Source organism: Streptomyces sp. NPDC004111, from assembly GCF_042874215.1.
In the GTDB taxonomy this organism is placed as follows: Bacteria; Actinomycetota; Actinomycetes; order Streptomycetales; family Streptomycetaceae; genus Streptomyces.
The window spans coordinates 146,387-204,057 of sequence record NZ_JBIAMU010000008.1; the positions used below are offsets into that span (position 1 = coordinate 146,387).

44 protein-coding genes (1 of these 44 cut by a window edge) are annotated in these 57,671 nt (G+C 72.5%); 9 read left to right on the top strand and 35 right to left on the bottom strand.

Going from position 1 to position 57,671, the window contains the following annotated elements; translation table 11 throughout:
• Positions 1–168: 168 nt before the first annotated feature.
• Positions 169–1,077: a PaaX family transcriptional regulator C-terminal domain-containing protein gene (locus ACFYVL_RS17735; RefSeq protein WP_389245653.1), complete on the top strand. Its 909-nt coding sequence runs from the start codon at positions 169–171 to the stop codon at positions 1,075–1,077.
• On the top strand, positions 1,074–1,901 hold the full coding sequence (locus ACFYVL_RS17740; protein ID WP_389245655.1) for a GNAT family N-acetyltransferase: 828 nt from the start codon (positions 1,074–1,076) through the stop codon (positions 1,899–1,901). Before ACFYVL_RS17735 ends, ACFYVL_RS17740 begins: the two co-directional genes overlap by 4 nt.
• A gap of 61 nt (positions 1,902–1,962) precedes the next feature.
• Here ACFYVL_RS17740 and ACFYVL_RS17745 read toward each other — a convergent pair whose 3' ends face one another.
• Both ACFYVL_RS17745 and ACFYVL_RS17750 read right to left on the bottom strand, forming a co-directional pair.
• Entirely contained in the window at positions 1,963–4,341 is a 2,379-nt protein-coding gene (locus tag ACFYVL_RS17745) for a bifunctional salicylyl-CoA 5-hydroxylase/oxidoreductase (protein ID WP_389245657.1), read from the bottom strand.
• Positions 4,342–4,343: 2 nt separating this feature from the next.
• Positions 4,344–5,171 carry an enoyl-CoA hydratase family protein gene (locus ACFYVL_RS17750; protein ID WP_389245659.1) on the bottom strand — a complete coding sequence of 276 codons (828 nt, stop codon included), beginning with the start codon at positions 5,169–5,171 and terminating at the stop codon, positions 4,344–4,346.
• Between the two features lie 365 nt (positions 5,172–5,536).
• Between ACFYVL_RS17750 and ACFYVL_RS17755 the strand changes: the two genes are divergently transcribed.
• The gene (locus ACFYVL_RS17755; protein ID WP_389245661.1) at positions 5,537–5,965 is read left to right on the top strand and encodes an ATP-binding protein; all 429 of its coding nucleotides are present in this window, start codon (positions 5,537–5,539) and stop codon (positions 5,963–5,965) included.
• A 9-nt stretch (positions 5,966–5,974) separates the two neighbouring features.
• Here ACFYVL_RS17755 and ACFYVL_RS17760 read toward each other — a convergent pair whose 3' ends face one another.
• The 17 genes from ACFYVL_RS17760 to ACFYVL_RS17840 form a co-directional block, all read right to left on the bottom strand.
• A complete protein-coding gene (locus ACFYVL_RS17760; protein ID WP_389245663.1) occupies positions 5,975–7,381 on the bottom strand; it encodes an amino acid permease in 1,407 nt (468 codons plus the stop codon).
• Between the two features lie 144 nt (positions 7,382–7,525).
• Positions 7,526–8,548 carry an ornithine carbamoyltransferase gene (argF, locus tag ACFYVL_RS17765; RefSeq protein ID WP_389245665.1) on the bottom strand — a complete coding sequence of 341 codons (1,023 nt, stop codon included), beginning with the start codon at positions 8,546–8,548 and terminating at the stop codon, positions 7,526–7,528.
• 111 nt (positions 8,549–8,659) lie between these two features.
• On the bottom strand, positions 8,660–9,892 hold the full coding sequence (locus ACFYVL_RS17770; RefSeq protein ID WP_389245667.1) for an arginine deiminase: 1,233 nt from the start codon (positions 9,890–9,892) through the stop codon (positions 8,660–8,662).
• A 96-nt stretch (positions 9,893–9,988) separates the two neighbouring features.
• Entirely contained in the window at positions 9,989–12,820 is a 2,832-nt protein-coding gene (locus ACFYVL_RS17775) for a hypothetical protein (protein WP_389245669.1), read from the bottom strand.
• Positions 12,820–14,946 carry a hypothetical protein gene (locus ACFYVL_RS17780; protein WP_389245670.1) on the bottom strand — a complete coding sequence of 709 codons (2,127 nt, stop codon included), beginning with the start codon at positions 14,944–14,946 and terminating at the stop codon, positions 12,820–12,822. The genes ACFYVL_RS17775 and ACFYVL_RS17780 overlap by 1 nt, the downstream gene beginning before the upstream one ends.
• A complete protein-coding gene (locus ACFYVL_RS17785) occupies positions 14,943–17,786 on the bottom strand; it encodes a hypothetical protein (RefSeq protein WP_389245672.1) in 2,844 nt (947 codons plus the stop codon). The genes ACFYVL_RS17780 and ACFYVL_RS17785 overlap by 4 nt, the downstream gene beginning before the upstream one ends.
• Positions 17,783–22,279 carry a tubulin-like doman-containing protein gene (locus ACFYVL_RS17790; RefSeq protein WP_389245674.1) on the bottom strand — a complete coding sequence of 1,499 codons (4,497 nt, stop codon included), beginning with the start codon at positions 22,277–22,279 and terminating at the stop codon, positions 17,783–17,785. Before ACFYVL_RS17790 ends, ACFYVL_RS17785 begins: the two co-directional genes overlap by 4 nt.
• A gap of 30 nt (positions 22,280–22,309) precedes the next feature.
• A complete protein-coding gene (locus tag ACFYVL_RS17795; protein WP_389245676.1) occupies positions 22,310–24,697 on the bottom strand; it encodes a VWA domain-containing protein in 2,388 nt (795 codons plus the stop codon).
• A gap of 19 nt (positions 24,698–24,716) precedes the next feature.
• Positions 24,717–25,292, bottom strand: a complete 576-nt coding sequence (locus ACFYVL_RS17800; protein ID WP_389245678.1) for a Pycsar system effector family protein — start codon at positions 25,290–25,292, stop codon at positions 24,717–24,719.
• The gene (locus tag ACFYVL_RS17805; protein ID WP_389245680.1) at positions 25,289–26,782 is read right to left on the bottom strand and encodes a hypothetical protein; all 1,494 of its coding nucleotides are present in this window, start codon (positions 26,780–26,782) and stop codon (positions 25,289–25,291) included. Before ACFYVL_RS17805 ends, ACFYVL_RS17800 begins: the two co-directional genes overlap by 4 nt.
• Positions 26,779–29,160 (bottom strand): hypothetical protein, encoded by a 2,382-nt coding sequence (locus ACFYVL_RS17810; protein ID WP_389245682.1) that lies wholly within the window; start codon positions 29,158–29,160, stop codon positions 26,779–26,781. Before ACFYVL_RS17810 ends, ACFYVL_RS17805 begins: the two co-directional genes overlap by 4 nt.
• Complete coding sequence (locus ACFYVL_RS17815) at positions 29,157–30,860, bottom strand: hypothetical protein (RefSeq protein WP_389245684.1); 1,704 nt, start codon at positions 30,858–30,860, stop codon at positions 29,157–29,159. The genes ACFYVL_RS17810 and ACFYVL_RS17815 overlap by 4 nt, the downstream gene beginning before the upstream one ends.
• Positions 30,861–30,928: 68 nt before the next feature.
• Positions 30,929–31,663, bottom strand: coding sequence for a Crp/Fnr family transcriptional regulator (locus ACFYVL_RS17820; protein WP_389245686.1), 735 nt, complete (start codon positions 31,661–31,663; stop codon positions 30,929–30,931).
• Positions 31,664–32,084: 421 nt separating this feature from the next.
• Complete coding sequence (locus ACFYVL_RS17825; protein ID WP_389245688.1) at positions 32,085–34,637, bottom strand: polynucleotide kinase-phosphatase; 2,553 nt, start codon at positions 34,635–34,637, stop codon at positions 32,085–32,087.
• Positions 34,634–36,187, bottom strand: coding sequence for a 3' terminal RNA ribose 2'-O-methyltransferase Hen1 (locus ACFYVL_RS17830; RefSeq protein WP_389245690.1), 1,554 nt, complete (start codon positions 36,185–36,187; stop codon positions 34,634–34,636). Before ACFYVL_RS17830 ends, ACFYVL_RS17825 begins: the two co-directional genes overlap by 4 nt.
• Positions 36,188–36,477: 290 nt before the next feature.
• Positions 36,478–37,377 (bottom strand): homocysteine S-methyltransferase, encoded by a 900-nt coding sequence (gene mmuM, locus ACFYVL_RS17835; RefSeq protein ID WP_389245692.1) that lies wholly within the window; start codon positions 37,375–37,377, stop codon positions 36,478–36,480.
• 110 nt (positions 37,378–37,487) lie between these two features.
• Entirely contained in the window at positions 37,488–38,411 is a 924-nt protein-coding gene (locus tag ACFYVL_RS17840; protein WP_389245694.1) for an LLM class F420-dependent oxidoreductase, read from the bottom strand.
• A gap of 246 nt (positions 38,412–38,657) precedes the next feature.
• Here ACFYVL_RS17840 and ACFYVL_RS17845 point away from each other — a divergent pair, with 246 nt between their 5' ends.
• Positions 38,658–38,966, top strand: coding sequence for a hypothetical protein (locus tag ACFYVL_RS17845; RefSeq protein WP_389245969.1), 309 nt, complete (start codon positions 38,658–38,660; stop codon positions 38,964–38,966).
• A gap of 11 nt (positions 38,967–38,977) precedes the next feature.
• Here ACFYVL_RS17845 and ACFYVL_RS17850 read toward each other — a convergent pair whose 3' ends face one another.
• The 6 genes from ACFYVL_RS17850 to ACFYVL_RS17875 all read right to left on the bottom strand — a co-directional run bounded on the left by ACFYVL_RS17850 (position 38,978) and on the right by ACFYVL_RS17875 (position 44,001).
• Complete coding sequence (locus tag ACFYVL_RS17850) at positions 38,978–39,514, bottom strand: DUF6099 family protein (protein WP_389245695.1); 537 nt, start codon at positions 39,512–39,514, stop codon at positions 38,978–38,980.
• A 340-nt stretch (positions 39,515–39,854) separates the two neighbouring features.
• Complete coding sequence (locus tag ACFYVL_RS17855; protein WP_389245697.1) at positions 39,855–40,229, bottom strand: nucleotide pyrophosphohydrolase; 375 nt, start codon at positions 40,227–40,229, stop codon at positions 39,855–39,857.
• Between the two features lie 188 nt (positions 40,230–40,417).
• On the bottom strand, positions 40,418–41,755 hold the full coding sequence (locus ACFYVL_RS17860) for an AAA family ATPase (protein ID WP_389245698.1): 1,338 nt from the start codon (positions 41,753–41,755) through the stop codon (positions 40,418–40,420).
• A gap of 55 nt (positions 41,756–41,810) precedes the next feature.
• On the bottom strand, positions 41,811–42,200 hold the full coding sequence (locus ACFYVL_RS17865) for a cell division protein SepF (protein ID WP_389245700.1): 390 nt from the start codon (positions 42,198–42,200) through the stop codon (positions 41,811–41,813).
• Positions 42,201–42,388: 188 nt separating this feature from the next.
• The gene (locus ACFYVL_RS17870) at positions 42,389–43,732 is read right to left on the bottom strand and encodes a carbohydrate-binding protein (protein ID WP_389245702.1); all 1,344 of its coding nucleotides are present in this window, start codon (positions 43,730–43,732) and stop codon (positions 42,389–42,391) included.
• Between the two features lie 47 nt (positions 43,733–43,779).
• Positions 43,780–44,001 (bottom strand): hypothetical protein, encoded by a 222-nt coding sequence (locus tag ACFYVL_RS17875; protein ID WP_389245704.1) that lies wholly within the window; start codon positions 43,999–44,001, stop codon positions 43,780–43,782.
• On the opposite strand from ACFYVL_RS17875, the gene ACFYVL_RS17880 reads away from it, so the two are divergent.
• A complete protein-coding gene (locus ACFYVL_RS17880) occupies positions 44,001–44,249 on the top strand; it encodes a hypothetical protein (protein WP_389245706.1) in 249 nt (82 codons plus the stop codon). The genes ACFYVL_RS17875 and ACFYVL_RS17880 overlap by 1 nt on opposite strands.
• Positions 44,250–44,372: 123 nt before the next feature.
• On the opposite strand, the gene aac(6') is transcribed toward ACFYVL_RS17880, so the two are convergent.
• The 4 genes from aac(6') to ACFYVL_RS17900 form a co-directional block, all read right to left on the bottom strand.
• Positions 44,373–44,846: an aminoglycoside 6'-N-acetyltransferase gene (aac(6'), locus tag ACFYVL_RS17885; RefSeq protein WP_389245708.1), complete on the bottom strand. Its 474-nt coding sequence runs from the start codon at positions 44,844–44,846 to the stop codon at positions 44,373–44,375.
• 202 nt (positions 44,847–45,048) lie between these two features.
• Positions 45,049–45,477, bottom strand: coding sequence for a nuclear transport factor 2 family protein (locus ACFYVL_RS17890; RefSeq protein ID WP_389245710.1), 429 nt, complete (start codon positions 45,475–45,477; stop codon positions 45,049–45,051).
• 89 nt (positions 45,478–45,566) lie between these two features.
• Positions 45,567–46,280 (bottom strand): helix-turn-helix transcriptional regulator, encoded by a 714-nt coding sequence (locus ACFYVL_RS17895; RefSeq protein WP_389245712.1) that lies wholly within the window; start codon positions 46,278–46,280, stop codon positions 45,567–45,569.
• Between the two features lie 268 nt (positions 46,281–46,548).
• Entirely contained in the window at positions 46,549–47,022 is a 474-nt protein-coding gene (locus tag ACFYVL_RS17900; protein ID WP_389245947.1) for a Uma2 family endonuclease, read from the bottom strand.
• A gap of 475 nt (positions 47,023–47,497) precedes the next feature.
• Between ACFYVL_RS17900 and ACFYVL_RS17905 the strand changes: the two genes are divergently transcribed.
• Positions 47,498–48,712 (top strand): hypothetical protein, encoded by a 1,215-nt coding sequence (locus tag ACFYVL_RS17905; RefSeq protein WP_389245714.1) that lies wholly within the window; start codon positions 47,498–47,500, stop codon positions 48,710–48,712.
• Entirely contained in the window at positions 48,709–49,017 is a 309-nt protein-coding gene (locus ACFYVL_RS17910) for a hypothetical protein (protein WP_389245716.1), read from the top strand. Before ACFYVL_RS17905 ends, ACFYVL_RS17910 begins: the two co-directional genes overlap by 4 nt.
• Before the next feature lie 241 nt (positions 49,018–49,258).
• Here ACFYVL_RS17910 and ACFYVL_RS17915 read toward each other — a convergent pair whose 3' ends face one another.
• Both ACFYVL_RS17915 and ACFYVL_RS17920 read right to left on the bottom strand, forming a co-directional pair.
• Positions 49,259–50,614: a class I SAM-dependent RNA methyltransferase gene (locus tag ACFYVL_RS17915; protein ID WP_389245718.1), complete on the bottom strand. Its 1,356-nt coding sequence runs from the start codon at positions 50,612–50,614 to the stop codon at positions 49,259–49,261.
• 212 nt (positions 50,615–50,826) lie between these two features.
• Entirely contained in the window at positions 50,827–52,869 is a 2,043-nt protein-coding gene (locus tag ACFYVL_RS17920) for an APC family permease (protein ID WP_389245720.1), read from the bottom strand.
• A gap of 232 nt (positions 52,870–53,101) precedes the next feature.
• Here ACFYVL_RS17920 and ACFYVL_RS17925 point away from each other — a divergent pair, with 232 nt between their 5' ends.
• Both ACFYVL_RS17925 and ACFYVL_RS17930 read left to right on the top strand, forming a co-directional pair.
• Positions 53,102–53,767, top strand: coding sequence for a potassium channel family protein (locus ACFYVL_RS17925; protein WP_389245721.1), 666 nt, complete (start codon positions 53,102–53,104; stop codon positions 53,765–53,767).
• Positions 53,767–54,447 carry a potassium channel family protein gene (locus ACFYVL_RS17930; RefSeq protein WP_389245723.1) on the top strand — a complete coding sequence of 227 codons (681 nt, stop codon included), beginning with the start codon at positions 53,767–53,769 and terminating at the stop codon, positions 54,445–54,447. Before ACFYVL_RS17925 ends, ACFYVL_RS17930 begins: the two co-directional genes overlap by 1 nt.
• Positions 54,448–54,634: 187 nt before the next feature.
• On the opposite strand, the gene ACFYVL_RS17935 is transcribed toward ACFYVL_RS17930, so the two are convergent.
• The 4 genes from ACFYVL_RS17935 to ACFYVL_RS17950 all read right to left on the bottom strand — a co-directional run.
• Positions 54,635–55,432 (bottom strand): DUF3159 domain-containing protein, encoded by a 798-nt coding sequence (locus ACFYVL_RS17935; RefSeq protein ID WP_389245725.1) that lies wholly within the window; start codon positions 55,430–55,432, stop codon positions 54,635–54,637.
• A 3-nt stretch (positions 55,433–55,435) separates the two neighbouring features.
• Positions 55,436–55,834 carry an OB-fold nucleic acid binding domain-containing protein gene (locus tag ACFYVL_RS17940; protein WP_389245727.1) on the bottom strand — a complete coding sequence of 133 codons (399 nt, stop codon included), beginning with the start codon at positions 55,832–55,834 and terminating at the stop codon, positions 55,436–55,438.
• Positions 55,835–55,993: 159 nt separating this feature from the next.
• Positions 55,994–56,680, bottom strand: coding sequence for a response regulator (locus ACFYVL_RS17945; protein WP_389245729.1), 687 nt, complete (start codon positions 56,678–56,680; stop codon positions 55,994–55,996).
• A gap of 59 nt (positions 56,681–56,739) precedes the next feature.
• Positions 56,740–57,671, bottom strand: the 3' portion of a protein-coding gene (locus ACFYVL_RS17950; protein ID WP_389245731.1) for an ATP-binding protein. Its footprint extends 1,621 nt past the window's final position; the window shows 932 of its 2,553 coding nt (coding positions 1,622–2,553); the start codon falls outside the window, past its right edge — the gene reads right to left on this strand; the stop codon is at positions 56,740–56,742.

Sequence of the window (57,671 nt, forward strand, 5' to 3'; positions counted from 1 at the left end):
CTCCGGGTGCTCCGGGTGCTCCGGGTGCTCCGGGTGCTCCGGGTGCTCCGGGTGCTCCGGGTGCTCCGGGTGCTCCGGGTGCTCCGGGTGCTCCGGGGCAGTCTGAGGGGCGGCGGGAATTCCCCGGTCGGGGAAGCCCGGGTGATCCCGGGAACGTACAGTGATCACGTGGCTGACCTGCACACTCCTCGCTCCTTGATCATCACGCTGTACGGGGCCTACGGGCGTGGCGAGGCGGTCGGCGCACCGATGCCGATCGCCTCGCTCATCCGGCTGCTCGCCGCGGTCGGCGTGGACGCGCCGTCGGTGCGCTCGGCGGTGTCGCGGCTGAAGCGGCGCGGCCTGCTCGCCCCAGCCCGTACGGCCCGGGGCGCGGCCGGGTACACCCTGTCGGACGACGCCCGCCAGCTCCTCGACGACGGCGACCGGCGCATCTACGCACGCGCCGAGCCCCGCCTGTCGGACGGCTGGGTGCTGGCGGTGTTCTCGGTGCCGGAGGCGGAGCGCGCCAAGCGGCACGTACTGCGCTCCCGGCTCGCCCGCCTCGGCTTCGGAACGGCCGCCCCGGGGGTGTGGATCGCGCCCGGCGGTCTCCACGAGGAGACCCGGCACACCCTGGACCGGCTTCAACTGACTGAGTACGTCGACCTGTTCCGCGGCGAGCACCTGGGCTTCGCCGCGACGGCGGACGCGGTCGCCCGCTGGTGGGACCTGGGGGCGATAGCCCGGCTGCACGACGACTTCCTGAAGCGGCACGAACCGGTGCTGCGGTACTGGCAGGATCACGCCGAGGACCGGGCGGCAGCAGACACCGGCACCGAGGACCAGGCCGTGGCCGAGCGCGCCTACCGGGACTATCTCCTGACGCTGGACTCCTGGCGGCACCTCCCCTACGCCGACCCGGGCCTGCCTCCCGAACTCCTGCCCCCGGACTGGCCCGGCGCCCGCTCCGCCGAGGTCTTCGCGGAGCTGCACCGCAGGCTGCGCGATCTCGGCGCCGCATTTGTACGACCGCAGCCCGCCCCTGTGGAAAACCCTCCGCACCGTCCCCGGCCCGCCGCGCATGATGAGGCATGACCTGGACCTTCAGCGAGAACCTCGACACGTACGGGCAGGTGGCCGAGCCGTCGGTGGCCGCCCGCCCCGCGGAGAACACCCAACTGCTCACGGTCGCCGCGACCCTGCGCAGACGCGGCCCGCTGGCCTTCGGCGACCGCCCACCGCTCTTCGGCTGGTGGCACGCGGCCGACGGCACCGTGCGGGGCGCGGTGGTGTGGACCCCGCCGCATCCCCTGCTGGTGGGGACCGTCCCCGCCGAGTCCCTGGCTCCGTTGGCCCGCGCCTGCGAGAAGTTCGGCGTGAGCGCGGTCAATGCCGACCGGAGCAGCGCCGAGACGCTGGCCGCGCAATGGCCGGCCCACCGCACGGAGATGCGCCAACGCCTCTACCGCCTGGGTGAGTTGATACCCCCTTCGCCCGCCCCGGCCGGCCACGCCCGTACGGCCGGAGCAGGCGACCGTGCGCTGCTGATCGCGTGGTACGAGGCCTTCGGCCGGGACACCGGGATGCGGGCGGTGGACACCGGGGCGGCCGTGGACGACCGGCTGGCGCACGGCGGGCTGACCCTGTGGGTGGGCCCCGAGGGGGTGCCGGTCTCGATGGCCGGTGCGGGCAGGCCCGCGGCGGGCGCGGTGCGCGTGGGCCCCGTGTACACCCCTCCCGAGCAGCGGGGCCGGGGGTACGGGGGCGCGGCGACGGCAGCGGTGAGCGCGGCCGTCCGGGAGGCGGGGGCGGCGGAGGTGCTGCTCTTCACCGATCTGGCCAACCCGACCAGCAACGCCCTGTACGGGCGGATCGGGTACCGGCAGGTCGCGGACCGGGTGGTGCTCGCGGCGCCCTGACCGCACCGGTCCCGCGGGCCAGGACCGGTGCGCCCGGTGACGGCGCGGGACACCACCGCCGCTACGCGGGTCCCAGGGAGAGCCGGGGTTTGGGGCCGTCGGTGCGGCCGGTGGGCGGGCGGCGGCTGCCCGCCCGGTACGGCAGGGGCCAGGGGGCGCCGGGGCCCGCGTAGTTCTGTTCGGCGGCGGCGTGCAGGGTCCAGTGCGGGTCGTAGAGGTGGGGGCGGGCCAGGGCGCAGAGGTCGGCCCGTCCGGCGAGGAGGAGGGAGTTGACGTCGTCCCAGGAGGAGATCGCGCCCACGGCGATGACCGGGACGCCGAGGGAGTTGCGGATCCGGTCGGCGTACGGGGTCTGGTAGGAGCGGCCGAACTCGGGGGCCTCGTCGGCGACGACCTGGCCGGTGGATACGTCGATGGCGTCGGCGCCGTGGGCGGCGAAGGCGCGGGCGATCTCGACGGCGTCCTCCTCGGTGGTGCCGCCGTCGGCCCAGTCGGTGGCGGAGATGCGGACGGTCATCGGTTTGTCGTCGGGCCAGATGCCGCGGACGGCGTCGAAGACCTCAAGGGGGAAGCGGAGGCGGCGGGCGAGGGACCCGCCGTAGGCGTCGGTGCGCCGGTTGGTGAGGGGGGAGAGGAATTCGGAGAGCAGATAGCCGTGGGCGCAGTGGAGTTCGAGGAGGTCGAAGCCGCAGCGGGCGGCGCGCCAGGCGGAGGCCGCGAACTGTTCGCGGACCTCGATCAGTCCCGAGCGGTCGAGCTGGGCGGGGGTCTGGTTGACGCCGGGCCGGTAGGGCAGCGGTGAGGGGGCCACCAGTGGCCAGTTGGCGTCGTCGAGGGGTTGGTCAATGCCCTCCCACATCAGTTTGGTGGAGCCCTTGCGGCCGGAGTGGCCGAGCTGGACTCCGATGGCGGTGCCCGGGGACTGCCGGTGGACGAAGTCGGTGATCCGCCGCCAGGCGGCGGCCTGTTCGGGGGTGTAGAGGCCGGCGCAGCCGGGGGTGATGCGGCCCTCGGGGCTCACGCAGACCATCTCGGTCATGACCAGGCCGGCGCCGCCCAGGGCGCGGGCCCCGAGGTGGACGAGGTGGAAGTCGCCGGGGACGCCGTTGTCGGCGGAGTACATGTCCATGGGTGAGACGACGACACGGTTGCGCAGGGTGAGACCGCGCAGCTGGAAGGGGGTGAACATCGGGGGCGTGTCGGGCGAGGGGCAGCCGAAGTCCTTCTCGATGGCGGAGGTGAAGTCGCTGTCGCGCAGCCGCAGGTTGTCGTGGGTGACGCGGCGGCTGCGGGTGAGGAGGTTGAAGGCGAACTGGCGGGGCGGCTGGTCGAGGTAGCCGGCCAGGTCCTCGAACCAGCGGAGGCTGGCGGCGGCGGCGCGCTGGGTGGACTCGACGACCGGGCGGCGTTCGCTCTCGTAGGCGGCGAGGGCGGTGTACAGGTCGGGCTGTTCCTCGATGCAGGCGGCCAGGGCGAGGGCGTCCTCGACGGCGAGCTTGGTGCCGGAGCCGATGGAGAAGTGGGCGGTGTGGGCGGCGTCGCCGAGCAGGACGGTGTTGCCGTGCGACCAGTGGTCGTTGACGACGGTGCGGAAGGCGATCCAGGAGGAGTTGTTGCCGCGCAGGGGACGGCCGCCGAGGGCGTCGGTGAAGATCTTGGCGCAGCGTTCGGTGGACTCGGTCTCGTCGCAGGTGTCGAGGCCGGCGGCCCGCCAGACCTCCTCGCGCATCTCGACGATGACGGTGGAGGAGCCCTCCCCGGTGGCGGGGTCCTTCGCGTAGGGATAGCCGTGGAGCTGCATCACTCCGTGCTCGGTCTCGGCGATCTCGAAGCGGAAGGCGTCGAAGGCGAAGTCGGCGGCGAGCCAGATGTACCGGCAGCGGTGGGAGGTGATGCGGGGACGGAAGACGTCGGCGTGTGCCTGCCGGGTGAGGCTGTGCACTCCGTCGGCGGCGACCACCAGGTCGTGGGTGGCGGCGAGTTCGGCGGCGGCCGGGGCCTCGGTCCGCACGTGCAGGGTGACGCCGAGGGCGCGGCAGCGGGCGTGCAGGATCTCCAGGAGCCTGCGGCGGCCGAGGGCGGCGAAGCCGTGGCCGCCGGAGGTGAGGCGCCGTGCCCGGTGCACGACGTCGATGTCGTCCCAGCGGACGAACTCGGCGGTCAGCGCCCGGTAGACCTCGGGGTCGGCGTGCTCGATGCCGCCCAGGGTCTCGTCGGAGAGGACGACGCCGAAGCCGAAGGTGTCCTCGGGTGCGCCGCGCTCCCAGACGGTGACCTCGCGGTCCGGGCCGAGGCGCTTGAGCAGGGCCGCCGCGTACAGCCCGCCGGGCCCGCCGCCGATGACGGCGACGCGCAGCGGCAGGGCCGGGGACGAGGGGGTGGGGGTGGGGAGGGGTGGGTGGGAGGGGGAGGGGGGAGGGCCCCCCGGGGAGTGCGTCATGGTCAGCGCCCCCGCCACTTCGGCGGCCGCTTCTCCGTGAAGGCCGCGTGGAACTCGGCGTAGTCCTCGCCGTTCATGAGCAGGGCCTGGGTGGCGGCGTCGAGTTCGACGGAGGCGGCCAGCGGCATGTCGAGTTCGGCGGTGAGGAGGGCCTTGGTCTGGGCGTGTGCGAGGGCCGGGCCTTCGGCGAGGCGGTGGGCGAGGGCGGTGGCGCGGGCGTCGGCCTGGCCCTCGTCGGTGAGTTCGCTGAGCAGGCCGATCCGCTCGGCCTCGGGGGCGCGGACCGGTTCGCCGAGCATCAGCAGCCGGGTGGCGTGGCCGAGGCCGACGACCCGGGGCAGCAGGTAGGCGGCGCCCATGTCGCCGCCGGACAGTCCGACCTTGGTGAAGAGGAAGGCGAACCGGGCGGACGGGTCGGCGATCCGGAAGTCGGCGGCGAGCGCGAGGACCGCGCCGGCCCCGGCGGCCACCCCGTGCAGGGCCGCGATCACCGGGAAGGGGCATTCGCGCAGTGCGCGCACGACCTGTCCGGTCATCCGGTTGAAGTCGAGGAGGTCGGCGGTGTTCATGCCGAGGGTGGCGCCGATGATCTCGTCCACGTCGCCGCCGGAGCAGAAGCCGCGCCCCTCCCCCGCGAGCACCAGGGCGCGCACCGAGCGTTCCCTGGACAGTTCGGCGAGGAGGTCGCGCAGGTCCGCGTACGCGCCGAAGGTGAGGGCGTTGAGCTTCTCGGGCCGGGCCAGGGTGACGGTCGCGACGCCGTCGTCCAGGGTCAGCCGCAGGTGCCGCCATTTCTCGGTGCGCTGGGCGGAGCTGAGGAACGGGCTCATGGGGCGGCCTCCTTCGGTGGCGGTCCCTTGCGGTCCCGTCGAGGTGGTCCCGTGGGGTCCCTTCGAAGCTATCACCGGTCCGTGACTTCCGTCACGAGTGCGCGATATCTGCTGTGCCGCGGCCCGGGGAGCGGCCCGGCATCACGGGCCCCGTACGGTCTCCCCCGTACCGCCGTGCACCTGCCGGGCCCCGCGGCGCTCCCGTCCGCCGGGTTCCGTGGCGCACCTTGTGGCGCACACCACGTCCTTGGTCCCCGTGTGCTGTGTCACAAGTCCCGTGGTGTCCTGGCCTGCGGCCCTGGGGGAATGTCCCTGCGCTTCGTACGGTGGACTGCAGAACTTCTGCTGCCCGATGGGACTCCGCCGTGCACTCTGTATCCGGCCCCGCCTCCTGGCGTATCGAACTGCCGCATTCGCCGTACGCGGTGCCCTTGGCGCGCGCTCTGGTGCGTACGGCGCTGGCGGATCTGGAGGCTCCGTCGGCGGACTGCGACACGGCCGAGCTGCTGACCGCGGAGCTGGTGGCGAACGCGGTGGAGCACGCGGACAGCTCCACCCCCATCGAGCTGGTGGTGGAGCTGTTGCCGTCGGGCTGCCAGGTCGAGGTGCACGACGGTGATCCCGAGCCGCCGGGCGATCTGGAGTCCGCGGACGGGGACGAGTGTCCTGATCCGTGGCAGGAGCACGGCCGGGGTCTGCTGTTGATCCGTACGCTGAGTTCGGCCTGCGGGCACCGGTTGACGCCGACGGGCAAGGCGGTGTGGTTCACGCTTCCGGCGCGTACGGACGGCTGAGCCGCCGCGTCACCGGGTGGTGGCGCCCAGTCGGGAGTGCCGGCGGCCGTAGAGCGCGTAGACCACTGCTCCGACGACGAGGAACGCGCCGAACTGGAGCCAGGTCCGCCAGCCGGTTCCGTAGATCAGGTACAGGCAGAAGATCACGCCGAGCACCGGCAGTACGGGGAACAGGGGCACCCGGAAGGACCGCTGGAGGTCGGGGTTGCGGCGGCGCAGCGCGATGACGGCGATGTTGACGACGGCCATGATGGCGAGGGTGCCGATGGTGGTGAGGTTCATGACGACGTCGAGCGGGACGACGGCCGCGGGGATCGCGAAGAGGCAGGCGACGATCCAGGTGTTGGCGACGGGGGTCGAGGTCCGGGGCGAGATCCGTTCGAAGACGCGCGGGATGAGTCCGTCGCGGGACATCGACATGAGGATGCGGGTCTGTCCGTACATGACGGCCAGGACGACGGAGGCGATGGCGACGACCGCGCCGAAGGCGATGATGCCGCCGCCGAGGGTGGAGTCGGTGACCTGGTTGACGATCAGGGAGAGCGCGGCGGGCTTGGAGGCGACCTCGTCGGCGGACATCGCGCCGATGGCGGCGACGGCGACCAGGCAGTAGAGCAGGGTGACCACGCCGATGCAGATCATGATCGCGAGGGGGATGTTCCTGCGCGGGTTCTTGACCTCTTCGCCGGCGGTGGTGATGGCGTCGAAGCCGATGTACGAGAAGAACGCGACCGAGGCTCCGGAGGTGACGCCCATCAGGCCGTGGGCGGCGAACGGCGAGAGGTTGTCGGAGTTGAACGCGGTGAAGGCGATGGCGCAGAAGAGGATCAGTACGGCGATCTTCACCACGGCCATGACGGCGGTGGCGCGGGCGCTCTCGCGGATGCCGCGGACGAGGAGCAGTGCGGCGAGCAGCATCACGACGACGGCCGGGATGTTGACGATGCCGCCGTCGCCGGGCGGGTTGGAGAGGGCGGCGGGCAGTTGCCAGCCGATGAGGCTGCCGAGGAGTTCGTTGAGGTACTGGCCCCAGCCGACGGAGACGGCGGAGACGGAGACGCCGTACTCCAGCAGGAGGCACCAGCCGACGAGGAAGGCGATGCGTTCGCCGAGGGTGGCGTAGGCGAAGGAGTAGGAGCTGCCGGAGACGGGGATGGCGCCGCCGAGTTCCGCGAAGGAGAAGGCGGTGAAGATGCAGGTGATCGCGGCGAGCACGAAGGAGACGACGACGGCGGGTCCGGCTTCGGCGACGCTGTCGGAGAGGCCGACGAAGATGCCGGTGCCGACGATGGCGCCGACGCCGAAGCACACGAGCTGGAAGAGCCCCATGGTGCGCTTCAGGCCGTGGCCCTCGAGGTCGGCGCCGGATTCGGCGACGAGGAGGTCGGGCGACTTGATGCGCTGGAGGGTCGGCATGGGGTGGTTCTCATCTCTGGTGCATGACGTACGCAAAGCGAAGGGGGTCCGAGTCTTGGAGCTCGAACCCCCTCAAGCGGTGCCATAGTAACCACCACACTGCATATTCACCCAATTGGATGCATTGCTATGCAGCCCGGGTCGTTACGTCTGCGGTCCGGCCATCGTCGCGACGAGTACGGCCTTGATGGTGTGCAGCCGGTTCTCCGCCTCGTCGAAGACGACGGAGTGCGCGGATTCGAAGACCTCGTCGGTGACTTCGAGCGAGGTGAGTCCGTACTGCTCGTGGATCTCGCGGCCGATCCCGGTGCCGAGGTCGTGGAAGGCGGGCAGGCAGTGCAGGAACTTCACGTCCGGGTTGCCGGTGGCGCGCAGCACGTCGGTGGTCACGGCGTAGGGGGCGAGGGCCTCGATGCGCTGTGCCCAGACCTCCTTGGGCTCCCCCATGGACACCCAGACGTCGGTGACGACGAAGTCGGCGTCCCGGACGCCTTCGGGGACCTCTTCGGTGAGGGTGATGCGGGCGCCGCTGTGCTCGGCGAGCCTGCGGGCCTCGGTGACGACGCTCTCGGCGGGCCAGTAGGCGCGGGGGGCGACGATCCGGACGTCCATGCCCAGGAGGGCGCCGGTGACGAGGTAGGAGTTGCCCATGTTGAAGCGGGCGTCGCCGAGGTAGGCGAAGGCGATGCGTTCCAGGGGCTTGCCGGGGGCGTGCTCGGTCATGGTGAGCACGTCGGCGAGCATCTGGGTGGGGTGCCAGTCGTCGGTGAGTCCGTTGAGGACGGGGACTCCGGCGTGTGCGGCGAGTTCCTCGACGGTGGCCTGGGCGTCGCCGCGGTACTCGATGGCGTCGTACATGCGGCCCAGGACGCGGGCGGTGTCCTTGGCGGACTCCTTGTGGCCGAGCTGGGATCCGGAGGGGTCGAGGTAGGTGGTGGAGGCCCCCTGGTCGGCCGCGGCGACCTCGAAGGCGCAGCGGGTGCGGGTGGACGTCTTCTCGAAGATCAGCGCGATGTTCCTGCTGCGCAGCCGCTGCACCTCGGTGCCGGACTTCTTGGCGGCCTTGAGTTCGGCGGCCAGGTCGACGAGGCCGCGGAACTCCTCGGCGGTGAAGTCCAGCTCCTTGAGGAAGTGGCGGCCTGTGAGATCGGGGAGTGGTGACGTCATGGTGTTGCTCCAGGGGACGACCGGACGGCTGTGCGCCTGCACAGGTGCACCACTGCGCGCACAGTGGAATCCTATACGGGAGAGCGCATCACTATACGGGTCTCTTGGGTTTTATACGGCCTCGCGTTCGATCGGGCAGCTCATGCAGCGCGGCCCGCCCCGGCCCCTGCCCAGTTCACTGCCCCTGATCTCGATCACTTCGATGCCCTGTTTCCGCAGGTGGGTGTTGGTGGTCACATTCCTTTCGTACGCCACCACGACGCCGGGTTCGACCGCGAGCACGTTGCAGCCGTCGTCCCACTGTTCCCGTTCCGCCGCATGGACATCCTGCGTCGCGGTGAGGACGCGTACCGAATCGAGGCCGAGTGCGGCGGCGATGGCACGGTGCATGTGCTCCGGCGGGTGGTCGGTGACCTTGAGTTCGTTGCCGCCGTCGCCGGGTTCGATGGTGTACGAGCGGAGCATGCCCAGGCCCGCGTACTGGGTGAAGGTGTCGCCGTCGACCATCGTCATCACGGTGTCCAGGTGCATGAACGCCCGCCGCTTCGGCATGTCCAGCGCCACGATGGTCCGCGCCGAACCGGCCGCGAACAGCCCCCGGGCCAGCATCTCCACCGCCTGCGGGGTGGTCCGCTCGCTCATCCCGATGAGCACCGCGCCGTTCCCGATGACCAGTACGTCGCCGCCCTCGATGGTCGAGGGGTAGTCGCCCTGCCCCTTGGACCAGGTGTGGAAGGAGCCCGCCTGCGGGCCGGTGAACAGCGGGTGGTGCCGGTAGATCGCCTCGAAGTGCACGGTCTCGCGCTGCCTGGCCGGCCAGCGCATCGCGTTGATCGACACCCCGTCGTAGATCCAGGCGGAGGTGTCCCGGGTGAAGAGGTGGTTGGGCAGCGGACCGAGCAGGAAGTCGTCCGGCTCCATGACGTGGAAGCGCACCGAGGTCGGCTCCGGGTGGCGTTCCAGGTACTCGCGCTTGGTCATGCCGCCGACCAGCGCCTCGCAGAGTTCCGCGCTGGTCAGTTCGTCGAAGGCGGCGCGCAGGTGGTCGGTGGCGAGCGGCCCGTACTCCTTCTCGTCGAAGACCCGGTCCAGGACGAGGCTCCGGGCGTCGGGGAGTTCGAGTGCCTCGGTGAGCAGGTCTCCGAAGAGGTGCACCTCCACTCCCCGGTCGCGCAGTACGTCGGCGAATCCGTCGTGTTCCTGCCGGGCCCGGCGCACCCACAACACGTCGTCGAACAGGAGCGCGTCCTTGTTGCTGGGCGTGAGCCGTTTCAGTTCCAGGTCCGGGCGGTGGAGGATGACGCGGCGCAGCCGCCCGGTCTCGGAGTCGACGTGGAATCCCATGGGCCCCATCCTTCCCGAGACGGGCGGCCCGCGCCCTGCTGATGGCGAGGGCCGGTCCGGTTCGGGGCGGTGCGGCCGGCCGCGGGTGCGGCCGGTTCAGAGGGACACGGCGATCAGCACCAGCAGGGTGATGACGAGGACGGCCAGCACTCCGAACATGATCAGGACGAACTTGATCCGCCGGGCGTGGTCGTCCTCGCGGTCCCGGGTCCGGTCCCGCTCATGACGATCGCCCGCACGGCCGCCGGAGTTCCCGGCGGCGGCGGGCGTGACGGGCGCGGTGCTGGTGGGCCCGGGTTCGGTGGTGGTGGACGCGGTGGCGGGTGCGGACCGGGTGGCGCCGGACCCGACGTCGGGGGCGGGTTCGGTGGTGACGGGTGCGGGTGCGGAAGTCGCGGCAGGTACGGGTGTCACGACGGGTGGGGGTGTCCTGACGGGTGCGGTTTCGGTGGTGGGCGGCGGTTCGGCGGGTTCCGGGCGCTCCTGGTGCTGCGGGTGCTCCTGGTCCTCCTCGGTCAAGGAGGGCCGCACCGCCGCGGGAGGCGGTCCGCCCTCCGGGGGTGGTCGCCCGGGGCCGTCGGTGCGGCTGCCGCGCGGCTCGCGTCCTCTGGTCAGCACCGCCCGCCACACCTCCTCGCGCAGGCCGGGCAGTTCCCCCTCCTCCAGGATCTTGCGCACGGCGGTCCGGCCCGCCTCGTCCGGTCCGCTGCGCAGTGCGGGCAGCAGTTCCGCCAGCCGCTCGCTCGGCCCGCTCTCACGGGCCAGCGGCTTGACCGCCCACGCGTACAGGGAGACCGCGTTGGCGGCCCTGGTCTCGTCCCCGGGGTACGTTCCGGCGGCCCCCTGGCCGCGGTCCAGGAAGAGCCCGGCGTCCAGGACGGTCTCGCAGAGCTGGAGCCGGACGGCCTCGCGCCAGTGCTGCCAGCGCTCGGTGACCTGGGTGAGCAGGAGTGTGGTGGCCGTGAAGCTGAGCTTCTCGCGCAGGGCCATGAGGAGGTCCTGGTCGCCGGTCTCCGCGAGGGAGCCGGCCACGTTGCGCCGCGCCTCCTCGTCTGCGCTGTCGTCGAGCGGGCGCAGCAGGGCCAGCAGGTCCGGGAAGGTGAGCGAGTGCTTGCGGCGGCGCAGCGCGGGCAGCCACCGGGCGCCCGCGGGCACGGGCCAGTGGCCGGGGGCGAGGGCGGGCGGCTCCTGGGCCCGGGGCTCCTCCGGAGAGGGCTGCTCGGCCCGGGTGGGGTCGGGGTAGGTGGTGGGGTCGGGGTAGGTGGTGGGCTCGCCGTAGGGCGGGTCGGTGTAGGTGCTGGTGGCGTACGGGCCCTGGGTGTAGGGCGCGGCTGCCGGTGCGGGTGCCGCGGCGGCGGGGGGTGCCGCGGCGGGGGTGTCCGGATGTGCCGTCGGCTGCTGGGGCGGCCGAGGGGGCCGGGCGGGGGCCGGTTCGAGGCGCGGATCGCGCAGGGGGCCGGTCCGCGGCACCGGCGGCTGCTCGCCCCCGCGGTCCGGACTCGTGTACCGGTCGCGGTCCTGCTGCCGGTCCTGGTCGGGACGCCGGTCCGGGTCCTGGTCGGGACGCCGGTCCCGGTCTTGGTCGAGACGCCGGTCCCGGTCCGGGTCCGGGTCGCGTTCCCTCTCCCGGTCGAGGTCGCGTGCGCGCTGTGCGTCGTCCCGGGCGCGCTGGGCGTCCTGGCTGCGGTCGCGGTCCCAGCCCGCGTCGCCGCGCTCCTCGCGTTCGCGGTTGCGTTCGTACTCCTCCATGCGGGCGCGTTCGCGGCGGAGGTTGCGCTGGCGTTCCTGTTCGCGTTCCAGTTCGCGCAGCCGTTCCTGCGCCTCGGCCTGGGTCTGCGCCTGGGCCTGGTACCTGCGGTGCTCGCGTTCGCGCTCGCGGTCCAGTTCCTGCTGGCGGGCGCGTTCCCGCTGCCGGGCGTACTCCTCCTGGCGGCGCTGCTCCTCCGCCCGCTGCCGCTGTTCCTCGGCGCGCTGGCGGGCCGAGGGGACCGGTTTCAGGTCGTGCAGGGCGCGTTCGGCGGCGCGGAGCAGCTGGGGGCCGTCCAGGGGGCCCGGCCCGCTGGTGTGGCCAGCCTGGCCGAGGGCGTCGGACACCTCGTACATGAGGTCCTGTTGGCCGACCCGGGCCAGGTAGTGGCCGACGAGGTGGGTGGCGAGTTCTTCGGCGCGGTCGCCGAGCCGCTCCTCGGGGTCGACCCGGCTGCGCTGGGCGTCCTGGGTGGTGGAGCCGGGCCAGCGTCCCACGAAGGCGAACCGGATCATCTTGGACTCGGTGGTGTCCCGGGTCGCGAAGGTCCAGTAGCCGGGGAGGATGCCGCTGAAGATCCCGTACATGCCCATCAGGGTGCGGCAGGCGCTGCGTCCGCCCTCGCGGTCCAGTTGCATGAGTCCGCGCTGCGGGTGCCGCAGTATTTCCGCGACCGCGGCGATCAGCGGGCGGGCGGCCTCCGGTGGGGCGCCGTCGAAGTCGTCGACGAGGGCGGCGAGGCCGGGTACGGCGGACTCGATGAGGATCCGGGAGCCGACGGGGGCCAGTTGGCCGCGGGCCTCGCCGCCGTCGACCAGGCCCTGTGCCCAGGACCAGTTGCCCAGTCCGATGCAGGTCTCCGGGTCGAGGACGCGTGCGGGGCCGATGAGGGCGTGGCAGAGCACGCCGGGCCGGCCGCCAGGGTCGCGGCGCGGGGTGCGGCGCAGGAGCATCACTCGGCCCTGCTGCTGTTCGAGCCGGACCAGTGCGGAGGCGTCGGGTCCGTCGGTGGGGCTGAAGTTGCCGCGCAGCAGGGTCGCCACGCTGCGGAAGATCTCCTGGGCGGTCGACTGGTCGCAGGACCAGGCGACCGGGCCAAAGCCGGTGTTGCCGGAGCGGTTTCCGGCGTCCCAGCGGAAGACGATCTGCTGGACCGGTTCGTCGTCTTGCTGCCTGACCATCAGGCCCCCACCTCTTCCCGGTCAGCGCCGGGCAGCAGCCCGCACATGGCAAAGATCGACAGCAGCGGGGTCAGTACCCGCCGGGGCCGCACCCCGTTGGGGAAGGCCGAGTCCCGTTCCTGGCCTCCGGTGGCCGCCACGAAGTGCAGTGTGCAGCGCCCGCAGTCGTCGAACGGTTTCAACCAGGCCCGGCTGCCGTGGTGTTGTACGAAAGCGTAGGCGTCCCGGCTCTCCTCGCGCACCGTCGCGGCGTCGAATACTGGTTCGGCGGTGCGGTTGAGCCAGCGGTCGACGGCGGGGTCGAACCGTACGAGGTCGCTCTTGTTGACGGCGACGGCCGCTGCCGCGTCGACGTACCGGCCGTTTCTGGGGATGCGGTTGAGGACGGTGGTGAACGCCTCGTCCCCCAGGTCCCGTTGGTGCAGTCCGACACGGGCACGGACCGGGTCGAGGGTGGTGAGGTGCAGTGCGCGCAGCGGGTCGAGTACGAAGATGAACGCGCCGACCTCGCCGAGGAAGCGGGTCACCTCGTTGTCCTGGGCGAGGTCCTCGCCGGCGAGGTCGAAGAAGAGGACGGGCCGGTTCACTCCGTGGCCGGTGACGAGGAGTCCGTCGGCGAAGTCGGCGAAGGGTTCCTGGTGGGTGCCGTCGAGCATTTCGCCCTGGTGGAGGCGTTGGACCTTCTCCTGGAGGAATTCGCGGTGCCAGTCGGGGTTCAGGGGCAGGCAGGTCAGTCCGTAGGGTTCGAGGCCGCCCTGTTCGATCTCGCCGAGCATGGCGGCGAGGAGGTGGGTCTTGCCCGCGGCGGAGCTGCCGACCATGGCGACGGTGAGGGGTTCGCCGTTGGTGAGGTAGGCGACGGGCAGGTAGTGGGGGCGGTCGGCGGGGGCGTGCGGGCATTTCTGGAAGGCGTGCCGCAGGGCTTCCTTGCGGTGCATCGGCCGCTGTTCGGCCGTGAGGTCGAGGGGTTTGTACTCCTTCTTGGCGTTGCGTGCGAAGAGCCGGCCCTCGTCGTAGACGACGGGGAGCCGGCAGTGCGGGCACAGGGCGGGCCGCTGGACGACGGGCGGCGGGAGTGCCGGTTCGGGTGGTGGGGCGGGGCGGCGGGGGGTGGTGGGGGCGAACCAGTCGCGCAGCGAGCGGCGGCCGGGGCGCGCGGTGGGGTACTCGTATCCGCCGTTCCATTCCTGGCCGTCCGGGCCGGCGGCGCCGTCGGCCGCGGTGTCGAGTCCTTGGGCCTGGCGTTTGACCGCGGTGCGGGCGTCGAAGTCGGCGCGGTCCCTGGCGAGCGGGTCGCTGAGGTGGGGGGTGGTGCCGAGGGGGTCGGGGAAGCCGAGGAGGCGCAGCAGGTCGGCGGCGCCGGGGCGGTCGGCGGCGTGCGGGGCGAAGGCGCCGCCGCCCGCGAAGGGGGCGAGCTGGCGGTAGTCGGTGAGGTCGGCGGGCGGGCCCTGGCCGTTGCTCTGGCGTCCGGAGAGCAGGGTGTAGGCGAGCTGGGCGACGGCCCACACGTCGTCGCGTTCGTCCGCGGTGCCTTGTCCGGCGCGTTGTTCGGGGGATGCCCAGGGGCCGGTGCCGAAGGCTTCGCGGGGTTCTCCGGCGCGGATCACGGCGTACGGTTCGGCGAGCTGGATGCGGCTGCCGTCCCAGCGGACGGTGTGCGGGGTGAGTGCCCGGTGGACGAGTCCGGCCGCGCCCAGGAGCCGCACGGCGAGGACGAGTTGGCTGATCACCTGGCGCTGGGCCTGGATGCCGAGTGCGCCGAGCCGGTCGGCGAGGGGCTCGCCGACGGGGCGTTTGTAGAGCACGAACGGTTCGGGGGCCTCCAGGTTGAAGCCGACGAGCCGGGTGAAGATCTCGCCGTACGGTTCCGTGCCGTAGTTCCGTTCGACGGTGACGGCGGCGGCGACCTCGCGTTCCAGGGCGTCGTACGCCGTGGGGTGGGAGCGGGCGGAGAGCGGCAGCCGGTGCTGGACGACCTGCCAGCCGTCGCCGAGTTTCGCCTCGCGGGTCAGTGCCGCCGCCCGTCCGCCTGCGCGGCGGTCGTCGCCGAACCCGGCCGCGAAGCGGACGGAGTCTCCCTTGAGCAGGAAGAACTCCAGCTCCTCGGCCGGTAGCGCCTCTGTCATGCGTCATCGCCTTCCGGTTCCGGGTCGTCGTAGCTGCGCACGGTGCGGACGCCGCCCGAGCGCAGCGGCACCAGGCTCAGCACTCCGGCGTGCCGTCCGCCGGGGGTCCAGACCACGTCGTCGGCGGTGCCGTGCCAGCCGTCCGGGTCGGCGCTCTCGGCGCCGCGGCGGGCGGCCTCGGGGGCGAAGTGGACCCGTCGTTCGGCTTCGGGGTCCTTGGAGAGCATCCGCCGGTGTTCGGCGGCGCACAGCCTGAGGGCGCGCTCGGCGAAGGAGTCGGAGTCGAGCATTTCGGCGGTGCGGTCGATGGGCACGCCGAGGAGCATGGCGGCGCCGGGGCGGTTCTCGGGGTCGGGTGCGAAGGGCGGGGGTGCGGCGACCGCGTCGCGGCGCAGTGCGGTGTGTTCCTGGTCGAGGAGTTCACCGACCCGGGGGGCGAGCGGGAGCCGGGAGGCTGCGTCGGGGTCGCGTTCGACGGTGGCCCAGCAGGAGGCGAGCAGCAGGGTGACGCCGTGGGTGAGGTCGGAGACGAGGGTGGGGACGAGGGCGGTGCCGCCGTCGCCGGTCTCCCGCTCCAGCCAGGGCGGTCCTGCGGTTTCGGCCGGTTCCCATTCCTCGGCGGGGGTTTCGCGGGGGTGCGGGGGGTCGGTGCGGAAGGTGTCGGTGGGGAAGGGCGAGGTGTGGTCCGGTGCGGGGTTGCGGTCGGACGCGAAGAGGTCGTCGAGTGCGTTGCCGGCGGGTTCGGTCTCGACGGCGTCGCTCCAGCTGTCCCAGCTCCAGACCTGGGTGGCCGGGTCGGATCCGGTGTGTTCGCCGGGCTCCGGTTCGTCGTCCTCGCGCGGGGGTTCCTCGGCACCGAAGTCGTCGTGGTGCGAACTCTCGTACTCGTAGCCGACGTTGGCCCCGGTGCCGGTCGCGGGTTGCGGTGCGGGGCGGGCGGGGCGTTGCGGCGGTTGGTAGGACTCGACCTGTCCGGCGATCCGCCGGAGCAGTACGGCGATGGCGCGTGCGCCGTCGGAGCAGTGGTAGCGGGCGTCGGCGAACAGCCAGTCGTGCACGGCTGTTTCGGCGAGCAGCCGGTCGATGTCGTCCACGCACCGCGCGGCGTCCCGCACCCGCATCTCCGTCCACCAGGCGTCGACGGCCCGTGTCCAGTCGCGTGCCGACAGGGCGAAGGACAGGGCGAGAGCGAGCAGCAGTGCGCAGGCCCCCAGCCAGGGTGGCACCGAGGAGAGCTGGCCGACAAGACCGCCCGCGACGCCGCCTGCCACTCCGGCGGCGAGGCGGCCGAACCAGCCGCTCTCGCCGCCGCCGTCCAGGCGCCGGTCCGGTGAACGGCTGGGCCTGCGGCTCATCATGAGCAGGGCGGGCACGGCCATGGCGATGCCGGCGAGGGGGCCGATCAGCCAGCCGAGCGACGGCCAGAGTCCGGCGGCGAACGCGAGGACGAGGGCCACGGTGAGGTCGACGGCACGGGGCCGGTCGCCGCCCACCACGAAGGGGGCGGGGGTGGCGAGGTCGCGTGCGTAGCCGCTCGGGCAGGCCCGGTCGAGTTCGGTGAGCCGGGCGGCGCTGCCCACGGGGGCGGACTGGTCGGAGAGGCCGCCGAGGCGGGCCGCGACCGACCGCAGCGGGAGCCCCTTGGCGAGGAGTTGTTCGGTGTAGCCGCGCAGGCCGGGGCCGACGCTCTCGCGGGAGACCTCGGCGATCTCGGGCAGTTCGATGCCGCGCCGGTTGAGCCGTGAGCGCTGTTCGGGCATCAGGCGCAGGCCGTCGCCGTCGGTGAGTGCGCCGGCGATGGCTTCGCGGTAGCCGAGCAGGGCTGCGGAGAGTTCGGCCAGCGCGCCGGGGATGTCGGCCTGCCGTCGTGCGGAGGTGAGGAGTCCGGACACCGGGCGGGTCTGTTCGTAGGCCCCTTCGGCGTCGCGCAGTGCGCTCTCGCACCTGCGGTGGCGCAGTTCGGCGTCCCCGCCGTGCACCAGCCAGGCCCGGTCGCGGATGCTGCGCGGGATGCCGCCGCCGAGCAGTGGGGAAAGTTCGGAGGGGACGGCCTCCGGCGGGCCGGCGGCCGGTTCGTCGGCGTAGCCGGTGTGGTCGGCGGGCGAGGCGGCGGTGACGAGCGCGGGTGCCGGTACGTCCTGTCCGGCGAGGGTGTCGAGGGCCTGGCGCCAGATGCGGCGGCGGGCGGCCTCGGTCAGATCGTGCTCCAGGATGCGTACGCCGGGCACGGCGACGCCGTCCGTCACCTTCCCCAGCGCCTGCAGAACGGCGTCGAACACCCGTGGCTCGGAGAGCACTTCGAGCAGCGGACGCAGTACGTCGTCGTCACCCGCGGCGTCCTGCGGCGCGGCGGCCCGGGAGCCCGCGGCGGAGGCCTCGCCCGCGAGCGCATCGAGGATCCACAGCACTCCGGCGTCCGGCGGGCGCAGCGACAGCGGCCGGGCGAGCGGCCGGGTGGCGGCGGGCGGCGCGGACACCCGGCCGCGGTGGGCCGCGTGTCCGCGCGGGCCGGTGAGGCCGGTGGCGCCGCCGGGGTCGCGCGGTCCGGGGACGGGCGGGGCGGCGTGGTCCTGCCGGTCCTCCTCGGCCGGTCCGATCGCGAGGCAGACGATGCGGGCGGAGCCGTGGGCGAAGAGCTGTTCGTAGAGCAGTTGGTTCCGGTCGAGCCGGGCGGCGTGGTCGACGACGAGGAAGCGCCGCCGCGCGTCGGCCGACGACCGTACGGCGGCGAGGGCCTCGCGCACCGCGCGGGTGGCCGCACCGGGCTCGGCGCCCGGTGCGGCCACGGACCGCAGATCGAGGCAGACCGCGTGTGCGGGCAGCCCTTGTTCGATGATCACCACTGCTCCCCTTCCGAACCCTGCTCGGCGGAGGGCTTGCGGAACCGGTCGCCGTCCGGTTCCGTCCCGCCCTCGTCCGGCCCGCCGGGCTTTGGCTCGCCGCGCCCGCCCTCGCCCCGGCCGTTCCGGGCTCCGGGTACACCCCGGCTGCCCGCGTCGTCCCACTCGTCCCGGGTCCGCCGCTCCCCCCGGAAACCACCCTCGTCCCGGAAGCTCCTCTCGTCCCGGTCGTCCCGGTAGCCCCCGACGTCCGGGAATCCGCTGATGTCCCGGTCACTGCGGAACCCGTCGTCGTCCCGGACGCCACCGGCACCGCGCTCACCACGGAAACCGTCATCGCCCCGGATCCCGCTGGCGTCCCGGTCGCTGCGGAGACCCTCGTCGTCCCGAACACCACCGGCGCCCCGCTCACCACGGAAACCGTCATCGCCCCGGAACCCACTGGCGGCCCGGTCGCCCCGGGCACCACCGCCACTGCGGAACCCGTCGCCGTCCGGCGCACTGCGGAAGCCGTCGTCGTGCGGGTCGCCGCGGAACCCGTCGGTGTCCCGGAAGCCGCCGTCGGCACGCGCAGTGCCATCGGCCCGGAACCCGCCGTCGGCACGAGTCCCGCCGTCACCGCGGAACCCGCTGTCGCCCCGGTCACCTCGCGCCCCGCCCCCGCCGCGGAACCCGGCGCCGTCCGGCTCGCTGCGGAACCCGTCGTCGTCCCGGAAGCCACTGGCGGCCCGGTCGCCCCGGGTCCCGGCGTCGCTCCGGAAGTCGTCGTCGTCGCGGCTGCTCCTGCCGGCCCGCGCTCCCCAGTCGTCCCGGGGGTCCCTGGTTTCGCGGGAGTCCCTGTCGTTACGGGTGTCCCAGTCCTCCCGGGGCCCCCGGTCGTCCCTGGTGCCCCGGTCGGTACGGGGTTCCCGGCCGCTCCGCGGGTCGGCGCCCTCGTCGCGCCAGGCGAAGCCGCCCGCCGGGGCGTCCCGGTCCGGCCACTCCGGGTCGCCCCGGCCGCTGCTTCCCGGTGTGCTGCCGGGTTCCGGCTGCCGGCCGGTCCCTTCGTCCGGCCACGGCCCGCCGTCCTGGCGGTGTCCGCCGGCCGGTGGGCGGACGTCGCTGACGACCCACTCCTCGTCCCCCGCGGACTCGTCGGCCGGCCGGTGCCCGTCGCGCCGCTCCTCCGCGTACCGGCCGTCGGCGGCGCCGTAGCCGTTCACCCGGACCCGCCCGTCAGGCCCGTACCGCCCGTCGGGCCCGAACCGTTCGCCGGAATCGGGCCGCCCGCCGGGTTCGGGCCGTCCACCCGGGGCCGGCCGCTCCTCCCGGCGGTAGCGGTCGCCCGGGGCGTGGGTGGGCCGGCCCGCGCCGGGGCCGCCGGTGCGGTCGACCCCGTAACGCTGGAAGAGTGCCCGGAGGTTGGGGCGGGTGGGGCGCTGGGCGCCCGGGAAGCGGAGGTCGAGGGCGCCCTGGAGGGTGCGCTCCCAGAAACTGTGGAGCGGGACCATCCACTCCGCCTCCTCGTTCCCGTACTCCTCGGCGAGCTGCTCCAGCAGCGTGATCTGCCGGGGCGCCACGTCCTGCACCAGGATGCGGAAGAGCTTCGAGGGAGAGGTGGGAGTGGTGGTGAGGCCGTGCGGCTGGGCGGCCATCAGCTGGTCGCAGAAGTCCTCGATGATCTCGCCCTCGTCGAGCAGCGCCCACTGTTCGTACGCCCGCAGCAGGCCCGACCAGCTGGAGACGGCCTCGTCGAACGCTTCGAGGCGCAGCGTCATCGTGGCGGAGTCGCCCTCCTGGAGGCGGATCCGGATGGCCTCGGGCGAGCGGGGGTCGCCGCGGACCTCGACGCGCCCGTTCCACATGGCGCACAGGATGCGGTGCAGGATGCGCTGGCGGTCGTCCTCGGTGCTGGCCAGCCAGTCGTCGCGGTAGCCGAGCCGCTGGCGCCAGTGCAGGAAGTCGTCGGTGCCCGCGGCGTCCCGGGACTCCGCCCACAGCCGCAGCACGTGCCGGACCTCGGACACGTCGGTGAGGCTCATGCCGCTGCGGAAGAGCACGACGGTGATCGCCTGGGTGTCCACGGCCCGGGTCTCGGGCCTGCCGACCAGGTCGCGCGGGAGGTTCAGCTCCTCCTGGAGGAACTGGGCGTTGCGTTCGTTGGTCTCGCTCTGCGGATAGACGATGAGCACCTTGAGGGGGCCGTTGCCGTCGGGGGTGAAGCCGACCGGCAGCAGGCTGGCGAGCTGGGAGCGGAACTGCTCCAGCCACCGCGCGTCCACCGAGGCCTCCGCGTCCTCGTCCCCGGCCGCGGCCTGGAGCAGTACGCCCAGGGAGGGCAGCAGGGGGCGGTCGTTGAGCATGCTGGCCTCGCCGAACAGGCCCTTCACGCGCCGTTCGACGACCTGCTTGATCTCCTTGACGGCGTCGCGCGGGGAGCGCCGCACGGCGTCCAGGGCGAGCTGCCAGTCGGCGGGCTGGACCAGTTTGTCGAGGAGGCCGGCCGCGTCCTGGTTCTCGGGCAGGCCCTCGTTCTGCCGCAGCCGGTCGAAGACGTCGTCGTAGAACGCGCCGAGGGTGCCCTGCGGGGGCAGCAGGTAGGAGACGCCGGTGCGGTCGTCGCGGTAGAGCTCCTTGCGGCGGTCGCGGAAGGACTTGCGCTCGTCCTCCTCGTGGGCCTTCAGTGCCCGGCACAGGGCGGACACTTCCTTGATGGTCCTGGCCAGCGGGGCGCGCCAGCGCAGTTCGTGGTCCTTCCAGGTGCGGTGCCACAGCCGGTTGGCCCGCCACTGGTACCAGCGTTCCTGCTCCTCGACCGCGAGCTGGACGTCCGGGTCGCCCCAGCGGGCCGGGACGATGCCGCCGACGCTGCGCCTGATGCGCGGGATCTGCGGTGCGGAGGGGGTGACTCCGTCGGGCTTCTCGGGGTCGTTCTTGCGGTTGTCGAGCATCCCGGCGAAGCCGACGGCGGCGGCCCGCTGCTGGTGCTCGGGCAGTCCGAGCAGGACCCGCTCGGACCGGAACGGGCCGATCAGTCCGAGGAGTTCGCGGGCGCCGGTGCCGGGCTTGAAGTCCTCGACCATGCGCGGGATCTCGCGGTCCAGTTCGCGGTCGAGCCGGGCGAGGCCGTCCTCCATGTCGCCGACCCGGTCGCGCAGGGCCTGTCCGATGTCCTTGGTGCCCCGGGGCAGCGGGTCGGGGGCGGGGATCTCGGGTGCCTCGCGGGTCCACAGTCTGCCGATGCCGGAGCGGTCGAACATGTCGCGGACCCGGTCGGTGCCCTGTTCGTCGGCGCGCAGGGCCCGATCGCCCATGTCCCGTACGGCCTGGGCGAGGAGTCGGCTGGCGACGATCTCGGCGAGGTCGTCGACCGGCACGGTCAGCGAGGCGGCCAGGCTGGTGGACATGCCGCGGTGGCCGATGCCGGAGCGGGACGGGGTGGAGCGTTCGACGCTCTTGTTGACGAAGCTGGCGGCGAAGGACATGTAGTCGCCCTCGGAGCGCCCGTTGGCGCTGTCGTCGCCGAGTTCGGTGCCGATCAGCGACATCACCATGGCGGTCGCCGAGCGGCGCAGGTCCTCGGGCCTGATGCCGGAGGGCTTGCTGAACAGGAACGCGGTCTGCACGGTCGAGGAGCGCAGCCGCACCAGCCCCTCGCCCGGGTAGCGGACGGCGAGCGAGCCCTGCTGTTCGACGTCGCCGAAGTCGGACTGGGCGCTGGGGACGTTCTGGTCGTCGACCAGCCGGGAGAGGTCCACCAGGGCGCGCGACGCGTTGAGTTCGGCGTCCCGGCCGCCGCCCGCCTCGGGCGGGAACGCGGAGGGCATCACGACGAGGGGGTAGATCTTCACCCCGGGCACCTTGGACTTGCGGAACTCGTGCCCGATGAGGTGGATGAAGTCGTAGAAGATTCCCGCGCCGGTGCCGCCCGCCACGGAGAACGCGACGAACACGTCGCAGCCGCGGATCTGGCGTCCGCCGACGTCCCGCAGGTCGCCGGCCGAGTTGCTGATCGCGCTGATGGCGGCGCGGAGCTGGCCGAGCACCGGTTCCAGGCCGCCGCGCAGGGTGGCGAAGAGCGCGGAGCGGCCCACGGTGGGCAGTTGGCCGGCCCCGTTGTGCAGGGGCGCCACCCGGGGTTCGCGTTCCTTGGGCGGCAGCCAGCTGCGGGTCTCCTCGTGGAGGGCCACCCGCAGCATCCGGGCGACGTCCGGGGAGCTGTCGTAGTGGGCGGGCAGCAGGTCGTGGACGACCCGCGAGGTGCGGGCGTACGCGGCGGCCTCGGTGCCCTTGGCCTGGAGGTGCGGCAGCTGGTCGAGTTCGGACTCGCTGAAGTCCGCGTACACGAACTGGAGGCAGTCGGGCAGCTGGAAGCGCTTGCGCCGGTCGTCGACGGCGAGCTTGGTGCCGTCGGGGCCGCAGAGTTCGCGGCGCAGGCCGCGTTCCAGTTCGGCGCCGATGCGCCCGCCGGTTCCGCCCAGTCCGACGAAGAGCATGGGCTGGTAGATCTTCATCTGTCTCTCGTCTCCCCTTGGTGCCCTGGCTCAGAAGTTGGCGTCGTACTGGCGGCTGCCGGATCCGGAACCGGCGGCCGGGTCCCGTGGCGCGGACCGCCCGCCGTCCGGGGCGCCGCCGGAGCCGGGCCGGAACGGGCGGCGCGGGGGCCGGCCGGAGCCGCCGCTGCCGCCGGAGCCGCCGCGGGGCGGCCGGGCGGTGGTGGCCCGCCGGTTGTCGTGGACGAGCAGTTCGAGGCCGTCGTCCAGTTCGACCGTCTCGCCGGTGGCCAGGGCGCGTTCGCGTCCCCGGTGCAGTCGCAGGGCGAGCACGCCGGCGCCGGTGCGGCTGAGCCGGTGTCCGGCGGTGGAGCCGGTGACCCGCGACAGTTTGGGTGCGGAGCCGCTGGCCCGCTCCACGGTGAAGTAGTAGTTGCCGCCGTTGCTCTGCCCCGGACGGACGGTCAGGGTGTCGAGGGTGCCGCCGCGGCGCAGTTCGATCTTGACGCCGGTCAGGTCGCGCAGCCGCTTGCGTGCCCTGATCAGGACTCCGACGACGACGGCGGCCACCAGCAGGGCTGCCGCCGCTCCCACGACGGCGCCCCACCAGCGGTCCCACCAGGTGGGTTCCGGTTCGACGACGGCGTCGAGGAAGGTCTGGTCCAGGGTGCGGCCGCGGTCGTCGGTGTCGGTGACGACGACCTTGCCGCCGAGTTCGCCGAGCGGGGCGCCCGCGCCCACCGTCACGGTGAACGTGTGGTGCGAGCTTCCCGGTTCCGCGCGCACCTTGACGGGGTCGATCCTCAGCCGGGTGCCGGAGGGCTGGTCGGTGAGGCCGACGGCGAGGGTGTGCGGCACGCTGTCGTTGTTGGTGACGTCCAGGGTTCCCTGGAGGGTTCCGCCGGGGTACACGGTGCTGCGTTCGACGGTCGTGCCCGCCTTGATCTGGGCGGTGCCCTCGGCGAGCACGGTGTACAGGGGCCGGTGGTCGCCGGTCACGCCCGGTGCGGTCATCTCGCCGGTGACGGCGAGGTTGCCGGTGGCTCCGCCGGGGACGTCGAGCGTGCCGGTGAAGCGTGCGTCGGCGGCCTTCTCGTCGGGTTTGCCGCCGTCGTCCCTGAGGGTGACGGTCACCGGCCGGAAGCCCTGCCCGGTGACCTTGACGCCGACCTGGATGCCCTTGAGGAGGTTCTGGTCGGTGATGACGACGCCGCGCCGGGTCTGCATCCGCATTTCGACGACGGCCTTCTCGCCGGCGCGCGGCGAGGCGGGGTCGAGGGTGATCGCGGAGCGGAGCTGGCCCTGCCAGATGGCGCGCACCGCGACGTCCTGGCCCTGGTGGCCCTCCGGTGCGTCGACCCGTACCCGCCACTCGCCGGGCATGGGGTTCTTCACCCGCAGTGCCTCGACGGGGCCGGCCTGGCCGCTGGCCTCGAAGGTGGATCCGTCGGCCGATCCGCTGGTGGGGACCTTCTTGCCGCTCGGGTCGAAGTACGTCACGGTCACCTTGGGGTCGTGCTTGCTGACCGTGATGGAGCCGTCGGTGGCGATCGGCGGGATGGTCACCGAGAGGTTGCCCGGCGGTTTGCCCCGGCTGCCTTCGACGACCTGGGCGCAGCGGGCCGCGGCGAAGGTCTCCTGGAGGGCCTTGTCGATCTGTTCGGAGTTGTCGACGACGCGCGTCCGGGGGGTGGCGTCGGGGAGGTTGGCGCAACCGTTGCGGTAGCCGCCCTGTGCCATGGCGTCGAGTGCGCCGCGGTCGATCCGGCTGCCGAAGCCGAGCGGCCAGATCTGTACGGACTCGCGGCGTGCGCGGGCGAGTTCGTCGGTGAGCTGCTTCTCGGCGTTGGTCTTGCGGCTGGCGGCGTCGGCTCCGTACTCGGGGCTGTCGCTGACGTCGAGCTTGCCGTCGGTGAGCAGGAACACCACCTTCGGGGTGTCCGGCTTGCCGTCCTTGGTGAGCCGGTTGACGGCCTGTCGTACGGCGGCGGGGAAGTCGGTGCCGGGGCCGGTGCCGTTCTTGGCGCGGTCGCCGAGCCGCTGCACGCATTTGCTGAGGCTCTGGCGGCCCGCCGCGTCGGCCACGGTCAGTTCGCAGACCTCGCGCACCGCGGACTGTCCGGCCTTCTCGGAGCTGCCGAAGCCGATCACCGCGGCGCGGGAGCGTTCCGATATCTCGCCCTGGCTGAGCAGCGCGGCAGCCTCCACCTCGCGGGCCAGGTCCTTTTCGGACAGGCTCTTGGAGAGGTCCACGACGACGGCGAAGTCGATCGGGTCGGGGCCTTCGGCGGCCGGCGCGGACCGTTCGCGTGCCTGCGTCTGCTGTGCGGGTAACGCCGCCCCCGCCAGTGCCAGGAGTACGAGTCCCAGTCCGGCCGCGCGCGCCGCGCCGCGGCCCCGCCTGCGGGCCCGTCGTGCGGGCCGTGCGGTCACTTTCATCTGCTGTTCCATCGTCTCGTCACCACACCTGGCCGATTACGGAGAGCACCACGCCGAGGGTCAGACAGCAGACCCCCGCGCGCAGCCAGCGGTATTTGGCGGTGAGCACCGCGCCCAGCGCGGTCGCCTCGCCGAGCATCCAGCGCACGACGTCCGCCCCGGACTCGGTGAGCCGCGCGTGCAGCACCTCGGACGGGGTGCCGTCGGTGAGGTCGCGCAGGAACGTGACGTCGGCCCCTATCCGGGTGCGCGGCAGTACCACGCCGATGAGCATCAACAACCCTGCCAGCCACAGGAGTCCGCCCGCCACCACGAGGCCGAACGCGAATCCCCGCGGGGCGCCCGCGCCTTCGCCCGCCCACACCACGGCGAGGAAGGCGAGCCCGCCGGAGAGCAGGATCGCCGCCTTGGAGTCGGCGCGCCCTATGTCCTCGCGCACGGAGTCCAACAGGCGTTCGGCGACGAACCGCACATCGGCCTCGGCAGCCGCCGGGGCGGGTGCGGGGGCGGGCAGCGGGCCCGCGGGTGCGGGTGCCGTGGGCGGGGGGCCGCCGGGGCCCGGGTCCGCCGTGCGGCACGGTTCGGTGGTGGTCATTCGTCGTCCCAGTCGTCGAAGTCCGCGCTCGGCCGGGAGGCCCGTCGGCCGTTGTCACGCCGCGGACCGTCGTCGCGGTTCCAACTCCCGCCGTGGGATGCGTCGTTGTTCCATTCGTCGTCGGTTCCCCAGAGGTCGTCCGACGGCCGGGCCCGGCCCCCGCCGAGGTCGCGTTCCCGTTGCTGGTCGGCCGAGGAGTCGACGCGGGTGGGTTCGTACACCCGTCCCTGCCGGTCGGGCCCGGTCGTGGGCTCCTCCTCCCAGAACGGCCTGGCGGGCTCGCCCCGCTCCCGCCGTTCACCACCGTCGCCGCGCTCCAGTTGCCGACCATGGTCCCCATCACGTCCGGGACGGCCGTCGCGGTTCCGGTTTCCCTCAAGAGCGTTGCGGGATCCACCGGTTCGTGGCGGAAGTACGGAGTCGGTGACGCCGCCGAGCACTCCGCCGGAGTTCTCCCGCAGGTACTGGAGCACCTCGTACATGTGGTCGCCGATGTCGTGCCGTTCGAGGTTCCCGGTGTCGAGGAGCTTGTGGAACAGGCCGATGAAGTCCGCCTGTCCCTCGCGGCGTTCCTGCCGGACGGCCTGGCGGATCTCCCACTGCTTGTCGGGGTTGGTGGCCATGTAGTAGGCGATCTCGCTCTCCTCGCCCCGGCTGAGGACCTCCTGGAGTTCGGCCGCCTCGGCGCGGACCGCCGCGCGCCTGCGGGCGTCGGCGCGCCGGTTCGCCTCCGCCCTGATGTCCTCGGTCTCCATGTCGATGGTGAGGGTGTCCTTCTCCTGGACGCGGGTCATGACCTCGTCGCTGAGGTCGATGAAGACATGGACCCGGGTGGCGAGGCCGAGGTCCCGTCCGAGGTCGATGCGGCCGGCGTCCACCTCGGCCCTGACGGCGTCGTCGGCACGGTGGGACTCGGTGAGGCGGAAGCGGCGGGAGACGCTGCGCAGCCCCACGAGGAGTTCGTCGTGCAGCAGGTCGGCGACGTCGCGGACGTTGCGCCGGACCACCAGCCGGGGGTCGACGACCTCCCAGCGCACCCGGGCCGTCGCGTTGAAGAACGCGGCGTCGCCCGCGGCCGGGAGCCGCAGGTCGAAGGAGGTGAGGTGCACGCCGAGCTGTACTTCGACGATGCTGTACGGGCGGCCGACCCACGGTTTGTTGACGTCCTCGCGGTGGTCGGGCCACAGGACGCTGTGTCCGCCGTTGTTGTAGAGCATCACGGCGGCGACCTGGCTGCTGCGCCGGACGTAGGGCGGTGCGTACTCGCCGATGAGGGGGCCGTCGATCGTCTGGCCGCCGCCCCGTTCGCCGTCGCCCGCGCCTCGCCCGGCCCTGCCCTGTCCGTCCTGCCGTCCGCCCCCGGCACGCTGCGGGGGCCGGCCCTGCTGCTGCGGTTCCGGCTGCCGCTGTCGCTGCGGCTGCTGCTGCCGGTCCGCTGCCGCGCGTGCCCGCGGCATGTCGCGCCGTTCCGCCGGCTCCCTGTCCGTCATCCTTCGGCTCCTTCTCCCACGGCGTCCCACATCCGGCGGGCCGCCGCCTTGTCCAGTGCTTCGCCGGGGTCGCGCACGAGCCGGTTCAGCAGGTGCCGCAGCCGGTCGCGGTCCCGGCGGTCGACGGCGAGCAGGGCGAGGAACTCGCAGGCGGTTCCCAGCTGTTCGGAGTCGGCCGCGGCCCGGCGGAGCCAGCTGCTCAGTGCTTCCAGCGCCGCGTCGCCGGAGCGTGCCGTGGCCAGCGCGTGGCGGACCAGGTCGGCGAGTCTGCGCCGCAGTTCGGGCCGGGTCTCCAGCAGTGCGGCGATGAGCGCCTTCGACCCGTGCTGCTCCATCTCCTCGTCGTCGTGCAGCCCCCACAGGTAGGTGGCCTTGGTGTTGAGCGCCCCGATCACCGCGAGCAGGACGAGGTTGGCGAGGTCCTTGCGGTCCTCGCGCAGCCAGCCGCCGAGCCGCTCGACGACGGTGGCGGGTTCGGCCCCGGCGAGCAGCCGGGTCACGCTGAAGGAGGCGGTGGCGAGTTCGTCGAGGGTGGCCTCCTCGCGCCGTACGACCTTGGCGAGTTCGTCGAGCGAGGCGGTGACGGAGCCGGCCGCCATGCCGTAGCCGTGGGTCAGCAGGGCGGTCGTGCACAGCGCCTCGTCGCCGCTCTTCGTCCACTCCTTGAGGGTCGCCCGTGCGGCCGGGCGCACCGTGGGCTCGCGGGAGGCCTCGGCGAGCGCGGTGGCGGCGGCCATCTGGAGGGTCGGGCTGTCGGTGGCCGCCATGGGGCGGAGCAGTTCACCGGCCCCGTACACCCAGTCCCAGGAGCACAGCACCCCGGCGGCGACGGAGGCCCGCACCCACAGGTGCGGGCGGGGGTCGTCGCAGAGCGCGCGCAGCCAGCGGGTCAGCGGTCCCCGTACGTTGTGGTAGCCGTGCCACACCTCCTGGAGCACGGCGGTGGCCAGGCCGTGTCCCTGGAAGCGGACGGCGCGCATCGGCACCTTGGCGTCGCCGAGGTCGAACTCGCCGTCCTCGACGACGGCCCTGGCGAGCGCGGGCCGGTCCTCGTCGTGGACCGCGAACAGCCTTCGTCCCACGGCCTGTTCGGGGTCGAGGGTGAGGGCGAGTTCCCAGGCCAGCTGCTCGCCCGCCTCGGCGGTGAGGCTGTAGGGGGAGCCGTTGAACACCGCGACGGCGATGCGGAAGGCGGTGGCGTCCAGGACGGGCAGGGCGGCCGGGAGGGTGCCGGGGCGGTCGGCGTCGGCGAACCACGCGCGCGCCTGCGCGCGTACGAAGGCGGCGCAGCCGTCGAGGAGCTGGTCGTCCGTCAGCCGTCCGCGGGCCGTGAGGGCGAGCTGTTCGGCGAGCCGTGCGGCCTCGCGGGGGCGCAGTTCGTCCAGGCCGAGGGCGTCCTTGAGGTCCGCCCGCTCGAAGCGTCCGCGCGCCTGCACGAGGGCTTCCTCGGGGGCTTCCTTGAGGAGTACGCGCAGGTGGCGGTGGAGCACCATCTCGGTGCGCGGCGGCCGGCAGGGCAGTCCGTAGCGTCCGCGCAGGAAGTGTCCGGCGAGTTCGCCGCCGCCCGCCAGGACGACCGCGTACCCGTCGGAGGCGGCGAGCAGGCCGCTGAGCCGGTCGAGGTGCAGTTCGGTGGGGCGGTGGTTGCCGCGCGGGTGGCCGGCCCCGTTCTCCGACGGCCGGTGGTGGCCGTTGTCCCGGGCGTGCTGCCCGCGTCCGTCATCGAGGGGGAGTTCGAGCAGGTAGCCGTGTTTCTCCTGGAGGTTCGCGGCTTCGATGCCGTGCAGCGGAACGCTGGGGTCCAGCCGGTCGACCCGGTCGTCGGTGAGTTCGGAGAGGAGGGCGAGGCCGGTGGCGGTACGCCCGCTGCCGGGCTCGCCGCACAGCACGAGGAGCCTGCCCTCGCGCAGCAGGTCCTTCATCCGCTGGTAGCCGGCCGCCTCGCAGTAGACGTCCGCGAGCCGGTCCAGTTCCTCCCTGGGCACGGCTCCCGCGACCATGGGACTGCTCCGGCCGCCGGACGGTCCGTAGTGATTGATGTAGGTGGTGTTGCCGGTGTAGATCTGGCTGTCGCGGCCGATGTCGTAGCGGTCGCGGCCCGCGAAGTTCTGGCGGGCGGCGTGGGCGGTGCCGGATCCCCCTGTTCCGCCACCGCCGCCGCCCAGCGGCCCGCGCCCCACTTGATCGAAGGGGCTGGCCCCGGTCTGTTGTTCCTCACTGTCGGCGGTGGTGTCGGGCTGGCCCGCGCCCGGTTCCTTGCCGCCGCCCTTGCCGCCGGCGCCGCCCTTGTCGGGGGCCGCGTCCTGGCCCGCTCCCTGCGGGGAGTCGGGGCCCGCGCCTCCCGCGTCCTGGCCGGCGCCCTCGTCCGCGTCGCTCACGCGCCGCCCCCGCTCCCGCCGCGCCGGCCCTCGGCACGGCCGCGGCCGTGCTCGGGTTCCGACTCCGGCTGTGCGTCCGGCTCGTACGGCGGGTACGCGCCGGTTCCCGGGTCCGTGTCCCGTACGGGGTACGCGCCCGCCCCGGGGTCGGTGCCGCGTGCGCGCGGTGGTCCGGCCGGTGCCCCGTCGCGGCTGCCGGGCCGTGCGCCGCGCCACGCCTGGTCGTCCCACCCCCAGTCGAGCCCGTCGTCGAACCCGGGCTCCACCTCGGGCTCCTGCTGCCTGCCCCGTACGGGGCCGGACGTCCGGCCCCCGTAGTCCGGCGCGTCGTCGTCCCGTCCCCGGCCGGCCCCTGTCGCGGACGTTGCGGAGGTTGCGGAGGTTGCGGACCGGGAGTCGGGCGCGGACTCCCAGCCGGGCTCAGGTCCTGGGTCCCACCCCTGTTCCAGCCCCTGCTCGCGTCCCGGGTCCCGTTGCGGGTCGCGCCCGGGGCGCCACTCGGGGTCCTGTTCGGGGTGCCACTCGGGGTCCCGTTCGGGGTCCCGTTCGGCCCAGGAGCCGCGCGGGAGGCCGGGCCGGTCCCCGTACCGCGCCTGGTCGTCGTCCTGCCACTCGGACTGCGGCGCGGGCCGGGGCCGCCGCTCCCCCTCGGATCCCCGTTCGGACCCCGGCCCGCGCCCTCCCCCGGTGTTCCGCTCCGAAGTGGGCATCCGCTTCCCCTCGGACTCCCACTCCGGAACGGGCGGCCGCCGTTCCCCCGTCGGCCGCTCCTCCCCCGTCGGCCGGCGCTCCCCCGTCGGCCGCTGCGCGTCCCCGGCCCCGCGGCGCTCGTCGCGCCGCTCCGCGCGCGGTTCCTCGCGCTCCTTGCGGAAGCCCGTGAAACCGCCGTGGATGGTGTTGCCGGTGACGTTGAGACTGTCGCCCTGGACATTCAGTTCCTGTGTCAGGCCGCCGTTGCGGGTCCACGGCTCGCCTGCCTGGGGCGATGATGGGCCGCCCCCCTTCTGCGGCCCATCATCGCGTCCGGGGCCCGCGGCCGGATCCGCCGCGGCGGGTCCCCGGGATGCGTCGACCGCGCCCATCGGCGGCTCCGCGAGTCCAGGGACGTGGAACCAGGCGGTCTCGTCGGTCTCCTTGGAGCGCACCCGTCCGCTCCGGTACTGCCGGGGCTCGATGTGCCGGCCGCCCTCGGCGACCACCTCGGTGTACAGCCAGTCGGAGACGACGATCATCAGGTCCGAGTCGGCCGCAGCCGTCATGACCTGCTTCGCGGTGTCGCTGTCGCACAGCCGGCAGGTCAGGTCGACCGCCCGCCCCACCAGCCCCTTCCCGTCGTCCAGCACGGGCCCCATGTGCATACCGACCCGTACCCGCACCCGGTCCGACCTGCCGTGGTTGTGCTCGCGCAGGTTCTGGTAGAGGGTGCTCAACCAGCGTCCGACCATGAGCGACGGCGGTGCGTCGGTGGGCAGGGCGGCCAGGATCCCGTCACCGCGGTCCTCCTGGTGGAGCCTGCCGGGCGCCACCCCGACCGCCCCGAACGCCTCCCCGAAGGCCGCGTACATCGCGGCCCGCATCCGCTTCTTGGTCTCCAGCCCCATGGCCCCCGATCCACAGGCGTCCGCGAAGACCACCAGCCGGTTGACCGCTCCGGACGCACCCGCCCACGAGCCGTCCTCCGCGCCTGCCGCTCCGTACACCGATGCCTCCTGTGCCGTCGTCCGCCGGGATTACTCTCGTACCGTCCGCCACCGCGCGATGTAGTCGTTTACACATCCGGGCGAACTTTCTCGTTCGGCCCGCCGCGCGAGGGCGGCCCGGCTCTTCCCTGCGCCAGGAGGCGGAGCAGTTCCATGTCGGTGACGGTGACCCTCCGGTTGCCGGTGTGCACGACGTCCTGCTCGCGCAGCAGCCGCAGGGCCTTGGCGACCGCTTCCCGGGTGGCGCCGACGGCGGACGCCAGGTCGTGCTGCGGGAGCGGGAGTTCGACGATCACTTCGCCCTTGCCGTCCACCCGGCCGGCCCGCTGGGCGAGTTCGAGCAGCCGTACGGCCAGCCTGCGCAGCACGGTCTCCGAGGCGAGGGAGCGGCGTTCGCTGTCGGCGCTGCGCAGCCGGGCGCTGAACTGGCGCATGATCAGCGCGGTGGCGTGCGGCCGGGCGGAGAGGAACTGGCGGAACCGCTCACCGCTGATGGACGTCGCCTCGACGGATCCGAGCGCGGTCACGGTGGCGCTGCGCGGGCCCTGGTCGACGGCGGCCAGGTCGCCGATCACCTCGCCCGCGCCGCGCAGGGCGAGTATCAGGCGGGCGCCGCGCTCGGTGGAGACGGAGACCACGGACCATCCGTCGCGCACCGCGAGCACGAACGTGCTGGTGTCGCGCTCCTGGAGCATGACCTGCCCGGGTTCGTAGTGGCGCGGGGCGCCGAGCGCGAGCAGGCTGTCACGGTCCTGGCGCGAAAGTGCCTCCAAAAAGGGACGGCCTTGCCCGAAAAGACTCATCGCTCGCCCCCGATGGCGCCTCGGACGCGACGTTTTGACGATGCGTCAAGCAGAGAGAACAGGAACACTAAGCACCCGTAACACCCGAGTCAAGAACGATCAACTCCTCTTTCCCATCCCCCCAGTTGACCTCCCCCTCACGACCGCACCCGCCGTCTCCTCCACTATTACCACCACCTCCGCGCACGCCGGGGCAATACGCACGGCCCCACCCCTTCGAGCAGCACGACGGCTCCGGGCCGGCGACGCCGGGCGGGCAGGACGTCCCGGGGCGAGGCGGCTCGGGGCGGGGCGCCGGACGGGCGGGGTGGCTCGGGCAGGAGGGCAGCGGACGGGACGGGGCCGCTCGGACAGGACGGCAGCGGACAGGACAGGGTGCCGGGCGGAGCAGCACTCCCGCCCCGCCCGGCACCCCGCTCCGCTAGAGCCTCGGGTCCACCGGCTCCGACTCCAGTGCCAGCACGGCGAACACCGCCTCGTGGACCCGCCACAGCGGCTCCCCCTCGGCGAGCCTGGCCAGGCCCTCGATGCCCAGCGCGTACTCCCGCAGCGCCAGCGACCTCTTGTGCCCGAGGTGCCGCTCGCGCAGCCGCGCCAGCTGCTCCGGGCGCGTGTACTCGGGTCCGTAGATGATCCGCAGGTACTCCCGCCCGCGCACCTTGATGCCCGGCTGCACCAGCCGCCCCTTGCCGTCCCGCACCAGCGCGTCGAGCGGCTTGACGACCATGCCCTCGCCGCCCCGGCTGGTCATCTCCAGCCACCAGTCCACCCCGGAGCGCACCGAGGCCTCGTCGCCGGTGTCCACGACCAGTCGGCGAGTGGTCCGGAGCAGCCCGGTCGCGTCGTGCTCCACGAGCCGGTCCAGCCAGCCGAGCTGGCGGTCGTGCGGTACGTCCACCAGCGACCGCCCCTCCACGGCGAGCAGCTGGAACGGTGCCAGCCGCACCCCGTCCAGTCCCTCGGTCGTCCAGCAGTAGCGCCGGTACGCCTCGGTGAACAGCCCCGCGTCGGCTGCCCGTTCGCGCTGCCGGGCCAGCAGCTCGTCCGTGCCCTCGACACCGCGTCCTGCGGCGGCCTCCAGCGCGCCCAGCACGCCCGGGAACACGGCCCGCGAGGCCGCGCCCACAGCCGCGTACTGCTGCCGGAGCAGCCCGGACGCCTTGAGGGACCAGGGCATCAGCTCGGCGTCGAGCAGCAGCCAGTCGCTCTCCAGCTCGTCCCAGAGCCCGGCCTCGCCGACCGCCGTCCGCAGCCGGGCCAGCACCAGTTCGCTCAGGGCCGCGTCGTCGAAGAACGGCCGCCCGGTCCGGGTGTGCACGACGCCGGTGGGCCCGTCCGCCCCGAACCGCCGGCGTGCCGTCGCCGCGTCGCGGCACACCAGTACGACGGCCCGCGAACCCATGTGCTTCTCCTCGCACACGACCTTGGCGACGCCGTCCGCCCGGTACTGGGCGAACGCCTCGACGGGGTGTTCCAGGTACCCCTCGGTCCGGGACGTGGCGGTCGGTGCCATCGTCGGCGGCAGGTAGGTGAGCAGCTGCGGGTCGACCGCGAACCGGCTCATCACTTCGAGTGCCGCCGCCGCGTTCTCCTCGCGCACCGCGATGCGCCCGTGCTCACGGGTGTTCACGGTCCGCCGCCCCGCCACGTCGGCGAGGTCCAGCGGACGGCCGTCGTGCCCGCCCGGTACGTCGGTGACCAGCGGCTTCACCGGCTCGTACCAGACCTTCTCGGCCGGTACGTCGACGAGTTCGCGCTCCGGCCAGCGCAGCGCGGTCATCCTGCCGCCGAACACGGCGCCGGTGTCGAGGCAGAGGGTGTTGTTGATCCACGAGGTGCTGGGCACCGGGGTGTGCCCGTACACGACGGCCGCGCGCCCCCGGTACTCCTCGGCCCACGGGTAGCGCACCGGCAGCCCGAACTCGTCGGTCTCGCCGGTGGTGTCCCCGTACAGCGCGTGGGAGCGGACCCGCCCCGAGGTGCGCCCGTGGTACTTCTCGGGCAGCCCGGCGTGGCAGACGACGAGGTTCCCGCCGTCGAGGACGTAGTGGCTGACGAGACCGTCGATGAACTCCCGCACCTGTTCCTTGAAGCTGTCCTCCTCCTTCTCCAGCTGCTCGATGGTTTCCGCGAGTCCGTGGGTGTGCTGGACGTTCCTTCCCTTGAGCCAACGTCCGAGCTTGTTCTCGTGGTTCCCGGGTACGCACAGCGCGTTACCGGACTTGACCATTCCCATGACTCTGCGCAGCACTCCGGGGCTGTCGGGGCCCCGGTCGACGAGGTCGCCCACGAAGACGGCGGTCCGCCCTTCCGGGTGCGCCCCGTCCACGTAGCCCAGCTTGCCGAGGAGTGTCTCCAGCTCGGAGCGGCAGCCGTGGATGTCACCGATGATGTCGAAGGGGCCGGTGAGGTGCCGGAGGTCGTTGAAGCGCTTCTCCCGTTCCACCCGGGCGGCGTCGACCTCGGCCACGCTCCGCAGTACGTGCACCTTGCGGAAGCCCTCGCGCTCCAGGCCCTTGAGGGAGCGGCGCAGTTCGCGCCGGTGGCGCTGGATGACGCGGCGGGGCAGCCCGGCCCGGTCGGGGCGCTCGGCGTTGCGCGCCGCGCACACCTCCTCGGGCAGGTCGAGCACGATGGCGACCGGCAGCACGTCGTACTTCCTGGCCAGCTGCACGAGCTGCTTGCGGCTCTCGGACTGCACGCTGGTGGCGTCGACGACGGTCAGCCGCCCGGCCTCCAGCCGCTTGCCCGCGATGTAGTGCAGGACGTCGAAGGCGTCCCGGCTGGCGCTCTGGTCGTTCTCGTCGTCGGCGACCAGGCCGCGGCAGAAGTCCGAGGAGAGGATCTCGGTGGGCTTGAAGTGCCGTGCGGCGAAGGTGGACTTGCCGGAACCGGTGGCGCCCACCAGCACCACGAGGGACAGGTCGGGAACCGCCAGCGCGCGGGGCTCGGCAGTGCTCTCGTCGGCGCTCATGCGACCTCCCCCTCCTTCTTCTCCGCCACGGCCCCGGCCGCGCTCTCGCTCGTGTTCGTCGTGCTCTTCATGGTCTTCGTGGTCTTCGTGCTCCGGGTGTCCTGCGGGCCCTTCCTGGTGAACACCGCCATCTGCGTGGGCGGCCCCACCTCGGGGTCGTCGGGGCCCACCGGCAGGAACCCGACGCCGTACCCGTGCCGTTCGGCCACCGAGTCCGCCCAGGTCCGGAACTCCTCGCGGGTCCATTCGAAGCGGTGGTCGCCGTGCCGGACCCGCCCGGCGGGCAGGGACTCCCAGCGCACGTTGTACTCGACGTTAGGTGTGGTCACCACGACCGTGCCGGGCCGGGCCGCCCCGAAGACGGCGTACTCCAGCGCGGGCAGCCGGGGCAGGTCGAGGTGTTCGATCACCTCGCTCAGCACGGCCGCGTCGTACCCGGTCAGCCGCTTGTCGGTGTACGTCAGCGAGCCCTGCCACAGCGCGACCCGCGCGGCCTGCCGCTCGCCCATCCGCTCCAGCCCGAGCCGCCGCGAGGCGATGGCCAGTGCCCGCATCGACACGTCCACCCCGACGATCTCCCGGAACCTCACGTCCTTGAGCAGCGCCTGCACCAACTGGCCCTGCCCGCAGCCGAGGTCGAGCACCCGGCTCGCCCCGGCGTCGCGCAGCGCGGCCAGGATCGCGTCCCGGCGCTGGACGGCGAGCGGCGTCGGCCGTTCCTCGGCCTCCCCGGTCTCCTCCGCCACCGCGTTGTCGATCTCCTCGACGGTGATGTCGTCGGAGGCCGCGAGCCGCGCCAGTTCCAGCCGTTCGGTCGCCTGCCGGGTCAGCCCCCAGCGGCGTGCCAGATAGCGGCTGGTGATCAGCTTCTGCTCGGGGTGCGCGGGCAGCCAGCCCTCGCCCGCCCGCAGCAGCTTGTCCACCTCGTCGGGGGACACCCAGTAGTGCTTGGCGTCGTCGAGCACCGGCAGCAGGACGTAGAGCTGCCGCAGTGCCTCCTCCAGCCGCAGCTCCCCCTCCAGCACCAGCTGTACGTAGCGGGAGTCGCCCCACTCCGGGAACCGGGCGTCCAGCGGCACCGGCTGTGCCTGCACGCCGGTCCAGCCCAGCGGCGCGAACAGCTTCTCCACCAGCGCGGCGCCGCCGCGTGCGGGCACGGCGGGCACCTCGATGCGCAGCGGCAGCGGCTGCGCGGCCCGCTCGGGCCTGGCGTTGCACACTCCGTGCAGGGCGCTCTTGAAAACGGTGCTCAGCGCGACCGCCAGCAGCGACGACGCGGCGTACGGCCGGTCGTTCACGTACTGCGACAGCGCGGCGTCGGGGGAACCGCCCCGCCCCTTGCCCCTGCCGCGCCGCACGAGCGCCACCGGGTCCACTTCCAGAAGCAGCGCGGCGGTGCAGCGGGCGGCGGTGGCCTCGGGGTAGAAGACGTGCGCCGTGCCGTGCGAGGTGGCGAACGTCTGGCTGCGATCAGGGTGCTTGTGCAGCAGAAAACCGAGATCGGTGGCGGGACGTTCCTGGTCGCCGAAGGTACTGATCGTCAAGAACACCCCACCGAGTATTGCCCGATCCGCCCTCCCCGCCCACGGGTTTTCTCCCCTGCCGCACCACCCGGCCGCTCCCCCGGCACCAGCCCTCCCCCACCGCCTCCGCCAGACGCGGGCCCCTTTCCCCCGGCACGAGCCCACCGCCGAGCGCGACCCCCGGCACGAACTGACCGCCGGACGCGCCCCCCGGCACGAGCCCACCGCCGAGCGCGGCCCCGGCACGAGTCCCCAGCCGGGCGCGGCCCCCGGCACGAGCCCTCCGCCCGCCCCTCCGCCCGGCGCGGCCCCTCCGCTCAGCCCAGGCTGGCCGCCAGGCCGGCGATCTCCTGCGGCCCCACCCGGCAGCAGCCCCCGACCAGCCGTGCCCCGGCCGCCTGCCAGGAGCGCACCCGTCCCGCGTCGAACGTCCCGGTGCCCGTCCAGTCCCGTCCCGCGGCGTCCCACGCCTCCCCGCTGTTCGGGTAGGCGATGCCCGGCCTGCCCGTCGCCCTCGCGGCGATTTCCAGCGCCGGGTCGACGTCGCCGGGCTCGCAGCAGTTCACACCGACGGCGATCACCTGGTCGTTGCCCGCCGCCACCGCGAAGGCTTCGGTCAGCGGCTGGCCCGCCCGGGTGGTGTCCCCGGTGACGCTGTACGAGAGCCAGACGGGCAGCCCGGTGCCCTCGACCGCGCGCAGCAGTGCCTGCGCCTCGTCGACGTCCGGCACCGTCTCCAGCGCCAGCACATCGGGCCCGGCCGCGGCCAGCGCCTCGATCCGGGGCCGGTGGAACCGCTCCAGCTCCGCGACCGACAGCCCGTACCGCCCCCGGTACTCGCTGCCGTCCGCGAGCATCGCCCCGTACGGCCCGACCGAGGCCGCCACCCACACCGGAGCCTGCGCCGCCGCACCGGCCTCCCGGGCCAGCGAGACACTCCGGGCGAGCAGCCCGCTCGCCTCCTCGCGCCCGACGCCCCGCTGTGCGAACCCCTCGTAGGTGGCCTGGTAGCTGGAGGTGATCAGCACCTGGGCGCCCGCCCGCACATAGGCCGCGTGGGCCGCCCGGATCTGTCCGGGGTCGTCGGCGAGCAGCCGTGCCGACCAGAGCGAGTCGGACAGGTCGCAGCCCTGCGCCTGAAGCTGGTTGGACAGTCCGCCGTCGAGGACGACGGTCCCCTCGGCGAGTGCGGCGGCGAGCGGGCGGGTGGGCTCCACGGTGACTCCTGTACGACTACGACTACGACCGACTCGGTCCGGATCCCGCCCGGCCCGGACTCGTTCCTCCGGGCCGGGCTCCGTCCGGGCTCTGCTCGGCCGGATCCGGTTCAGTCCAGCTGGGACAACACCTGTGAGGAGATCAGATCCAGGTGGTCGAGGTCGTCGAGGTCCAGCATCTGGAGATACACCCGGGTCGAACCGATCGCCGCGAACTCACCGAGCCGGTCCACCACCTCCGCCGGCGAGCCCGCCAGCCCGTTGGCCTTGAGTTCGTCGACATCCCTTCCGATGGCCGCCGCCCTGCGGGCCACCTCCGCGTCGTCCTTGCCCACGCACGCCACCAGCGCGTTGGAGTACACCAGCTCGTCGGCCCCGCGCCCGGCCTGCTCGGCCGCCGCCCGCACCCGGCCGAACTGCCGTGCCGTGTCGTCGAGCGAGGCGAAGGGGATGTTGAACTCGTCCGCGTACTGCGCGGCCAGCCGCGGCGTGCGCACCGCGCCGTGGCCCCCGATCAGCACCGGCACCTTGGACTGCGCGGGCTTGGGCAGCGCGGGTGAGTCCGTCAGCTGGTAGTAGGTGCCGTCGTAGCTGAAGGTCCGGCCGCTCTCCGTGCCCCACAGCCCGGTGACGATGGCCAGTTGCTCCTCCAGCCGTCCGAACTTCTCCTTGGGGAAGGGAATGCCGTACGCCTTGTGCTCCTCCTCGAACCAGCCTGCCCCCAGGCCCAGTTCGACCCGTCCGCCGGACATCTGGTCGACCTGTGCGACCTGGATGGCCAGCACTCCGGGAAGCCGGAAGGTGCCCGCGGTCATCAGGGTGCCGAGCCGGATCCGCTTGGTCTCCCGGGCGAGTCCCGCCAGGGTGATCCAGGCGTCGGTCGGTCCGGGGAGTCCGTCGGCGGAGCCCATCCGCAGATAGTGGTCCGACCGGAAGAAGGCGTCAAAACCGAGGTCCTCGGTGGCCTTCGCGACGGTCAGCAGCTTGTCGTAGCTCGCCCCCTGCTGGGGCTCGGTGAAGATTCGAAGATCCATACCTCCATCCTGCACCTTCGAACTGCCGTCAACCCTGTCAGCCTCACCCGACCTCCAGTTGCCCGGTCGGGTGAATATTCGGCACCGAGGGGGTCCTCGCACTGCCGTGTCAGTGACTGGTGCCCCAGGCCCTCGTTTGCTCGGTCGGAGCCGGACAGCCCGGCCCGCGCGCCGACGAGCACAGTCGGGGCGTCGATGGCAACACCGCCCTCCCCCACCGGAAGGGCCTGGGCCGAGGAGGCCGCCATGTCCCAGGAATCCGTGCCCGAACAGGCCGAACCCGCGAACCCGGTACCGCAGTCCGTACCGGGCGGCCAGGCCGCCCCCAAGGGCCTGTTGCAGCAGATGGAGGAACTGATGGCGGCGCTGACCGCCGATCTCTCGCAGCTCGACGCCGATCTGCAGACCACGGGCGACCGTCCGCCCGTCGGCGGCGCCACGACCGGCGCCACCAGCACCTCCGGGCCCGCCGGCCCTCCCGCCGGCCACCGCGAGGGAACTCGCTCCGGCCACGGCGAAGGCCGCCACGACGGCGACCTCGGCCGGTCCTACTGACCGCGACAGGGTCATGACGGCCCCGCCGCCGAGTCCTGGGTGGCGACCTGGAGTCTGCTGCGCTCCCACACCGTGAGCCGGCGCAGCAGCCCGCGCACCCGGTCGTTCGACTCGTCGGCGGCGTCGATCGCCTCGATGGTCTGCCAGTAGAACCCGTCCTCGTCGGTGGCACAGGCCACCCCCACGAGCGCGATGCCCACCTCCCCCAGCAGGCCGCCCAGGTCCAGCAACGCGGCGCGCGCGTCCTGCACTTCGGTCAGCTGCGCGGCCCTGGGGCCGGGGTCCGGCGGCTGCCCCGCCGGGAACCCCGTGGGTTCCGGCTCACCCGGGCACGGGGCCGGCCAGTCGATGGATCCGCTCCCCCGGCCACCCGCCTCGCACAGCCCCTGCGCCTCGCCCCTCAGCTCGGGCGGCCCCTTCATGGCCAGCAGCCCGCCGATCGCCTGGGTCAGCGACTGCGCCTGCCACGCCTCCGTCAGGATCTCCCGCGACGCCTGGCTCTGAGCCAGCGCGTATCTGCTGACCCTGATGAGTCTCACCGCGTCCATCAGCCACCCCCGCTGCCGTCCCACTCACTCCGCATCCGTCTTCATGTCCACTACCCAGAGTGAGGGGAACCGCACAGGAAAGCCAGTGCTGTGCGGAAATCTGTGGATACCAAAGGAGTTGTGGATATCGCTATCACTCCGAAGAGTGACGAAGGCGGTCTGGCGAAACGCGCACCGCATCTTCCGGATCCGACGCCCGCCACCGCGCCGGCCGGGCCCCGCGCACCCGGCCCCGCCCACCGGGGCGGGGCCGGCCCCACCCCCGCGCCGAACCGCGCCGCCGGCTCCGCCGCCCCACTCCTCCGGCCGCGCGCCCTCCCCACCCCGCCCGTCCCCGAACTCAGGCCCCCGGCGCGGGGAAGCGCACCGCGTTGCGCTCGATCTTCGCGGCCAGCGCCTCCAGCGGATCGATCCCGAGCACCTCGCAGAACTGGAGGAGATAGGCCAGGACGTCGGCGACCTCGTCGGCGACCCGGTGCGCGGTGTCGGGCTCGTCCATCACGCGGGCGGACTGCTCGGGGGTCAACCACTGGAAGATCTCGACGAGTTCGGAGGCCTCGACGCTCAGGGCAGCCACCAGGTTCTTGGGCGTGTGGTACTGCCCCCAGTCCCGCTCGGCGGCGAACGCGGCCAGCCGGCGCTGGAGCACCGCCACATCGAGCCGCGCCGCCTCACCCGCGCCCACGGCCGCTCCGCCGCCCGCGGCCTTGCTCACGGCCGCACGCTCGCCCTCCTCGGCAACCGCAGGCGCAGCCGCAGCCGCCACACCCGCACCTGCGCCCACACCCGCACCCCCGCCCCGCACGTCGTCACCGCTCACCGCACCCACACCCGCACCCGCACCCGCACCCGCACCCGCACCGCCCACACCCCTCACGCCCGTCACCACCGCCGAATCGTCCGTCACGCCCCCAGGTCTACCACCGCCGCTCCCGCCGCCCCGTCCGCGTGCGCGGCGTCCCCGATCGTGCCGAGCACCCTGATGTGCCCGCGGGCGCACATCCGCCCGGCCAGTTCCGCGAGGGCGCGCGCCTGCCGCCCGTCCAGTCCCCGGTCGAACCCGTCGGCCAGCACCGTGAGCGTCCGGTGTGCGTCGGGCACCCCGATGTCCTGCTCCACGTCCAGCACCCCGGGCCCGGTCAGCAGCACCAGGGCGAGGGCCAGGTACCGCAGTTCGCCGTCGCCCAGTCTCCCGACCGGCATCGTCGCTCCGCCGCCCCGGCCGAGCAGGGCCCGTACCGTGCCGTCCGCGAGTTCCTCGGCGGTCAGGCTCTCGACTGGGCCCGCGCAGCCCTCCCGGACCGCCGCGACGAGTGCGGCGTGCCGGGTCGCGCATTCGCCGCGGGTGCGCCGCAGCACCTCGGCGAGGTTGCCGCAGTCCCGCCGGAGCAGCCCCTCACCGATCGCCACCGGCAGGCGCATCCGGTGCGGGTGCGGATCGCAGGCGTAGACCGACCGCAGGGCGACGAGCGCCTGTTCGGCGGCGGCCACGACGCGCAGTTCCCCCTCGGTCCGGCCCGACACCCGCAGCGGGAGCAGCGCCGTCGCCAGCCGGTCGTCCGGCATCGGCACACGCGTCACCCGGGTGGGGCCCGCCGTGTGCCAGGCGGCCTGGACGGTGGGCCGGTCCGGATCACGGAGGGAGGTCGTCAGGAGCACCTGCCCGTCACAACTCAAACGTTCGCCGACGATCCTGAGTTCCGGCTCCGCCTGAACGGCGAGGTCGATGCGTACGGCGCCGGCCGGGCCGTCGACCGTACAGCCGATCCGGAATCCGCGGCGGGACTGTCCGTCGGCCACCGCGCGCTCGGGAACGCAGGCCTCCGGGTCGGTGAAGACCTCTGCGGCCGTCTCGCCGGACGCGAGCCGGGCCAGTGACTCGTACGCCCGCAGGACCGTGGTCTTCCCGCTGCCGCTCGGTCCCGCGAGGAAGGTCAGCGGGCCCATCGCGAACACCGCCCCACGGTGCGCGCCGAAGGCGGAGAGCCGCAGTTCGGTGACCGTGGGGCGGTGCGGACGGACGGAAACGGAAGGGAGGGACGAAGGCGGAACGGGGACAGGGGCGGCCTCAGGTTCGGAGCCGGAACCCAGGACCGGAGCGGAAGCCGGAACCGGAGCGGGAGCGGCCCCACGTACGGGGACGGAGCCCACGACCGGGGCGCCACCCGGAACCGGAGCGGAAGCGGGGGCGGACCCCGGGGCGATGGAAACCGAAGGACGATCGGTGGAAGGTGCTGTCATGATGCGGACGCTATGCATCCGCATCGATGACGAACCGTTACCTCTGCGAACCCTCCTACGAACGAGGGATGGCCGCCGCCTCCACGCCCTCGACCTCCATGCCGACCGGTGCCAGCAGGAACACGTTCCGGTCGACCCGGTGCATCCCGCTGCCGAGGCCGAAGACCACCCCGCTGCTGAAGTCCAGGATCCGCTTGGCCACGTCGGGCTCCGCGCTGGTCAGATCGAGGAGGACCGGAATCTGCGCGATCAGGTACTCGGCGACCTCCCGCGCGTCCGAGAAGATCTGCACCCGCAAAACGATCATGCGCCGCTGTTCCGCCGCCTCGTACTCCCGCGGCATGGTGCGGTGATCGGTCCTGGACGGCCATTCGTTGCGGCTGCGCAGCGGTACGACCTGGGCGAGCCCTTCCCACTGCTCGTCGGTGACGTCATACCTGCTCACCGGACCACCCCACCCACGTGCTGTATCTGCATCCGGTAATTCTGCCGCCACTCACCCGTACGGCCTACCAGCGACACGGTACACAGCCGGATGAGCCGCACATTTCCCGGATCGGTCGGTCCGGGAAATGTGCGGCTCTCACGCACCGCGGGGCAGCGCGGGCGTGGTTCCGGGCGGCGCCGGAACCGTCAGACGCGCTCCCAGAGGGCAGGCACGTTCGAGGGCTCCCAGCCCACCTGCGCCTGGTGCCCCTGAAGGCATCGGTAGGTGGCGCCGCCGTACGTCACCTGGGCTCCCGCCGCGTAGACGGTTCCCGCGGCCCAGGTGCCGCCGGGCTCCCCCGGCTCACCCGGGCCGGGGTCGTCCGAGGTGGTCTTGAGGGTCAGCCCGTAGCCCTGGAGCAGCGGGTTGATCGGCTGGTAGTACGTGGTGCCCCCGGAGCTGCAGTTGCCGGAGCCGCCGGAGGTGACGCCCTGGGCCTGGCTGCCGGAGATGAAGGAGCCGCCGGAGTCACCGGGTTCGGCGCAGACCGAGGTGCGGGTGACGCCGGTGATGGTGCCCTCGGGGTAGGTGACGCTGGTGTTGTGCTGCTGGATGGTGCCGCAGTGCCAGCCGGTGGTGGAACCGGACCGGCAGACCGACGCGCCGACCGCCGCCTGCGTCGAGCCCGCGACCTGCACGTTTCCGCTGCTGCCCTTGACGTACGGGGTGGCGGTCCAGTTGGTGTTGGTGGCGACCCACGCGGTGTCGCGGCCGGGGAAGGTGGAGGCCTGGAAGGAGCCCTGGGCGACCTGGTTGAAGCCGGTGGTGGTCGTGCCGGGGCGCCCGCAGTGTCCGGCGGTGGCGAAGCCCTGCTGGGTTCCCTTGGTGACCGGGAAGCCGATGGAGCAGCGGCCGCTGCCGTTCATGTAGTAGGCGTCGCCGCCCCGGAGGTCGTAGAGCGGGCGCGGGCTCTGCGCCGCCTTCTCGGTGCGTACGAGCGAGGGGTCGATCCCGGCGGCCGTGACCAGCGCCTTGGCGGCGGCCGGCCGTACGGCCTGGAGGGTGACGGTGTTGGTGCGGACGTCCACGTAGCGGACGGGCACGTCCACCGCGTCGGCGGCGGCCTTGTCCAGCTTCGCGAGCGCTCCGTCCAGTTGCCGCAGGGTGTGCCGTACGACGACGGCCCGCGCCCCCGTCGCCTCGATGGCGGCCGTGTCCGAGGCGTCCGTGGTGGCCACGCTCAGCTTCCCGGAGTCGCCGCCGTGCACCCAGGCACCGGCGAAGTCGGCACCGAGCGCGTTCCGCAGCCGGCCTGCGACCGCCCCGGCGGTGGCCTCGTTCGTCAGCCGCGCCCTGGCCTGCGCCTCGGTGACGCCGAGGTCGCGCTGCATGGCTCGCAGCAGCTCGGGCGAGGACTTGGCGACGCCCAGCGTCTCGGCGGCGGTCGGCTGGACCGCTTGCGCTGTGGCGGTACCGGGCAGCCCTGCCAGCACCAGCGCGCCCGCGGCGGCGAGCGCGGCACAGGCAGCTTTGGCGTGTCTGTGGAGCATGGGGGGATCTCCTCGATCTCGGGTGGGGTACCGAAACCGTAGAAGCGTCAACTGCCCTTCGGGAGCTGCCAGTTGCCCCATCGCTCGGTGTTATGGCCCCGAACGAGCCAGGTCACGGCCGAGAGGCGTCCTTGCCACCGCCGCACGTACCGGCGCAGTACGTACGTCGTGTGCTGGGGCTCCGCCGCCAACCGGGTGGCCTCGACGACCAGCGCTCCGTACGACCTTGTCGGACCGATCAGCGGGAGCGAGCGCGGGCCGCCGTCCAATGAGCAAGGCGATCACCGCCGCCACCTGGCGCTTCGACACCCCATGGAACTGGCACCCCCTGGACGGCGAACCGCCGCCCGGCACCCAGCCGACCTGGCCCCTGGCACTGCTCTCCCGCCACGGAGCGGAGCCGACACGGGAACAGACGGCCGCCGTCGCCCTCGGTTCAGCGAGCGGCGGCCACGCGGAGGAGCTGGAACGCTGGTGCGAACTGACGGGTGCGCGGCCGGCGAAGTACGAGGGGTAGTTCCACAACAGAGAGGCAAGAGGCGACGGACCGTGCGGCGTTGGCAGACGCGCTCCGGGCGGCGGCGCGACCACGCCGCCACAACGCATCCACCTGGAGAGGACCACAACCCATCGGCCCGGATCAGACCAGCTCCTCTGCCAGCAGATCCATCAGCAGCGCGTCCTGCCAGAGGCCGGTCCGGTGGTCGCGTCCGTACGCCCGCATGATCCCCACGGGCTTGAACCCGATCTTGCTGTAGCTGCGGATCGCGGCGGTGTTCGCGGCGGCGGGGTCGATGGTCAGCCGGTGGTGGCCGCGCTCGCGCACCAGCCACCGGGCGAGGGTCCGCACGGTATCGGTGCCCAGCCCCTTCCCGTGCTGCCGTGCCGTCAGGAAGATGTCGATGCCCGCACTGAGGAACTCCGGGTCGGTCTCCTCCTCGAACTGCACCGCCCCGATGACTTCGTTCTCGAAGACGACGGCGAGCATCTCCGAGAAGTCCTCCGGGGGCGACCACCAGGCCGCTACCTCCGGCTCCCGGACGATCCTCGCCAGTACCTCCTCGTCGCCGGCCACGACGGACCGCAACACCACGGTGTCCCCACGCAGTTCCATGGCCGCCAGTATCCCGGACGGTCGCCGACCGACATCGGGCGGTGCACAACAGCCGCTTACCCGGCGCCTACGCGGAAGGACCGCCCAGTCCTGCCGACTGGGCGGTCCGGGCCGGCGCGTACGCACGGTTGTCGCGCGAGCTCGCCCGACGGCCGGAGCGGCGGAGGCGGCAGTCGCCGTCGCGCCCGCCCCGTGCTGCCGGTCAGGAGGCGAAGCGGTGGTTGCCGGTGAGCGACCACACGGCGGAGATCCGGCCGTCCGTGACGGCGAACATGTCGATGCCGCTCTTCACGACGACGTCCTCGCCGCTGGTCTGGGTCTCCCGCCACCGGCAGGCGAGTTCGCCGCGCTCGGTGTCGACGAGCGGTGCGGCCTCGGCGGCGAACGTGAGGCCGGTGAGGGCGTGGTTGTTGGCGGAGATGAACGCCGTCAGCTCGTCCCGGCCGAAGGTGTGGGCGGAGCCGGTGCCGTCGAAGTCGTCCGCGAAGTACAGCCGGAAGCCGGGGGCGAGGATCTGCTCGGCGAGGGCGATGTCTCCGTTCCAGAGCGCCGCCCAGCTCTCCACCAGCCAGTTGCCGGCGTCCCGGGTCAGCGTTGCGGAGTCAGTGATGGTGGTCGTCGTCGCAGACATGGGTGCCTTCCGTGGTCGGTGCGTGGTCACCCAGCCTCCGGGCCGACTGCGACAACCCCCTGTCGGTGTTTAGCCCTCCCGGCGGCGGCTCAAGCGAAGCTGTAGAGCGTGTCGAGCGGGACTGGATCACGCCCCCAGGCACGCAGTTCGGAAAGCCCGACCGAACGCGACTCGGCCGTCTCCTCCAGCGCTCGCGCCTCGCTGATCCGGTCGAGCAGGAAGCCCCGTACGGCGGAGTCTCGTCGGCACCAGCCGACGAAGTACCAGTGGTCACCGCCGAGGAACCCGAGCGGCTCCACCGTGCGCACCGTGACCTCCCCCTCCTCCTCGGCGTACCGCAACTCCACCAGCCGACGGGCCGCGAGAGCCTCGCAGAGGGTGTGCGGAAGGGCGGTCGCCGGTACGGGGCCGGCGGCGAGCCACACCCGCGCGGCGAACTCGCGCGCCGCCTGCCGCTCGCGCTGCGGCATGACGGCGAACACCTTGTACAACGCCGTACGGGCGTCCTCCGCGAACGGCGTCCCGGCCAGCCCGTGCAACCCCACAGCCAGTGCCGCCGCCTCCGCGGGAGTGACGGTCAGCGGCGGCAGCGTGTGGTCCTTGTCCACCACGTACCCACCACTGCGCCCCGGCTCGGCGTACAACGGCACCCCGGACTGCTGCAACGCGCTGAGGTCCCGCTCGATGGTCCGCGTACTCACCCCGAACCGCCCGGCCAGCCACCGGGCACTGCGCGGCCGGGGCGAGACCGCACGCAACTCCTCGACTAATGCGTACAAACGCTCGGTACGGTTCACAGCCATGGACGGTAGCCGATGCCCGGCCCCGGCACCGGCGATGGCGTCAAACCCGCAGGTCAGGCACCCTTGTCGGCGGACTCAAAGGGCGTTGCGCACTCCACGTGATGCGTCATCGAAATCACGTCGGCGCAGGCAGAGTCGCGAATACTTGCAGGTCAGGCGGGTTCTATCGACTCGTCCGCAGGTTTCCGGAGCAGCCGGAGCAGCCGGAGCAGCCGGAGCGTCAAACGAGCGTCACGGTCGGCGCGAACCCGCTGCCAACGGCCCGAGGTCAAGGCACGAGCGCGTCGAGATCGATGTAGAGCGGGAAGGGGACGGAGACCTTCAACCGGCCTCGGTGGATGCCGGTGGGAACGTAAGAACTGGTCATGGTGTCGAGTTCGTCCGTGTGGACGGTGGGGGATCCTCTCTCGTCCTCGGGCGCGAACCAGGTGCGATCCGGGTCGTACGTGGCGGTGGTGACCAGGACGTCAGGTTCGGGACGGCTCTTCTTGTCGAGTCGGACGGTCATCTCCCGCGCGGCCTCAAACCCCAAGGGGCCGCCTGTCGCAGAGCGAAGGTGGAGTTTCTCCACGAGCCGGGAGTGCCAGGACCTCTGCGGCAACAACCTGAAGATCAACGCTCCGTCGATGAGTTCGGTGTGCAGCGGCGCTTGGGGGAGGTTGTCGAGGTCGTCCGACTCCCAGCCGCTCGGCCTGGGCGGGATCAGCCAGTCGGGGAGTTCGGCGGTGACGGCTTCCTCCAGGCACCTTCGGGGGACGGGTCACGGGCCTCGGTCCTGCGGGGGTGGACACGGCCGCACAGACGGTGCCAGGGTAGTTGATGCCTTCTCCTGGAGAGCCGGACCTGAGGCAACGCCCGGGGTGGCGGCCTCGGCCCGACGGTCCGGGCGAACCGCAAAGCACGCTGCCGGGAATGCGTACGTCACCTCGCCGACCAAGGCCCAGCGGATGGCTCGGAGTGCTCTTGCGGCGAACGCTGTCAGCCCTCCCCCGCTCCGTTCGCGCTGTGGGGTCTTTCCTCGGACATCTGGCCCGCGTCCGGTCCCGCTCTGCCAGACTCGTCGCGATGCCGAAAGGCCGTGGCCCCCTGTGCTGCTCACCGAGCGCGGCCTGGAGAAGCCGTGGCTCGTTCCCGTCGTAGCCGCAGTCGACGTGCACGTACCCGCCTTCCGCTGGCCCCCGCCCCGCAGGATCCGGACGTACAGGCAGGATGAAGTAGTGGAACAGGAAATAGTGGAACAGAACTTCTCCCCCATGGCTCCCGCCCAGATCGACAGACTGGTGGTACGGAGCGGAGACCTCAAGGGCGAGCTGGTGGCGTTCGCGCAGGGGCCGCGCTACGCCAGGCGCCTGGAAGCCCGGCTCGACGAGGCCGCGGACCGGCTCGGCCACCTCGACGAGGCGACCGTCGTCGAGACGATCGACCACTTCGCCCTGCAGTACCGACTGGCGGACGGCTCCACGGTGGTTGAGCGGTTCGTGGCGCAACGCCGGCCGCCGTTGTCCGAGGAGGAGCGGGCGATGCTGCTCGGCTGGCGTGACGTGGTCGAGGGGGTCTTCGAGGTGAAGCACGTCGACCGCAGCGCCGCGACCCTGCACAACCTGGTCGACGACCTCGTCTACCGGGTCCACTCCAACATGGGGTGGCGTGCCCTGAGGAAACTCCGCACGGGGATGTTCGCCGCCGCCCGCATCGTGCCTCTCCACCCCGACACCGACGCCTGGCTGATCACCGGCAACCTCTCCACCTACCCGCGCGGCTACGGCGCGGAGTTGGCGCAGGCCGCCGTCCAGACCCTCACGGCCCATCCGCAACTGCTGCGCCGCAACCCCGAACTGCTGCGCAAGGGCTGGGAGATGCAGGCCGAGGCGCGCGCCGACTTCATCGACCTGTTCGGCACCGACCTGCTGATCCTCACCCCCGGCGAGGCACAGGACCGACTGCGGGAGTACCACCGTCACCGGCAGGAAAAGATCCTCGCCGACCTCGACGACACAGCAGCCGCGAAGGTCCGGCGCGACGGCCCTTCCCTCGACGAGCTGAGCGCCCTGCCCGAGGATCTCCTCGACGCGGACACCATCGGCCTGGTCTGCGACGAGATCGAAGGGTTCTGCTACTACGCCGACTTCGGCCGCCTCGACGCACTGTTCACCGATCCGGCCCTGGTCCGTGACCGCGCATCCCTGACACAGCTCAGGGAGTACCTGAACGACGACTCCGTCTCCCCCAGGGTCATCCGCCGCCTCGTCCAGCGGCACCCCGAGAACGCCGACACCGTATTCCGCGCGCTCCTGCGCAAGCAGTCGTTCACCTGGGAGCAGGACGGCGAGGAACTTCTGCGCCGCCGCAAGAAAAGCCACTACGACCACGAGCCTCTGCCCGGCATCACCCCGGTCGGCACGCGCCTCGCCGAACTCCTGCGCGCACGATGAGACCCACCGCCGCGGAACTCGACGCCATGGTCGAGGAGGCGCTCGTCGACGCCTACGACGAACCCGAACAGCTCGCCGCCTTCCGTGCGGTCATCGAGGACCGCCTCACCCTGCCGTTCGACACGACCGTACTCGGTGTCACGGTGACGGTGATCGCCGTCCAGGATCGGCCAGGTTGCGGCATCATCGCTCTGTGCCGACGCGGGCCACACCTCCAGGCGATCGGCATTCTCGACTTGCCGCCGCCCGAACCCGCCCCCGAGGGGTGGGCCTGGGTAGAGACATACCGGCACTGGACGTCCTGAGCGCTGAGCAGGCGGCCTGGGAAGCCCGCGTGCTGCCCAGTTGTCCAAGCGACGCGGAGACTGCCGCCTATCGCGGAAGCCCTCCTGTGGAGGGTGCCACACACGTAGCCAGCGGCCGCCTGGCCAGCAACGCCACGCTCCTGACACCACGTCAGAACGAGTGTCAGGAGCGTGATTTCAGCGTCAAGATATAGCCCGTAACGCCCACACCGCACATAATACGCACGGGCAAAACCGCAGTTCAGGCGCCCTTCGCGACGGGCTCAAGAATCGCCACACACTCCACATGATGCGTCATCGGAAACAGATCGAACACCCGCAGCGTCCGCACCTTGTACCCGCCCTCCGCGAAGTACGCCAGGTCGCGGGCCAGGGCCGCCGGGTCGCAGGCGACGTAGGCGATCCTCCTCGCTCCCAGGGTGGACAGGTGCTTGACCGTCTGCTTTCCGGCGCCCGCGCGGGGAGGGTCGAGGACGATCAGGTCGGTTTCGGTGATGCCCGTGCGCGGGAGGACGGATTCGACCTTGCCCTGTTCGATGCGGACGTTGGGCATCGGGGCGAGGTTGTGGCGGGCGTCCTCGACGGCGCGCTTGCCGGATTCGATGCCGAGGACCGCGCCCTGGTCTCCGACGCGTTCGGCGATCGAGCCGGCGAAGAGGCCGACGCCGCAGTAGAGGTCGAGGGCGGTTTCGCCCTTGCGGGGCATCAGGCCCTGCATGACCGCGCGCATCAGGGTGTCGGCGGCCTGGGGGTGGACCTGCCAGAAGCCGCCCATGCCGACGCGGTAGGTGCGGCCGTCGGCGCGCTCGCGGACGAAGGCGCGGCCGTGGACCTTGTGGACGCTGCCGTCCTTCTCGTGGACGCGCAGGACGGAGACCGGCTTGTCGAGTTCGACGAGGGGGAGACGGCCGCCGGGGGTCGGGGTGAGGATGACCTGGCGGTCGTTCGAGCCGGTGGCCGCGATGGCCTCGACGGAGGCCATGCCGGGCCAGGTGCGCTTCTCGATGCCCAGTTCCGAGACGCCGGGGGCGGCGATCAGGCAGTGGTCGACCGGCTGCACGTCGTGGGAGCGGTGCTTGCGGAGGCCGACGGTGCCCTCGGCGTCGATGGCGTACTGGACGCGGGTGCGCCACTGCGGGACCTGGCCGGCGGGCAGCTTGTCGCCCTCGGCGGGCATGACCGTGCCGTCCCAGCCGGCGTCCTCGGGGGTGAGGCCGGCGAGGCGGAGGAGCTGTTCGGCGACGACGTCGCCCTTGAGGCGCCGCTGGGCGCCGGGCTTGGCGTGCTGCCAGTCGCAGCCGCCGCACTTGCCGGGGCCGGAGAAGGGGCAGGGGGCTTCGACGCGGTCCTTGGAGGCGGAGAGGATCGTCACGGCGTCCGCGCGCAGGAAGCGGGCGCCCTCCTCGCCGTCGGTGACGCGGGCGACCACCTTCTCGCCGGGGAGCGTGTGGCGTACGAAGAGGACCTGGCCCTCGGCGGTACGGGCGATGCAGTGGCCGCCGTGCGCGACCGGGCCGACCTCGACCTCGTACTCCGTGCCGACCAGCGAGACGCGTGCGTTCTCGGTTCCCTCTGACGCCTTGGACGGGGACTGCATGGTGGGTGCTCCAGGGTTCAAAGGGGTGGGACGGGGCCGGTGCGCGGGACGGTACGGGCCGGTGCGCGAAACGGCCGGACAACAGCCCACCAGTCTACGTGGGTGTCGCCCGGCCGCTCGACCAAGGCAAGCCTGACCGGTGGGGCCGGTGGGCGGTGTCGACGGGGCCGGCCCGTGTGCCCGCTCCCCCGGATCCGCCCGGCCCCGGAGGGTCAGCTCTTCGAGGTCTCCTTGGGGCGCCGGTCCACCGGTCCCCGGCGTACCGCTCCCGGCGCGTTCCAGTCCGCGCGGCGCTTGGCGCGCTTCTTGGCCGCTTCGGAGGATTCGAGCTGGTACGGGACGGAGGTGACCATCACGCCCGGGGTGAACAGGAGGCGGCCCTTGAGGCGCAGGGCGGACTGGTTGTGCAGCAGGTGCTCGTACCAGTGGCCCACGACGTACTCGGGGATGTAGACGGAGACGACGTCGCGCGGGCTCTCCCGGCGCAGGCCCTTCACGTACTCGATGATCGGGCGGGTGATCTCGCGGTACGGGGAGTCGAGGATCTTGAGGGGGACGTTGATGCCGCGGCGTTCCCACTCGTCGCGCAGGGCCTTCGTCTCGGCCGGGTCGACGCTGATGGAGAGGGCTTCGAGGCGGTCGGAGCGCATCAGCTTGGCGTACGCGAGGGCGCGCAGCGTCGGCTTGTGGACCTTGGAGACCAGGACGATGGAGTGCACCCGGGAGGGGCGCAGGCTGTCGTCGGAGGGGCCTTCGGCGGCGGAGATCTCGTCGGCGACCCGGTCGTAGTGCTTCCGGATCGCGGTCATCGTGCCGTAGAAGATCACCATGCCGAGCAGGGCGACCCACGCGCCGTGGGTGAACTTGGTGGCCAGGACGACGACCAGGACGAGCCCGGTGAAGAAGGCACCGAAGGTGTTGATGGCCCGCGAGCGGATCATGCGGCGGCGCTTGGCCTGGTCCTTGGTGGTCTTCAGGTGGCGGTTCCAGTGCCGGACCATGCCGATCTGGCTCAGGGTGAAGGAGACGAAGACGCCGACGATGTAGAGCTGGATGAGCTTGGTCGAGTCCGCGCCGTAGATCACCACGAGCAGGACGGCGGCGCCCGCGAGGAGCACGATGCCGTTGGAGAAGGCGAGCCGGTCGCCGCGGGTGTGCAGCTGGCGGGGCAGGTAGCGGTCCTGGGCGAGGATCGAGCCGAGGAGCGGGAAGCCGTTGTACGCCGTGTTGGCGGCCAGGAAGAGGACCAGGGCGGTCGCGGCGGCGATCAGCACGAAGAAGAAGGTGCCCTCGCCGAAGACGGCGGCGGCGACCTGGGAGATCACCGGGTTCTGTACGTAGCCGTCGCCGACCGGGACGCCGTCGCGGATCAGGTCGACGGCCGGCTTCTCGGCCATCTTGACGCCGGTGCTCATGGCGAGCGCGATGATGCCGCAGAACATGACGACGGCCAGGGTGCCCATCATGGCGAGCGTCGTGGCGGCGTTCTTCGACTTCGGCTTGCGGAAGGCGGGGACCCCGTTGGAGATCGCCTCGACGCCGGTGAGGGCGGCACAGCCGGAGGAGAACGCGCGCAGCAGCAGGAAGACCAGGGCGAAACCGGCCAGGCCGGGGTGCTCGGGCTTGATCTCCAGGTCCGAGGTGGGGGCGGTCATGGTGTCGCCGGTCAGTGACCGGAAGGCGCCCCAGGCGAGCATGATGAACACGCCGACCACGAAGACGTACGTGGGGATCGCGAAGAGCTTCCCGGACTCCTTCATGCCGCGCAGGTTGAGCAGCGTCAGCAGCACGATCACGCCGACCGCGCAGAGCAGCTTGTGCTCGACGACGAAGGGGACGGCGGAGCCGAGGTTCTCGATGCCGGAGGAGATCGACACGGCGACGGTCAGGACGTAGTCGACCAGCAGGGCGCTGGCGACGGTCAGTCCGGCCTTCGGGCCGAGGTTGGTGTTGGCGACCTCGTAGTCGCCGCCGCCGCTCGGGTAGGCGTGCACGTTCTGCCGGTAGGACGCGACGACCGTGAACATCAGGACGACGACCGCGACCGCGATCCACGGGCTGAAGTGGTACGCCGAGACGCCCGCGATGGACAGTACGAGGAGTACCTCTCCGGGCGCGTACGCGACGGAGGAGAGCGGGTCGGAGGCGAAGACGGGAAGTGCGATGCGCTTGGGGAGGAGCGTTTCTCCCAGCTTGTCGCTGCGCAGGGCCCGGCCGATCAGGATCCGTTTGGGCACGTCGGTCAGTTTGGACACGCTGAGGATCGTAAGCGGTCGAACGGGCGTGGCCCATCCACCACCCCAGGCCGTCACGGAATCTCCCGGCGGTCGGCCGAGGGGGCGGCGGGGCGGGCGAGGACGTCTCTGACCGGGGCTCCCCGCGGGCCACCGCGCGTGTGTAGCTTTGTCGGCTGTCTGCGACTCTTGGGAGTCCGACGAAAAGTCAACGAAAACTATTGATGGACTCTTAACGGCCGGAAGGACGGACGTGCACGTCGTCATCATGGGCTGCGGGCGAGTGGGAGCCGCTCTCGCGCAGACTCTGGAGCAGCAGGGGCACACGGTCGCGGTGATCGACCAGGACCCCACGGCCTTCCGCCGACTGGGATCCGGGTTCGGCGGCCGCAGGGTCACCGGGGTCGGTTTCGACCAGGACACCCTCCGCGAGGCGGGCATCGAGGAGGCCGGGGCGTTCGCCGCCGTCAGCAGCGGGGACAACTCCAACATCATCGCGGCCCGGGTGGCCCGCGAGATGTTCGGCATCGAGCACGTGGCCGCCCGTATCTACGACCCGCGCCGGGCCGAGGTGTACCAGCGCCTGGGCATCCCGACGGTCGCCACGGTGCGCTGGACCGCCGACCAGATGCTGCGCCGGCTGCTGCCCTCGGGCGCGGAGCCGCTGTGGCGGGACCCGAGCGGGGGTGTGCAGCTCGCCGAGGTGCACATCGCGCCGTCCTGGATCGGCCACAAGATCAGTAAGTTGCAGGAGGAGACGGGCGTGCGTGTCGCATTTCTCACCCGGCTGGGCGAGGCGGTCCTGCCGTCCTCCCAGACGGTGCTGCAGGAGGGCGACCTCGTGCACGTGATGATGCACACGCACGAGATCGCGAAGGTCGAGGCGGCCTGTTCGCTGGGTCCCGAGGAAGGTCACTGATGAGGGTCGCGATTGCCGGTGCCGGTGCGGTGGGGCGTTCCATCGCGGGCGAGCTCCTGGAGAACGGGCACGAGGTGCTCCTGATCGACAAGGCGCCGACCGCCATCTCGGTGGAGCGGGTGCCGACGGCGGAGTGGCTGCTGGCGGACGCCTGCGAGATCACCTCGCTGGACGAGGCGGCGCTCCAGCGCTGCAACGTGGTGATCGCCGCGACCGGTGACGACAAGGTCAACCTGGTCGTCTCGCTGCTCGCCAAGACCGAGTACGGGGTGCCGAGGGTGGTCGCCCGGGTGAACAACCCGAAGAACGAGTGGCTGTTCAACGAGTCCTGGGGCGTCGATGTCGCGGTGTCCACGCCGCGGCTGATGTCGGCGCTGGTCGAGGAGGCGGTGAGCGTCGGCGATCTCGTACGGCTGATGCGCTTCAGCCACGGCGACGCCAACCTGGTCGAGCTGACCCTGCCGCCGGAGTCGGCGCTCGCGGGCACGCAGATCTCGGAGGTGGAGTGGCCGGTGGACACCTCGCTGGTCACCATCATCCGCGGTACGCGGGTGCTGACGCCGACCCCGGAGGAGACCCTGGAGCCGGGCGACGAGCTGCTGTTCGTGGCGGCGCAGGCGCGCGAGGAGCAGCTGGAGGACCTGCTGTCGGTGCGCCGCGAGGACGTGCCGAAGAGCTGAGCCGGGACGGTACGCAGCACGGGAGGGGCCCCGCACCGATTCGGTGCGGGGCCCCTCCCGTGTGCGGCCGAGGACCGGGTGGCCGACGCGTGTGCGGCCGGGGGTCAGGTGGCCGTCGCGTGTGCTGCCGAGGGCTGGGTGGCCGTCCCGTGCCCGGCCTGGGGCCAGGTGCCCGGGAGGGCCGTGCTCAGGCCTCGTGGCGCGGGGCCGCCGCGGCTGCCTTGCGCTCCTTCTCTGCCTTCTCCTCGGCCTCCATCTCCGCGAACACGTCGATGGGCGCGGGCGCCTTGGCGAGGAAGACCCAGGTCAGCCAGACCGCGAGCAGGAACGGCGGGATCTTCAGCGCGACCACCACCCAGCCGAACTTGGTGGTGTCGGCCCACCAGTACAGCGGGAAGAGGATCGCGCACTTGGTGAAGAGGATCACGCCCCAGGCGTAACTCGCCTTCGTGTACGCCTTCTTGCGGCCCGGGTTGCGGGTGCGCCAGGAGAGGTTCTCCTTGAAGACCGGGCCGAGGATCAGCCCGATCAGCGGCACTCCGGCCGCCGCGCTGATCAGGTAGGCGAGGGAGAGGCCGAGGGTGTAGAGCATCCCCGGCAGCATGAAGTCCTTCGCGTTGCCGGTCATCATCGCGAAGACCACGCCGAAGGCCACTCCGAAGACGCCGCTGAAGGCGTGCTTCATGGTGTCCTTGCGGAGCAGCCGGACGAGGACCAGCAGCAGCGAGACCCCGAGGGCCGCGATCGCCGAGACCTGGAGGTTCTTGTTGATCGTGAAGATGGTCACGAAGAGCAGGCCCGGCAGCACGGTCTCCACCATGCCGCGCACGCCGCCGAACGCGTCGAAGAGCGCGGCCTCGGTGACTGCCTTGGCGGCGGCGTCCTGCGGCGGCGCGCCTTCGGGGACCACGTACGGCGGGGCGCTCTCGCCCTCCTGCCGGGGGCCCTGGTGGGGGGTGGCGGTCGGCTTGTCGTAAGACGTCACCGGCTACTCCTGTCCGAGCGGTCGGAGTTCGTATTTGGGGTTGAAGAGCACCCGTCGGCCGTGGCTCATGGAGATCCGGCCGGTGGCGATGAGCTTGCGGCCCGGCTCGATGCCCACGATGGAGCGGCGGCCAAGCCAGACGACGTCCAGGGGTGCCGTGCCGTCGAACAGCTCGGCCTCCAGCGCCGGCACTCCGGCGCGGGGCCGCAGGGTGACGGTGCGCAACGTACCGGTCACCTTGACGATCTGCCGGTCGTCGCAGGCAGATATGGGGGTGCAGCCGACGGACTGGGTGTCCTCCTGGAGCTCTGCGGAGTGCAGGTCCTCCTGTGAGCTGGACAGGCGGTCGAGCATCCGGCGGAATCGCCCGGTCGGCTTGTCGGGTCGAGGTACGGCACTCATACCGGAAGCGTACCGGGGAGTGGCCCCGCGGGGTCACCCGCCGTAGTCACGACCTCGGTACGGTACGGGGCCGTTGCCCGGCCGGGGCCGCCCCGTCCGCTCCGCCGCCGGTGGCCTTCCGGCCCGCCCCGTGCCGCCGCGGCCTGCGGCGCCGCCCGCTCAGCGCTCGAAGCGGTAGCCCATGCCGGGTTCGGTGATGAAGTGCCTCGGGTGGGCCGGGTCCGTCTCCAGCTTGCGCCGCAGCTGCGCCATGTAGACCCGAAGGTAGTTGGTCTCGGTGCCGTACGAGGGCCCCCACACCTCCTGGAGCAGCTGCTTCTGGCTGACCAGCCGGCCGGTGTTGCGGACCAGCACCTCCAGCAGGTGCCACTCGGTGGGGGTGAGGCGGACGTCGCGGCCCTCCCGGTGCACCTTCTTGGCCGCGAGGTCCACGGCGAAGCCCTCGGTCTCGACGAGTACGTCGCCCTCCTCTGCCCCGCCGACGGGTTCGGCCCGGCGGACGGCGGCGCGCAGCCGGGCGAGGAGCTCGTCCATGCCGAACGGCTTGGTGACGTAGTCGTCGGCACCCGCGTCGAGCGCCTCGACCTTCTCGTCGGAGGTGTGGCGGGCGGACAGCACCAGGATCGGGACCCGGGTCCAGCCGCGCAGTCCCTTGATGACGTCGACGCCGTCCATGTCGGGCAGGCCGAGGTCGAGCACCACCACGTCGGGGTGGCGGGCCGCGGCGAGCTGGAGTGCGGAGGCGCCGTCGGCCGCCGCGTCCACCTCGTACTTGCGCGCCTTCAGGTTGATCACGAGGGCGCGCACGATCTGCGGCTCGTCGTCGACCACGAGCACCCGGGTCATGGGGACCTTCCTCACTGCTGTCGGTGTTGTCGTTGTGCCGGTGGGGCGGGGCCGGGGGCTCATGAGAGCACCTGGGCCGAGAAGTCGGCGGTCACCGGGGTCTGGCCCGGTGCCACCTTGAGGGTGACGACCATGGTCATGCCGCCGCCGGGGGTGTCCTCGGCGGTGAGCGTGCCGCCCATCGACTCGACGAACCCGCGGGCGACCGCGAGGCCGAGGCCGACCCCGGCGCCGCGCGGGACGTCCCCGTAGCGCTGGAACGGTTCGAAGATGCGTTCCTTGTTGTCGTCGGGGACGCCGGGGCCGCGGTCGGTTATGCGTACCTCGACGCGGTCTCCGAGCGCGCTCGCGGAGACGGTCACGGGGAGGTGTTCGGGGCTGTACTTGACGGCGTTCTCGACGAGGTTGGCGGCGGCCCGCTCCAGCAGGCCGCGGTCGACGGCGACCATCGGCAGGGTTTCCGGGATGTCCAGGTCCACGCTGTCGTCGGGGACGCCGACGAGTGCCATCGGGATGACCTCGTCGAGGTCGGTCTCGCGGATCAGCGGGGTGACGGTGCCGGTCTGCAGGCGGGACATGTCGAGGAGGTTGCCGACGAGGTGGTCGAGCCGGTCGGCGCCCTCCTCGATCCCTTCCAGGAGTTCGGCCTCGTCCGCCTCGGACCAGGACACGTCGTCGGAGCGCAGCGAGGTGACGGCCGCCTTGATGGAGGCGAGGGGGGTGCGCAGGTCGTGGCTGACGGCGGCCAGCAGGGAGGTGCGGATCTTGTTGCCCTCGGCCAGTCTGCGGGCCTCCTCGGCCTGCCCGACCAGGCGCTGGCGGTCCAGTACGACGGCGGCCTGGGCGGCGAACGCGGCGAGCACCCGGCGGTCCTCGGCGGGCAGTACGCGGCCGGACAGGGCGAGCGCCATGTGGTCGCCGACGGGCATGTCCACCTCGGCGTCCTCGGGGCGCTCGGCGGGCCGGGGGCCGACGCTGCCGGCGCACGTCC

Bases quoted from the DNA above. Each gene is read 5' to 3' on its own strand.
- ACFYVL_RS17740 (WP_389245655.1), top strand. From the start codon at position 1,074: ATGACCTGGACCTTCAGCGAGAACCTCGACACGTACGGGCAGGTGGCC.
- ACFYVL_RS17745 (WP_389245657.1), bottom strand. From the start codon at position 4,341: ATGACGCACTCCCCGGGGGGCCCTCCCCCCTCCCCCTCCCACCCACCC.
- ACFYVL_RS17750 (WP_389245659.1), bottom strand. From the start codon at position 5,171: ATGAGCCCGTTCCTCAGCTCCGCCCAGCGCACCGAGAAATGGCGGCAC.
- ACFYVL_RS17760 (WP_389245663.1), bottom strand. From the start codon at position 7,381: ATGCCGACCCTCCAGCGCATCAAGTCGCCCGACCTCCTCGTCGCCGAA.
- argF (WP_389245665.1), bottom strand. From the start codon at position 8,548: ATGACGTCACCACTCCCCGATCTCACAGGCCGCCACTTCCTCAAGGAG.
- ACFYVL_RS17770 (WP_389245667.1), bottom strand. From the start codon at position 9,892: ATGGGATTCCACGTCGACTCCGAGACCGGGCGGCTGCGCCGCGTCATC.
- ACFYVL_RS17775 (WP_389245669.1), bottom strand. From the start codon at position 12,820: ATGGTCAGGCAGCAAGACGACGAACCGGTCCAGCAGATCGTCTTCCGC.
- ACFYVL_RS17780 (WP_389245670.1), bottom strand. From the start codon at position 14,946: ATGACAGAGGCGCTACCGGCCGAGGAGCTGGAGTTCTTCCTGCTCAAG.
- ACFYVL_RS17790 (WP_389245674.1), bottom strand. From the start codon at position 22,279: ATGAAGATCTACCAGCCCATGCTCTTCGTCGGACTGGGCGGAACCGGC.
- ACFYVL_RS17795 (WP_389245676.1), bottom strand. From the start codon at position 24,697: ATGAAAGTGACCGCACGGCCCGCACGACGGGCCCGCAGGCGGGGCCGC.
- ACFYVL_RS17800 (WP_389245678.1), bottom strand. From the start codon at position 25,292: ATGACCACCACCGAACCGTGCCGCACGGCGGACCCGGGCCCCGGCGGC.
- ACFYVL_RS17805 (WP_389245680.1), bottom strand. From the start codon at position 26,782: ATGACGGACAGGGAGCCGGCGGAACGGCGCGACATGCCGCGGGCACGC.
- ACFYVL_RS17820 (WP_389245686.1), bottom strand. From the start codon at position 31,663: ATGAGTCTTTTCGGGCAAGGCCGTCCCTTTTTGGAGGCACTTTCGCGC.
- ACFYVL_RS17825 (WP_389245688.1), bottom strand. From the start codon at position 34,637: ATGAGCGCCGACGAGAGCACTGCCGAGCCCCGCGCGCTGGCGGTTCCC.
- ACFYVL_RS17840 (WP_389245694.1), bottom strand. From the start codon at position 38,411: ATGGATCTTCGAATCTTCACCGAGCCCCAGCAGGGGGCGAGCTACGAC.
- ACFYVL_RS17845 (WP_389245969.1), top strand. From the start codon at position 38,658: ATGTCCCAGGAATCCGTGCCCGAACAGGCCGAACCCGCGAACCCGGTA.
- ACFYVL_RS17850 (WP_389245695.1), bottom strand. From the start codon at position 39,514: ATGGACGCGGTGAGACTCATCAGGGTCAGCAGATACGCGCTGGCTCAG.
- ACFYVL_RS17860 (WP_389245698.1), bottom strand. From the start codon at position 41,755: ATGACAGCACCTTCCACCGATCGTCCTTCGGTTTCCATCGCCCCGGGG.
- ACFYVL_RS17870 (WP_389245702.1), bottom strand. From the start codon at position 43,732: ATGCTCCACAGACACGCCAAAGCTGCCTGTGCCGCGCTCGCCGCCGCG.
- ACFYVL_RS17880 (WP_389245706.1), top strand. From the start codon at position 44,001: ATGAGCAAGGCGATCACCGCCGCCACCTGGCGCTTCGACACCCCATGG.
- ACFYVL_RS17890 (WP_389245710.1), bottom strand. From the start codon at position 45,477: ATGTCTGCGACGACGACCACCATCACTGACTCCGCAACGCTGACCCGG.
- ACFYVL_RS17895 (WP_389245712.1), bottom strand. From the start codon at position 46,280: ATGGCTGTGAACCGTACCGAGCGTTTGTACGCATTAGTCGAGGAGTTG.
- ACFYVL_RS17910 (WP_389245716.1), top strand. From the start codon at position 48,709: ATGAGACCCACCGCCGCGGAACTCGACGCCATGGTCGAGGAGGCGCTC.
- ACFYVL_RS17915 (WP_389245718.1), bottom strand. From the start codon at position 50,614: ATGCAGTCCCCGTCCAAGGCGTCAGAGGGAACCGAGAACGCACGCGTC.
- ACFYVL_RS17930 (WP_389245723.1), top strand. From the start codon at position 53,767: ATGAGGGTCGCGATTGCCGGTGCCGGTGCGGTGGGGCGTTCCATCGCG.
- ACFYVL_RS17940 (WP_389245727.1), bottom strand. From the start codon at position 55,834: ATGAGTGCCGTACCTCGACCCGACAAGCCGACCGGGCGATTCCGCCGG.
- ACFYVL_RS17945 (WP_389245729.1), bottom strand. From the start codon at position 56,680: ATGACCCGGGTGCTCGTGGTCGACGACGAGCCGCAGATCGTGCGCGCC.